We start from the raw sequence: 57,671 nt of genomic DNA, 5'->3' as shown, positions 1-57,671 counted from the left end.
CCACAAGATGTTGAGAAAGAAATACTAATAGAACAAGAGCGTTATTTACGTAGCTTAGCCAATTTAAAGCGCATGGTTTCATATGCGCAAATGGGCTCAGCACGGATAGAACTTGAGTTTCCTTTTGGTGTTGATGCAAACGACGCCTTGATTCGCGTAAACAATGCGCTGAGCCAAGTACCAGCTTACCCTGAAAATGTCGATCAGCCGCGTTTGTACTCTAGTTCATTCTCAGGCAATGCTTTTATGTATTTTGTTCTAAAGCCACAGGCAGGCAACCCATTAAATCTTGATGTAGATTTGCTACGTGATTTTGCCGATGACTTTATTCGTCCGCGTATGGAAAGTGTGCCTGGTGTGTCTGAAGTCGGAGTTGGCGGTGGTGCTCAGCGACAAATACAAATCAAAGTAGATGCCGCAAGGTTGGCACAACGTGGAATTAGCTTACCGCAATTAAGAACAGCGATAAGAACGCGCAATAAAGATACTTCAGCAGGTGATATTGAGAGCGGTAAAAGTCGTTATCTACTGCGAGTAATAGGACGTTTTGAAGATATTTCTGAGCTTGAGAATTTGATCATTTCACGTACCAATGATGCGAATATTTTACTTAAAGATGTTGCCACGGTCACGTTAGATCATTTTGAAACAAGAAGCTTATCGTTTAATACAGGTGAACGAACCATTAGTCTTTCTGTTCGCAGGGAGAGTGGATCAAATGTTCTCGCTATTAAAGAAGCGATGCTGCCTGTTGTCGAAGAAATCAATCAAGAGTTACTTATTCAAAATGGACTAGAACTCAAATTGACCAGTGACGATGTCAAGTATGTTGCGAGCTCGCTCCAAAATGTATGGACAAACTTAGCATTAGGTGCATTGTTAGCAACGTTAGTCATGTATTTCTTTTTACGCTCTGGTAAAGCGACGATTGTTGGTGTGATAGGCATTCCACTGTGTACCATTGCCGCCTTCTTAGCGCTTATGTTATTCGGCCGCACGATTAATGTGATTTCGTTAGCTGGTGTTGCGTTTGCAATTGGTATGACAGTTGATAATACAATTGTAGTACTTGAGTCTATTGTGCAAGCAAAACGCCAAGGGATCAGTAAAGCACAAGCTGCAATTAATGGCGTTAAAGAGGTTTGGCCTGCGGTACTAGCGTCGACAGCGACCACTGTACTCGTTTTTGCGCCAATTTTGTTTGTTCAGCAAGAAGCAGGGCAATTGTATTCGGATATTGCGATTGCGATCTCAGGTGCGATTATTGCTTCTATGCTCGTGGCACTTTTTGTTGTGCCAGTCGCGTTGACCAATTTGAGTAAAAAAAGTGATTTAAAACGCGGTAAAGGGCTAGTTTTATCTGCGAAGTGGTTAAAGATGACCCGCTTTTTTACCGGTTCAGTTAAACAGGCTCGTATTGCATCCATCACGTTTATTGTCGTGATTTTAGGGCTTGCCTATAGCTTGATGCCTGCAGCTGAATATTTACCTGAGGGTGAAGAGCCAAAAGCATTCTCAATGATGATAGCGCCACCAAGCTATAACTTATCTGAAATGAAAAAGATTGGCGCAGAATTACGTACGTACTTTGACGAACATGTCCAGTCAGATCCTTCAGCATTTCTTGAAGGCAAAGACAAAATGCCACCATTAGAATATTACTCAATGTCAGTATCTGTGGGTCGTATTTGGTTTTTAAGCGCGCCAGTTGAGCCTAAATATATTAATGAGATGATGGAAGCGATCACCAATAAATTTAGGTCTTATGAAGGAATGAGAGCGTTTTCATCGAGAGGATCTATTATTTCAAGTAATGACGGTGGTACGAGAGCTGTAGCTGTTGATATCGCAGGTAGTGATATAATCGAACTTTATGAAGCTGCAGATGCCGTTTATCAAAAAGCTGGCGAGGTCTTCGACAACCCACAGATTAATTCTGAACCAGGGTCCCTCACGTTGAATCAACCGTTAATTGAAATCAACCCAAGATGGCAACGTCTTGCTGAGGCCGGCATCAATAATAATGATTTTGGCTACACCATCGCAGCGATGAGTGATGGAGCGTTCGTAGATGAGTTTATCCTTAATGATGATAAGGTAGATATCTTTATCTTTAGTGGTGCGGGTAATGAACAAAGCTTAAGTCAATTAGCATCAACGCCAATCGTTACCCCATCAGGAAGCGTTTTACCGTTAAATTCTCTAGCTGATCTGGTGGAGAGTAAGAATAGTAATTCGATACGCCGGGTAGATGGCAACAGAACGGTAACGGTTTACATTATCCCACCACGAGACATTGCTCTGGAAAGTGCCGAAAAAACAGTACGAGAGTTGCTTTTACCATCGCTATGGCGAGAAGGGAAAATTGCTCAAGGTATTAAAGTAAGTATCAGTGGCGCTGCGGATCAGTTAGAGGCAACAAAAGCATCATTATCAGGAAACTTTATGATAGCGCTTATCTTGAGTTACCTATTACTGGTAGCGATCTTTACCCATTGGCGCTATCCAATGTTTATTTTGGCGACCGTGCCACTTGGCATGGCGGGTGGATTACTTGGTCTAGTTGCCGTTAACGGGGTTAATGCCGCAATCGCTGCCATAGGTTTACCTGCATATCACCAACCATTTGATATGATTACTATGCTTGGCTTTTTGATTCTATTAGGCACTGTAGTCAATAACCCAATTCTCATCGTAGACCAAACCCGAAAGTATACAGTTGAGCAGGGGATCGCAGTGAGAGAGGCTGTTATGAAGGCGGTAGAAAAACGCTTAAAACCAATACTCATGTCTACCGCTACGACAATTTTTGGATTGGCGCCATTGGTTCTCATTCCGGGTGAAGGCACCGAATTATATCGTGGTGTTGGTGTGATTGTATTATCTGGTATTCTGGTATCAACGTTCCTGTCGTTGACGTTTTTACCAGCATTATTGGTGTCAATAATCAAAGAAAAGTAACCGCCTAATGATTAAAATGGTCACAGCGTGTGGATAGCGCGCTGTGGCTGATTTTTAATCAAAAACTCATTCTTTTCCTTCAAAAAATACTTCCCTTTTAATTTCATATAGTTAATTATGGTTAAATAATAATCAAAAACGACGTGTTGTATTTGTCGTGTCATTGACTAACAAACTAAAAATTTATAACAAGAGGAATGTTAGATGGGGAACGAAAACAATAAAATCGAAAATGATAATTTGTTCAAAGCGTTGGTGTATTTACCGATTGCTATTTTGTTTGCTGCACTTGCAGGAAATTCAGTGATGAACGATGGTAGCGCGTTTTTTCAGGTACTGTATGTGCTACTAGCAATATATTTTATCTTGGGTACGTTAGGCTATTTTGCTCATTTTACTAACGAATTCTTTGAAGAAGAATCGCACCATTAGTGTTGACGATCATGCGCCTTGTTCTTTGAGGCGCAATCCCTCCTTTACATAAGCTTCTATAAAATCTAAAATTTATATGTACATTTTGGTTAGGATAGATTTTTGATTTTTCGTTCGTTCATTCTCATAGTCATGCTATTTGCTCATATAGGGCAGAGCTTTGCTATTGTTTCAATGAACTGCCAAGACATGCATAACCAAATGTCTACACCGAGTGGACATCATCAATCCATGCAAATGGACCATCATACTGACGACCTTCACGCTAATCACAGTAACTCAGTATCATCCTCTGAGCACCAGTCAAATGACGGCTGCTGTGGTGACGAATGTATGTGTCCAAATAACGGTTGTAGTTTCACGGTGTTTATATTGCCAATTCAAAATAAGCAATCAAAAGTGTCTGCAGACAAGGCCTGCGTGCATTACTTGACTAGCCACTATCAAACCCCACAAACCTCATTATTTAGACCGCCTATTTCAGCTTAACCTAGGGTTATTACACCCAAAATTCACTATTAGACGTAATTTATTCAGTTTTTAATGAATATTCAGCCTGTTGGGCTGGAGGGTTTTATGAAATTTATCGGTAAGAAAAGCTTAGGCCTTTCTGTTTTACTTATACATCTTAACACTCATGGTGCTGTTATTAACGAGCTGACTCAGGCAGTTAAACTAGCGCAGCAAAATGATCCATGGCTTCAAAAAAGCCAACTGCATGAAGTTGCCAATGTGCACAACAGTGTTGCTGCTCAGCAACTGCCTGATCCGACAATCTCTATGGGGCTTATGAATCTTCCAACGGATGGTTGGCAATTTAATCAAGAACCTATGACTCAGTTAAATGTTGGTATCAGCCAACGGTTTGAACGCGGCGATACACTTTCGTTGCGAGCAAAACAATTAGCTATCCAATCTGAGCAGGAACCTATTATGAGGGAGATAAGAAGGCGACAAGTTAAAACCCTCATTTCTGAGTTATGGTTGGAAGGATTTCGAGCACAACAAACCATTCGTTTAATCGATAAAGATAAAACCCTGTTTGAACAAATGGTTGATATCACGGAAGCAAATTATGCTTCTGTCACTGGAAAAACTAGTCAGCAAGATGTGATTCGAGCGCAATTAGCATTGACGAAATTGGACGATAAACGGTTAGTACAACAACAAATTCTTGAAGAAATACTTGCTCAATTACAACCTTGGTTGACTGTTCAAAATAGTAACGATTTTGGTCCCCAAGGTGCTCAATATAGCGTTGATTTCGGTAACGCGTTACCTGTAATTGCTATTGATATAGAGAATTTTATAGATATTAAGTCTATGAAAAATAATGAATTGTATTCAGCTTTAAGAAACCATCCAGAAATTATCCTTCAACAAAAGAAACAAGCTGTCGCAAGTCAGGATGTTGCAATCGCAAAAGAACAATTTAAGCCTCAATGGGGTGTTTCTGCAAGTTATGGCTATCGAGACGATGACCCTAGTGGTAACAGTCGTGCAGATTTTTTCACTGTAGGTGTAAATGTCGCAATGCCAATATTTTCAACGACAAAACAGGATAAAATGTTGGCGGCTACAAAGGCTAAACAACAGTCTATTGTCACTGAAAAAACAATTGTCTTACGAGAACTCATCGGTAAAACACAAAAGCAACTTAACGCATTACATAGGTTAGAACAACGTTACCAGCTTTATCGTTCGCAAATCATTGAGCAAACAGTGCAACAAGCAGAAGCAGCATTAACTGCCTATACACACGACAATGGTAGTTTCTCAGATGTAGTGTCTGCGCGTATTAGCCAACTAGATACAAAACTATCAACCCTCAATATTTCTGTAGAAGCCCTCAAAACCGTCGCCAGATTGAACTATTACTTGGCTGATTCAGAGCATAAACAGTCGATAGCTGGAGAAACAAATGAATAAAAAAATACCTTATTTAGCTATAGGCATCATTGCTGGAGCAAGCATCACGAGTGGGCTATATCACCTAAACTTATTGGGAAGCGATAGTGCTATTACTGACGAAGCAAGTGGCGAGAAAGTCCCGCTTTATTGGGTAGCGCCAATGGATGATAATTATCGTCGTGATAAGCCAGGTAAGTCACCAATGGGAATGGATTTAGTTCCTGTTTATGAAGAAAGTAGCGCAAGTGATATGTACGGGCCGGGAGTAGTGACAGTACCACCACATGTCATTAACAATCTCGGCGTTAAGACAACAAAGGTAGAAATAGGGGATTTTAGTAAGTCTGTTTCGACCGTTGGTTATGTAAAATATGATGAAGACAAGTTAACGCATATTCATCCTCGTGTAGATGGTTGGATAGAAAAGCTTTATGTAAAGGCGGCCGGAGATCCAATCCAAGCAGGTCAGCCGCTATATACACTCTATTCACCCGCACTAGTTAGCGCTCAGGAAGAATATCTAATAGCAACGAAACGCAATAATAAAACGCTCATTGAGGCGGCAAGAAATCGATTACTTGCGTTGCAGATTTCACCAAGTTTTATTGACAAGCTATCTAAAACCAAGCAAGTAAAACAGAGTGTTACTTTTTTCGCACCACAATCTGGCGTCGTAGACGGCTTGAAGATTCGCGAAGGGTTTTATGTAAACCCTGGCAATACGTTGATGAGCATCGCTCAATTAAACCAAGTGTGGGTTGAAGCAGAAGTGTTTGAACGTGACAGTGGACAAATCACAACGGGACTTCCTGTATCAATGACATTGGATTACCTACCAGGTCGCGTGTGGCAAGGGAATGTCGACTATGTGTATCCAAGCCTCAATGCGACCAACAGAACACTTCGAGTCAGACTTAAGTTTGATAACTTAGATTATGTGCTTAAGCCCAATATGTTTGCTCAAGTTGTTATTGATACCCCTATGATTACAAATACCATTGTGGTGCCTAAGCAAGCTGTTATAAGAACGGGGAAGCAAGACCGTGTAGTTCTGGCCTTAGGCGACGGACAATTTAAATCGATTTCTGTCAGTATTGGTGCTGTTAGTGGCGATGAAGTGCAAGTGCTGTCCGGGCTAACTGACGGTGACATGGTTGTTACATCAGCTCAGTTTCTTATCGACTCTGAATCAAGCAAATCATCCGATTTTGAGCGGATGGCGCAAACCCAGATACCAGATTCAGTATGGATGGAGGGTGAGATTAACGCTGTTTATGCTGATTCGCGCGCTGCCAACATAACTCATGGGCCTGCGGAGCCTTGGGACTGGCCAGAAATGACCATGGATTTTGACATCGCGGAGCAAGTTGACATCAATGAACTTGCGGCAGGACAAACGTTGCATTTTGAAGTCACAAGAGCTGAGGACGGGACCTATGCAGTCACCGGTATTCATATTATGGCTGAACCTTCAGTTTCTTCTGCATCCGTAAATGGAGTGATTAATGCCATCGATAAAGAGAAACGTTCAATTAACATCTCGCGTGATGCAATAGAGAAATGGGGCCGACCGGCAGCAACACTCGACTTTTTGGTCGCTGATAATGTTGATTTAGAAGTATTTTCAACGGGTGATAAAGTGTATTTTACCTTCGAGGTGCATCAAGATTTTGTCATCATTGACATGGCATTTAGCCAACAATCACAAGCTAACGAGACGCCAGAAATGGATCATCGTGGCCATCATTAGGATTTTGACATGATTCAAAGCATAATTCACTGGTCTGTCTATAATCGCTTCTTTGTGTTGCTGACAACTTGCATCCTTATCGGAACAGGTATATTTGCCTTTAAAAATACTCCTGTTGATGCTATTCCTGATTTGTCCGATGTTCAAGTCATCATTAAAACATCTTATCCGGGTCAGGCCCCGCAAGTTGTAGAAGATCAAGTCACATATCCACTAACTACAGCTATGCTCAGTGTGCCAGGGGCAAAAACAGTGCGAGGGTATTCGTTTTTTGGTGATTCATACGTTTATATCATTTTTGATGACGACACTGACTTATATTGGGCGCGCTCAAGAGTACTCGAATATTTATCGCAAGTTGCACCATCATTACCTGAAACAGCAAATCCTCAATTAGGGCCAGATGCAACGGGTGTGGGTTGGGTGTACTTATATGCCCTGATCGATAGGACGGGCCAGCATGATCTGAGTGAGCTGCGTAGTATTCAAGATTGGTTTCTTAAATACGAATTGCAAACCGTTGAGGGCGTTTCCGAAGTTGCCGCAATTGGTGGCATGGTTAAACAATACCAGGTTGTAGTGAGTCCTGATAAGTTACGTGCGTATGATTTACCACTGAGCTTAATTCAGACTGCGATAAAGCAAGGTAACCAAGAGGTCGGTGCGTCAGTGGTTGAGATGGCCGAAGCTGAATATATGGTAACTGCCTCTGGGTATATACAGTCTGAAAGTGATTTAGAAGCTATTCCCTTGGGCATCAATGTTAATGGCACGCCTTTATTACTTGGTGACGTCGCTTCTATTAAAGTTGGGCCCCAGATGCGTCGTGGCGTGGCTGAACTTAACGGTGAAGGCGAGGTTGTAGGCGGTGTAGTCGTAATGCGCTTTGGTGAAAATGCGCAAAAAACAATAGCGGGCGTTAAACAAAAGTTAGCTGAATTAAAGCGCGGTTTACCTGACGGAGTTGAAGTTGTTACGGTCTATGATCGCTCAGGTTTAATAGAGAATGCAGTAGATAATTTATGGTCAAAGTTAATTGAAGAGTTAGCTGTAGTTGCCATTGTTTGTGTGGTTTTTCTATTTCATATTCGTTCTTCGATCGTGGCTGTGATTAGCTTACCTCTTGGTATTTTAGTTTCATTTATCATCATGTATTTCCAAGGAATTAATGCCAACATCATGTCGCTAGGTGGCATAGCGATAGCAATTGGCGCCATGACAGATGGGGCAATAGTGATGATTGAAAATATGCATAAGCATATGGAAAAAACACCGTTAAATCACCAAAATCGCTGGAAAATCGTCGCTACATCAGCCAGTGAAGTAGGTCCCGCATTATTCTTTAGTTTATTGATTATTACGGTGAGCTTTTTGCCGGTGTTCATTTTAGAGGCACAGGAAGGGAGAATGTTTGCGCCACTTGCATACACTAAAACGTATGCCATGGCTGCCTCAGCGGGCCTCGCAATCACACTGATCCCGGTATTGATGGGGTATTTCATACGCGGCAAGGTTATCTCTGAACATAAAAACCCGGTTAACCGATTTTTGATTGCGATGTATCGACCCGTACTTGATTGTGTGTTGCGTTTTCCAAAATCCACTATTGCTATCGCATTAGTCATCACATGGATTGGTTTTATCCCTGTTAAATACATCGGTAGCGAATTTATTCCACCATTAGATGAGGGCGATCTGATGTATATGCCAACCACACATCCAGGCATATCAATTGGTAAGGCTAGAGAGTTATTACAACAAACAGATAAGCTCATCCGCACAGTGCCTGAAGTGCAAAATGTCTTTGGTAAAGTGGGGCGCGCGGAGACCGCGACGGATCCCGCCCCGTTAACTATGATTGAAACCTTTATTCAGCTCAAACCTAGAGCACAGTGGCGAGAGGGTGTAACGACCGAGTCGCTCAAGGCAGAACTCGATAATTTAGTCAAATTTCCTGGGCTGACCAATGCGTGGGTTATGCCAATAAAGACGCGAATTGACATGCTTGCAACAGGTATCAAAACACCTGTAGGGATCAAAGTCGCTGGCAGTGACTTAAAAGTGATTGAAGACATAGGTAGGCAGATTGAGCAAGTGTTAAAGGATTACCCTGGCACAGCCTCTGTTTATTCAGAACGCGTTGCAGGCGGTCGCTATATTAAAGTCGATATCGATCGAATGAAAGCTGCTCGTTATGGGTTAAATATCACTGATATTCAACAAGTGGTTGCAACGGCCATTGGTGGGATGAACGTTGCAAAAACGGTTGAGGGCCTTGAGCGCTACCCAATAAACTTACGATATCCACAAGATTATAGGGACTCACCTGAGCAGCTGGAAAACCTGCCATTGGTTACCCCAAATGGTGATCGTATAGCCTTGGCAGATGTTGCCAATGTTTTTATTGAGGATGGTCCGCCGGGGATCAAGAGTGAAAATGCACGGATCAATGGCTGGAGCTTCATCGATATTGAAGGGGTAGATATCGGAAGTTATGTTGCTGGCGCTAAAACTAAAATAGCGCAAGAGATAGATCTTCCCACAGGTTATTCTATTAATTGGGCTGGACAATATGAATATATGCAACGTGCACAGCAAAAGCTGTCTTATGTGTTACCACTTACGATAGCGATTATCATTGTTTTGCTTTATCTCAACTTTAGAAGTTTTGCCGAAGTAACGATGATCATGGCGACGTTACCTCTGGCGATGATAGGTGGGATTGGTTTAATTTATTTCGAAGGCTTTAATTTCTCTGTCGCTGTCGGTGTTGGTTTTATCGCACTTGCAGGGGTTGCCGTCGAGATAGGCGTTATTATGCTGGTCTATCTAAATCAGGCCTATAAAGATGCACATCAAAATGCTGTTAATGCAGAAATTCGGTTTGATGAATCATCACTAAGAATGGCCATCATGCAAGGTGCAGGTTTGCGTGTGCGCCCAGTCATGATGACGGTAGCGACAATTATTATTGGTTTAATGCCGATTTTATACGGGACAGGAACAGGTTCAGAAGTGATGAGTCGTATCGCTGCACCAATGGTTGGAGGCATGGCGAGTGCTTTAGTGCTCACCTTGTTGGTGTTACCTGCTGTTTACTTCTTGTGGAAGCAACGTACACTAGAGGGTCAAAACACATAAAAATAAAAAACCAATGTTATCAATACGTAAATATCATAAATGGTTGATGATACTTGTGGGCGTTCAGTTTTTGATTTGGTCAATCTCTGGCGCCTACATGGTTTATATGAATATTCACTACATTCATGGCGACTCCTTAGTTAATAATAAACAAAGTAATCTGTCACAAACCAAAATACACATTACATTGGCTGACTTAAGCCAGCGCTTTGGCGATATAAACAAGTTGGCGCTTTATCAACTTAATGATCTACCCGTATATTCGTTTTACGTACACGACAAAGCGTATTTGATTGACGCCACTAACGGAGAAAATCTATTACCGCTTAGTGAAGCACGCGCAATATCCATTGCTAACTACCATTACTCAGGGCAGGGAACGATCACTGATGTTTCATTGATAACACGCAATCCACCCTTTGAATTGGCGCCACGTCATTTACCTGTGTGGCAGGTCAATTTTGATGACTTTGGTTCGCCAACGCTCTATATCTCCGCATTAAGTGGTAAAGTGGTAACCAAGCGTCACGAATTTTGGCGAATATTCGATTGGATGTTTAGGTTTCATTTAATGGATTATCAAAAGGGCGAAGTCGATAATGTGCTGTTGTTCTGGATCAGTTTACTATCGCTATTTGGCACGTTAACAGGGGCGTTCTTGGCATATCAAAAGCTCTTTAACAATCGCAAGACAATTAAGCATAATAATCACCAACATTTAGGTGATTTATCATGAAATGGGTCAGGAAATTTCACCTGTATAGCTCTGTTTTGGTCGGCTTACAGGTCATTATTTGGATTGGTACAGGAATAATATTTAATTTAATGGATCATGAAAAAGCGTCAGGTAACTACTATCGAATAGTCGACGTAAAACCTGCTTTCACGATTGATCCTAATACATCACATGATTTAGTACCCATAACGCAAATATTGCTTAGTTATCCTGATACGGTTGAGGTTGAACTCATTAATATTCTTGATGCACCTCATTATTTACTTTATCAACACAAGGGACTGTATCGCCACTTTGTTCATGAGTTTCTGTTGGTGAACGCTGTTACCGCCAGGCCTACAAGATTAACTGAGGCCATGATCAAAAAAATTGCACAGCAATCATATAAAGGACCTGGCCAAATAACCAATGCCGTTAGGTTGTCAGATGGTGGTGAATTTTTAAAAGAGCGTAATCCTAGTTGGCGCGTGGATTTTAGTGATAAAGCGAATACGAGCGCATACATAGATGCAACTACTGGTAGGCTCTTAGGTCATAGTAATGATGACAGGCGATTTCGTGATTTGCTATTTATGCTTCATTTTATGGACTATGCAGAAGTGGGGGGTTTTAATAACGTATTTATTAAAATTTTTGCACTAATTGCTTTATGTTTGTCGATTAGTGGGGCGTACTGGTTGCTAGTACTCGTGAAAAAACGACAAATCATGTAAATCAAAGAACCTGGTAAAGGAAAACCTATGAAAATCACAAAAGACCAATTAGATGAGGCCGCTCAACAAAATATTATTGATGTGTCTCAGGTTGAACCTCTTTATGAGTTTCTTAAATCAAAAGAAGCCGACATGCCAGTGTTCAATTTTACTAATGTCCTCTATTATCTCGGTGGTCTTATTGCTATTGGTGCAATGACTCTCTTTATGAGTTTAGGTTGGGAGTCTTTTGGTGGTCTTGGGATTATGATGGTGTGCTTGCTATATGCTGTTGCCGGTATAGCCATCAGTAATAATTTTGCGCGTAAATCTTTAGCTATTCCGGCGGGTATCTGTGCAACTTTTGTTGTTTGCTTAACGCCTCTTGCAGTATATGGGCTCCAACAATGGCTTGGTATGTGGCCGGACGAAACTGTCTATAAAGATTATCATCGTTATATAAAGTGGCATTGGATTTACATGGAACTGGCGACCTTAGCGGTAGGCGCCGTAATAGCGTGGAAATATAAATATCCATTTTTAGTTATGCCGATTGCGGTGACGCTCTGGTATATGACAATGGATGTAACAGCCATGCTTACGGGAGGTGATGCATCGTGGGAGATAAGGAAATTAGTCTCGATGTATTCAGGCCTGTTGATGATCGCGTTTGCCTTTTGGGTGGATATCAGAACCGCTAAGAAAGCTGATTATGCATTCTGGTTGTATCTTTTTGGTGTGTTGGCATTTTGGTGTGGATTGTCTTCAATGCACTCGGACAGTGAATGGTCTAAATTTTTCTATTTTTGTATTAATTTACTCATGATTGGCGTTGGTGTGCTTATTGTGCGCCGCGTGTTCGTGATATTTGGCGCCATAGGCTGTTGTGCTTACTTTGGTCATTTAGCTGAACATGTGTTTAAAGAAAGCTGGTTGTTTCCAATTACGCTTACAGCAATTGGTCTAGGTATTATTTATCTTGGGGTTTTATGGCAAAAACATGAGCGTACTATCACACAGAAGTCACGTTCATTTTTACCAGATAAGTTGAGGCAATTTCTCGAATCGAAAACCTAACCTTATAAAAGAAAAGGCGATATCACTGACGACATGGCCTTTTTTATTCATTGGAAAACGGCTTAATTTTGAGCCGCTTTCGCTCGAGCTGCATGAAGTTTCTTATAGCTTTCAATTAACCTTAAATGTTTATCCAAGCCTTCAAGTTTCATACTGGTCGGCTCTAAGCCATAAAATTTAACATCGCCATTAACTGTACCAACAACGTTATGCATTAACGCTTCACCATACATATGGTTTAAGTTGGTAATAAAATGTTCGATCTCTAAATCTTCATCTAGTGCAATGTCTAAGACATTGTGTACTGCTTGATAGAATAATCCACGTTTAACGGTATTGTCGTTATATTGCAAGAATTCGCCAACGAGATCGTAGGCATCCTCTAATTCTCCTAGTGCTAGGTAAATTAGTGCCTTAAGCTCTAAAATGGTGAGCTGGCCCCAATCTGTGTTTTCATCGAATTCGATGCCAATTAAGGTGCGAATATCAATGTATACATCGAGCTCTGATTCCTCTAAACGTTCCACTAAGCTGGCAAGCTGTTCGTCGGATAATCTATGCAAATTGAGAATATCTTCACGATAAAGCAGTGCTTTATTGGTGTTATCCCAGATTAAATCTTCCACCGGGTAAACTTCAGAATAATCCGGCACTAAAATACGACAAGCGCTTGAGCCTAGTAATTGGAAATCTGCGATGTAAGCTTCTTTTCCAAGTGACGCTAAAATGCCGAATAAGGTTTCACACTCTTCTTCATTTGTACCGGTAAAATCCCATTCAACAAAGTCAAAATCTTGTTGATTTGAAAAGAATCGCCATGAAACTACACCCGTTGAATCGATAAAGTGTTCGACAAAATTTTCAGGCTCCTGAACGGCCATCGAATTAAACGTTGGGCGAGGGACATCGTTCAGTCCTTCAAAACTTCTACCTTGCAATAGCTCGGTTAAACTTCTTTCTAACGCAACTTCTAGACTTGGATGTGCGCCAAATGAGGCAAAAACACCTCCTGTTTTAGGATTCATTAACGTGACACACATTACAGGGAATTGACCGCCAAGTGATGCATCTTTAACAACAACAGGAAAACCTTGTTCTTCAAGGCCTTTAATACCGTCAACAATCGCTGGGTATTTTGCTAATACCTCTTTTGGTACATCTGGAAGTATTAATTCTTGTTCAATAATTTGCCTTTTCACGGCGCGTTCAAAAATTTCTGATAAACATTGAACTTGAGCCTCAGCCATATTGTTACCGGCGCTCATACCATTACTCAAAAATAAGTTTTCAATTAAGTTAGATGGGATGTATACCGTCTCACCATCGGATTTTCTCGTATAAGGTATCGCGCAAATACCACGCTTTATGTTACCTGAATTGGTATCGATAAGGTGTGAGCCTTGAAGTTCGCCGTCCGGGTTGTATATCTCAGATGTATAATCATCTAACAAGCCGTTTGGTAGACTGTCGTCGTCAGTTAATTCAAACCATTTTTCGTTTGGATAGTGAACAAATTCGCTATTTGCTATTTCTTCACCAAAGAATTGATCATTATAGAAAAAGTTACAGTTTAGACGTTCGATAAATTCCCCTAGCGCAGAACATAACGCACTATCTTTTGTCGCGCCTTTACCATTGGTAAAACACATTGGTGACGCAGCATCGCGAATATGGAGTGACCAAACATTAGGGACAATATTACGCCATGACGCAACTTCGATCTTCATGCCTAACTCAGCAAGAATACCAGTCATGTTCGTGATGGTTTCTTCTAATGGTAAGTCTTTACCAAGAATGTAAGTGCTGTCGTGGTTTTCTGGATCAACCATGAGCATTGCTTGCGCATCTTCATCTAAGTTTTCAACAGTCTCAATCTTAAATTCTGGGCCTGTTTGAACGACTTTCTTTACGGTACAACGCTCAATTGAGCGCAAGATACCTTGCTTATCTTTCTCACTTAAGCTTTCAGGTAACTCGACATTAATTTGAAACACTTGATTGTAACGATCCTCAGGATCGACAATGTTGTTTTGGGAAATTCGAATGTTATCCGTCGATATATCTCGTGCATTACAATATACCTTTACAAAATAGGCGGCACATAATGCAGAAGATGCTAAAAAGTAATCAAAAGGTGAAGGTGCGCTACCATCGCCTTTATAGCGAATTGGTTGGTCGGCTATCACCGTGAAATCATCAAACTTCGCTTCAAGACGCAAGTTATCAAGAAAATTAACTTTAATTTCCATTTTAAACCCTAAGTGTAAGCTACTTGGCTCGGTTAAAAACCTTACGTAGCAATAAATATGGCGCTATTATCCAGATTTTTCACTAAGGTGTCTTGGCTTATTTTAATTTTACAGATAAAAACTAGTTTTCTTTTGCTAGCTCTTCAAAGTCTTCAAGGTACGACGTTGTCCGACGGTTGAATCGTTTGATTTGTTTCTTTGATGCTTTATTTAAAAAATCAGCAAACATCTGTGAGAAAATTCGATTGTTGTTTTGGGTTTTTTCGACAAACGCTTCGCTTCTCAATTCTTGGGGGTTAATCAATGCTTCTGTTAAAAGTGCAACATTGACTTGATTGTCAGCCATCGGTACGAGAGCCGTTTCAAAATTAGTAAGCCATGTTTGACGATAACTAATCCAATCATCGAAGCTAGACGTGTATGTTGGCGTTGTTTCTTCGACTAACACATTTTGCGTTTTTGATAATTTTCCAAACCATTTCTTAAATGATTTCTTTTGCGATTTGATATTTTCTTTGATTCGCTTTTCGTAGGTCGAGTCTTCACGTTCTTTAACTAAATTGTCATTACGCTTTTGCAATGTAGCAATTAGCTGTTGCTTTTGTTCTGCGCTCAGTTGAGCAAGAAGTGGGGTTAGATACGGTTCGGCGTGATCAACAAAGCGATACCAGTGATCTTGCATTTCATAGAGATGCGCATAAATTTCATCGGCAGAAATTGGGTTACCATTTTCAATTTGATTTACACGATCTTGAAAGCGCTTCAGGTGTTCATGGTAGCGCATCAATTCATTTTTACGATGCCACAAATGTAATTGATCAAATGCTTTGTCAAATACGTGTTGTTGGGCTTTGTCGAGCTCGACATAATCATCTAAATACCAGTTTACCCACCAATCGAGCTTGTTATAAACAAACGAAAAAGAGCAGCCCGATAAGAATAGGGTGCACATGATGACGGTGATAATTCGACGTGTCGACTGCATTAAACTCTTCCTTGCAACAGTGTAAATTACAAATTGTTGTAATTGATTGTTTGTTATCAAATGGTTACTAAAATAGTATACGAAATCAATAATAAAATTGTTTATGGATAATGTAATGAAATATGTTCAGCGAGTCGGCGTATTAACAAGCGGTGGAGACGCACCGGGAATGAATGCCGCGATACGTGCAATTGTCCTAGCGTTGGGTGACGATGTTGACGTGATAGGATACCAGCATGGTTACAATGGCTTGATTAACAGCCACTCTATCAAACTTGATAAGACCGATGTTGATAACATTATTCATCTCGGTGGCACGATTATAAAAAGTGCGCGATGTAAAGAGATGTGTTCTATCGATGGCGTGAAGCAGGCAGTATCAACACTTATCAAAGACAAGGTCGATGCACTCATTGTGATTGGTGGTGATGGGTCTTTTTCTGGCTTACTAGAAATTGAAAAGCTATGGCAAGGTATTGTCATCGGTTTGCCGGGTACTATCGATAACGATCTTGATGGAACTGATAATACGATCGGCTTTTTGTCAGCAGTCAATACGGCAATTGATGCCATAGACAAGATCAGAGATACGGCAGATGCATTCGATCGAGTTTTTATTATCGAGTTGATGGGCAGACACAGCGGCCACATCGCGTTTAATGTCGGCTTGGCGTCAGGCGCAGAAGCGATTTTATCATTTGAGAATACCGATGTTACACGGCCAAATCAGGTTGTTGAGCAGCTCGCTGAGCAAATAGTTGAACATCAAAATACATGTCAAAATAGTTTTCTCATTTGTGTTGCTGAAAATCTTTGGCCAGGTGGTGTGGGCCAGCTAAAAGAAGCCCTAAATGAATTCAATAATATTGATGCCTCGACATGTATCCTAGGTCATATTCAAAGAGGTGGCGCACCTGCGGCAACCGATAGAATATTAGCGACCAAATTAGGTGTAGCTGCTGTAGAGGCTATTCAAAACAAAATGTCAGGCTACATGATTGGTGAGCGCAATTCACAACCTATTCTTGTTAAGTTAGCTGAGGCGATTCGACATACGAAAGTTGTACCCGATCATCTGATTAAGGCCCATCAAAATATCAAAGCAATAAACGCTGATAGCCATTTGAATAAAAGTTGATAATTTATAACTGAGTTATTTAAGCAGCTAGGTAACATCTGGCAAAGGGTATGGTATAGTTGACCATACTTTTTATTTTATCTGTTTTTAAAGATGTTACCCCGTTTAGCGCCAGAAGAATTAGTTCAAGAACGTTATCAAGAATTCGCCAAGCAACTTTCCAAAACCAGCTACTTAGGTGAAATAAACTGCCAATATAGTGCTCGACTTGCTGTTGCAACAGATAACAGTGTGTATCAACAGTTACCTCAGCTTGTACTGCACCCAACAAGTATTGCCGATGTCCAGGCGATAACTGAGTTATCCAACAAGCCTGAATTTTCAGATATTAAGTTTAGTGCTCGAGGCGGTGGAACAGGCACCAATGGTCAAAGCTTAACCCCTGGTATCGTTGTCGATTTATCCAAACATATGAATAATATTTTGGAGATTAATGTTGAAGAGCGCTGGGTTAGAGTACAAACAGGCGTTGTAAAAGATCAATTAAATGCTTTTCTAAAGCCTCATGGCTTTTTCTTTTCACCCGACTTATCAACAAGTAATCGTGCCACGATAGGTGGAATGATTAACACAGATGCATCAGGTCAGGGATCATTAGTTTATGGCAAAACATCTGATCACGTTTTGGGATTGTCTAGCGTGCTCGCTAATGGTGAATTGTTAGAAACAGCGCCAATGGCAATAGATGTAGCCAAGGCCTTGTCTAAGGAAAACTCGACTAAGGGTAAAATTACCAAGCAAATCCTAGCGAGCTGCTTTGATAAACGTGATGCTGTACTGAGTAAGTTTCCACGTCTGAATCGATTTTTAACCGGTTATGATCTAGAAAATGTATTTGACGACGAGATGACGTCGTTAGACTTGTCTCGCATTATTACAGGTTCAGAGGGCTCATTAGCTGTTGTCTGTGAAGCGAAGTTAAATTTAACGCCTATTCCTACGTTCAAAACACTAATCAATATTAAATATGACAGCTTTGATTCTGCACTTCGACATTCTCCATTTTTAGTCGAAGCACAAGCGACTTCTGTTGAAACTATTGATTCAAAAGTCCTCAACTTGGCAAAAACAGATATTGTGTGGCATTCAGTCAGTGAATTGATTACTGAGGTTGAAGGCCAGGTCATGGATGGTCTCAATATTGTTGAATACAACACTGAAGATGAAAACTGGATGAACGCTCGCATAACTGAGTTATCTGAACGGTTAGATGCTGCTATTGCAAATAAAGAGGGTGGTGTCATAGGTTATCAAATCACATCCGATTTGAGCAGTATTGGTAAGCTCTATGCCATGCGTAAAAAAGCGGTAGGCCTTCTGGGTAATACAGACGGTAGTCAAAAGCCACTTGCTTTTGCCGAGGATACTGCGGTACCACCGGAAAACTTAGCTGATTTTATCGCAGAATTTAGAGAGTTACTCGATAGCTACGAATTACATTACGGCATGTTTGGGCACGTTGATGCAGGCGTTTTGCATGTTCGTCCTGCATTAGATATGTGTGATCCAGAGCAAGAAAAGTTGTTAAGAACCTTGTCTGATGAAGTCGTAAAGCTAACAGCCAAATACGGCGGCTTGATGTGGGGTGAACACGGTAAAGGTTATCGTAGTGAATACGGACCAGAGTTTTTTGGTGAAGAGTTATTTACTGAGTTAAGAAAGATCAAAACAGCTTTTGATCCACTCAATAAAATGAACCCTGGAAAGATCTGTACCCCAATCGATTCGACTGAAAGCCTGGTTAGTGTTGATGATACAAAACGTGGTTATTTTGACAGACAGATTCCAGTTACGGTTAAAGACTCTTTTAATAACGCTTTAGATTGTAACGGTAATGGTCTGTGTTTTAATTTTGACCCTAACAGTCCAATGTGTCCATCGAGTAAAGTCACACGAGATCGCAGACAGTCACCAAAAGGTAGAGCAGGGTTGATGCGCGAGTGGCTGCGTTTGCTTGAAAATAAAGGTGTCGATATCTTATCGCTTGAGCAGAATGTTGATGGCTGGTCAGTGAAGCAATTATTAGCAAAAGTCAAAAATCAATTAAAAAAAGAAAAATCAGATGATTTTTCTCATGAAGTAATGGACGCAATGTCTGGCTGTTTAGCTTGTAAAGCATGTGCAAGTCAGTGTCCTATCAAAGTTGATATTCCTGATTTACGCGCGCGTTTTATTAATTTGTACCACACGCGATATATGCGTCCACTAAAAGATCACGTGGTAGCAAATGTCGAAACAATGGCACCGATGATGGCAAAAATGCCTAAATTGGTTAACGCTGTTCTTAATACTAGTGTCTACGATAAGGTGTCGCGAGCAACCATTGGTTACGCCGATACGCCTTTGTTGTCTGTGCCAACACTAAAAGAAATTGTGATTGAAGAACGCTATGAGCACTTTGAACTTTCGTATTTCCAGTCATTGGATAAAGCAAAGCGACAAGACTACGTGTTTATCGTTCAAGACCCTTTTACAAGTTTTTACGATGCTGAAACTGTAAGCGACCTTATGGCACTTATAAAAAGTATTGGCAAGAAGCCTGTGTTATTACCGTTTAAACCTAACGGTAAACCACAGCATGTAAAAGGGTTTCTAAACCGTTTTGCGAAGACTGCACAGTCGACAAGTGATTTTTTAAATCAGGTACATGAGCTTTCAATCCCTATGCTAGGACTTGATGCTTCACTTGTGCTTTGTTATCGCGATGAATACAACCAAATACTTGGCGATAAACGAGGTGATTTTAATGTGCTCCTTGTTCACGAATGGTTGTTTGCTGAAAAAGACAATTTAACACTTCCACAGCTTAATTCTGCGACTGATTACCAGTTATTTGGCCACTGCACCGAAAAAACGGCGCTACCGAATTCGGAAACACAGTGGCAGGCTATTTTTGAATCATTCGGACTGAAATTAGGTAAGATTGCGGTTGGTTGTTGTGGTATGGCAGGGACTTATGGTCACGAAGTATCAAATTTAGGGAATTCAAAAGATCTCTATCGCATGAGCTGGCAAGATAAGGTAAATAATGCAAAACCACAGCAAGTTTTAGCTACCGGTTTTTCATGTCGTTCACAAGTAAAGCGCATGGCCAAATTTAAACCTAAACACCCTGTTTCTGCTTTGGTGGCATTAATTCAATAATGAGTACAAACAAAAAAGGCCAGCAATTTGCTGGCCTTTTTTATTGATTACGTCTTGAACTATTGTGAAGCTAACATTTTAAATATGTGCTTCGCAATATCTGTATTGTCTTGTTTACCGTTGAAAACTGAGGCGCCTTTACCAAACGCATATACCGGAACGTCGACACCCGTGTGACCACCAGTCGTCCATCCTGTGTTAGTGCGTTTATCAATTAACTTTGTAATCGCTTTGCGCATTTGACGTGCAACAGTGCTTTCTTTTGTATAGCCTTTTTCTGTCAGTTTTTCTTGATTAGATTGCCAATATGACTGGGCATCTGACATGCTTTCTTTTAACGTGACAACTTCGTCATCATTTAATTGAAAACCTAATTGATGAGCAAGTCGTTCAAAATCTAAGCCGGTTTTAGCAATGTCTTTTGACATTGTTTCAGTAGATGCTGTCAGGTTTTTAATCCACGTTGGAAACCAGGCATACTTACCGTTGGCACCTATCGTCATGCCTCCGGTAGAGTGGTCTGCCGTCAACACCACTAATGTCTCTGGATTTTGTTCAACAAACGCCTCTAGTACCTGCATCGTTTTATCAAGATCAGACATTTCAGTCATCGACCATGCAATATCGTTAGCATGTCCACCCCAGTCAACTTGGCTAGCTTCTACCAATAAAAACATGCCTTTATCATTTTTAAGATGATTGAGTGCTGATGAGGTCATCGTAGCTAAGCGGTGTTTATCCTGATGGTCTAACGCTTGATCCATGCCTTTATCACCGAACAAACCTAGCACAGGTTTGTCTTTTGGTAATGCAGTCACTTCTTCAAAGTTATTGACATAGTGAAAGCCGGCTTGCTTGAATTCATCAACAATGTTTCTATCGTCACGAATAAAGTAGGTCCAACCACCACCAAGCATTAAATCTGTGATGAATTGACCATTATTTCGATCATCGATATAACTGTCCGCAATCGCATCGTAATTTCGTCTATTCACGTTATGTGCTAAATATGACGCGGGTGTTGCGTGATTTATTTGAGATGTTACGACTACACCAGTTTTAAAGCCTAGTGACTGTGCTTTGTGAAGCACACTTTTTACCGGTTTTTCATTTACATCAACACCAATGGCACCATTGTACGATTTTACGCCGGCAGCTAGTGCTGTTGCACTGGCCGCTGAATCGGTCACTAACCCCGATACTTTTGCAGGATAAGTACTTGATGACCCTACATGGTATTTGTCAAACACTGTTTGTTCAATCTCTGGCGTCGCAGGATCGTCGTTAAAATATCGGTAAGCTGTTGTGTAAGCGGGTCCCATACCATCGCTTATCACCATGATGATATTTTTAGGTGCTTCACTTGCTGTAACTTGCATTGTGGTAGCAATGGCTAACGCACTTAATAATCTTTTCATTTGAAACCTTAGGTTATTTTATTTCTAAATCTACCCAAACCAGTCGGTGATCAGAAGAAGCACCGCGATCTTTAATTAAGTAGTATTCTTGACTATCTTTTTCCGGCCAATACACGCCAGAGTCAATCATATTAAAACCAAATTGTGACGGTAATACGTAATCAGCTCTCATTCCCCAATATGCAGTGTGATACTTAGAGTTGGCATTATCGGGCTTGTGCAAATCTCCGCCTTTACTTGTTGGCATTGGGTCATTAACGAGAGGGTTATTCAACAACGATGAAATGCCTGCGTTAATGGCATCACCCTCTATATCCGACGCATTTAAATCACCAAGTATTACAAATCGCGAGTTGGCTGTTAAGCCGCCAGATACGCCACTATCGTCATACAAATAACTCGACTGATTCGGTGAAATATAGTCATTAACCATACGGATCTCATCATGATTTCGTTTACCATTTCGATCTTCTTTACCGTCAAAAACCGGTGGTGTAGGGTGACTAGCAATGACGTGGATTGTTGTACCATTGACGTTAACAGGTACGTCCCAGTGTGATTTTGAACTGAGTCTAAAGTTTTCCCAAGCTTGCTTGTTATAATAGTCGCTTCCGCTCTCAGGATTTACTGGCTTTAAGGCATTTGGCATATCTTTCCATTTGAACTTTTGGAAAGTGCGAATAGCGTCATTATCGATTGGATACTTAGACAACAATGCCATACCAAAATGGCCAGGAAAGTAACCAAAGCCGAACGTATCAGCTGGAATGTCTGCGTTACTACCATTGCCATTCATATCAACATTAGCAGGTACACCGGTATTCACGGGGCCTTGATATGAAAAAGGGTAGTCGATGGCAAGCTCACCTTGAGATAAGTATTCATTTCGAAATATTGTCAATGCCTTTTGGTGATCAGCATTGTTACGATCAAATTCATTAAGCAAAATGATGTCTGGCTGAATTGATTGTATGATTTGTGCAATATTCTTGATTTGTTGGTGATCAGATTGAAGTGCAACCATCAGTTCATTGCCTGATGGAATACGAGGCTTACCTTTTTCATAAGGCATATAGTTTAATGCCTCCATTGAAACGTTAAAGGTAGCGACACGCAGTGTAGTAGGTTGGTTGTCCATCGTCATACACCCTTGTACCGATAGTGCAGCGGTAATAGCTACAACTTTGGTTAAGTGCTTCATTTAATTTCCAAGCCTTTCAGTATGAAGTTGATTAGAAACGCTTTTACTTGCTCTCTGTCATCTTCTTCATATTCTTGTTTATTGGTGATGTTTAAAATTTGCGTTTCAAAATCAGCGTAGTGTTGAGTTGTCGACCAAATAAGAAAAATCAGTTTAACAGGATCAACCTTTGCCATCGCACCTTCATTCATCCAATGCTCAAAAATGGCAGACTTTTCTTTTACCCAGTTGCGTAAATACACTCGTGCGAAGTTATCTAAATGTTGAGCACCTTGAATAATTTCCATCGCATAAATTTTGGACGCTTTCGGGTTTTCAAAGGCAATATCTACTTTGGCAGCGATGAAGCTTTCTAATGCAACACGAGGCCCGTCTTCAAGAACGATGTCGCCAATTGCCGTATCCCACATTTCAAGTGTTTGCTCCAACACTTTGTGATATAGGTTTTCTTTGTTCTTGTAATAATAAAGTACATTAGCTTTTGGCATGTTTGCCTTATCAGCAATAGCTTGTACTGTTGCGCCTTTAAATCCTTGTTGGATAAATTCGTCGCGCGCAGCATCCATGATGGCATCTTGACTTTGTTTTCTTTTATTTGCCTGTTTATTCACCGTAATCGTCCTGAATTTACATTAATTGACTATTCATTGTTATTTTTGCCATGAATTATTCAATTAATTGAGCGAGTTGTCATCAAATAGTTATATTTCGAATCCATGTTAACACCTTATTAACAAGGCGGTTACGCCAATTTCATTAAATAAAGCGAGATTCTTCGTCTAATTTTATTGAATTACATCCAAAAATAACAGAAAATTATAAAAGTTATCTATTTGGTTATGAATTGTGACCTTTTGTAATCACTATAAAACGTAGGTTTTACAAAGCTATGACAGTTTTCTGACCTTTTGGATAACCTGGGAGAAATAAAACTGCTATAAATTTGTAATTAAATTGTAAACAAGCCTATGTTTAATAGGCGCGATTATTTTTTAATTGCCGTCGATAAGACACTAATAACGATAAACTTTATTATAAATAAGGGAAAAATGATGAAAGCTCATCGCCTCTCACAACTAGCTAGTGCAGTAGTATTAGCTTTAGGTGTGTCAACAACTGCATTTGCTGCAGATACAACATCTAGTATTCGTGGTTCAATTGTAGGACCAAGTGGTAATGCCGCGACGAACACTACGATTACGGTAATCCATGAACCATCTGGTACACGTAAAACGTTAACAACTAATGAAACTGGTGCTTTCTTTGCACAAGGTTTACGTGTTGGTGGTCCTTACACTATCGAAATTGATTCGGACAAATTTCAAGATAAAACACTGAAAAACATCTACATCAGCTTAGGTGAAGTATTCCGTGTTTCTCAAGCATTAGAAGACGTAGATATTGAACGCATCCAGGTAACGGGTAGTGCTTCAGTATTCGATTACGCTTCAGGTTCTGAGTCTACGTTCTACGGTGACCAAATCAGCAAGGCAGCTGCGTTTAGCCGTGATATTAAAGATATCGCTCGCCAAAACCCAATGGCAGTGATTGGTAATGACGGTTCATCTTTATACCTAGCTGGTAGTAACCCTCGTTACAACAGCTTAAAAGTTGATGGCGTTAAACTAAACGATGACTTCGGTTTAGCGGGTAATGGTTACCCTACAGAGCGCTCTCCAATTGCATTTGACTCAATTGAACAGTTAAGTGTTTCGATTGCACCTTTCTCAGCAAAAGAAGGTGGTTTCTCTGGTGGTCAACTTAGCGTTGTAACAAAGTCAGGTACAAACGACTTCACTGGTAGCTTATTCTTCGAAAGATCGTCTGACTCTATGGCGGGCACTCCAGAAAACCCAGAGACTGGCGAAGATATTTTAATTAGCTACGAAGAAGAAAGTTACGGTGCTACATTCGGTGGTCCAATTATCAAAGATAAGCTTTTCTTCTTTGCGTCATACGAAACATTTGAAGCGCCAAGCACGATCAACAAAGGTCCTTCAGGTTCAGGCGTTGCAAACGAAACTAGCAACATCTCGCAAGCCGATGTCGACCGCGTTGTAAACATTGCGCGTGATCGTTACAACTTCGATGCTGGCTCTTGGGATGCTTCGATTCCTTTAGAAGATGAAAAGTACTCTTTAAAACTTGATTGGAACATCAACGAAGATCACCGTGCATCATTTACTTACGGTCACGGTTTTAGTAACAGTGCTGGTAACGCCGGTAGTGGTCGTTCTAACGAGTTATACCTTTCATCTCACTGGTACAACCGTTCAAATGAATACGACACATACGTTGGTCAATTATTCTCATACTGGACAGAAGACTTCTCTACTGAATTCAAAGCTTCATACAAAGAGAGCGTTAACGGCCAGGTTCCTGTAGCTGGTTACGGTTTTGGTGAAGTTAAGATTGATCACAACGGTGGTCGTATTAACATCGGTCCAGACGATAGTCGTCATGCGAACAACTTAACAAATGAAACATTACAATTGCGTTTCAGTGGTGAATACTTACACAATGACCACGCTATTTCATTTGGTTGGGAATACGAGCAAGTAGATGTTTACAATATCTTCATGCAACATTACTTAGGTTCTTGGTACTTCGACAGCATCGATGACTTTGAAGCTGGTAATGCTGACTGGTTCGAATACCAAAACAACCCAAGTTTAAATCGTGATGATGCAGCGGCTAGCTTTGCATTAAGTAACCACGCATTCTACTTAGAAGATAGCTGGGACGTTACTGACACGTTTAACTTAACGTACGGTATTCGTTACGAAACAATCTTGAACGACGACAAGCCTGCGTTAAACGAATTATTTGTTGAACGCCATGGTTTTGCAAACAACGAAAACCTAGATGGTAAAGATATCATTCTTCCTCGTGTTGGTTTCACATGGGACCTTGATGACCATGTTGAAAACTTAACATTACGCGGTGGTTTCGGTTTATTTAGTGGCGGTAGCCCAAATGTTTGGATTTCTAACTCGTTCACTAACGATGGTAGTCGTATTGCGCTTTACCGCTCATTCTCTGACGCAGATGCAGGTAGCTACTTATCAAATGCTGATCCAAGTGGTATCCCACAAAACGCTTTAGATGCAATTTCTGGTGCTTCACTTGACGGTGCTCGCTCAAATATTGATGCGATTGACCCAGACTTTGAAATTCCAAGCACATGGCAGTACAGCTTAGCTGCGGACTACATTGCAGACTTAAGTGCAATTGGTTTAGGTGAGAACTGGAACATGAGCGCTGAAGTACTTTACAAAGAAGTAGAAGATGGCGTTATTTGGAGTGACTTAAGTCGTAAAGTAGACACAAGTCGTGGTGTAAATGGTTACACAGTTGACGGTCGTCCAATTTACGGTTTCGCGTTCAACACTGATAACCAACCATACCAAGACGGTGACTCAGGTCGTGAAGCACGTGATATCTTAATGACGAATATCGATGGTGGTAAGACATTAATTAGCACGTTCACGTTAAACAAAACGTGGGAAAATGGCTTAGATATGACATTCTCTTACACGAACACAGATAGCGAAGACCGTTTCGCAGCGTCTGGTACTTCGTCTAACACGTCATACGAGTTCCACCCAGTATACGATCCAGAAAATGTAGAATTAGGCACGTCTTCGTACGAAACTAAGCACCGAATTACATTTAACCTTCGTTACAGCAAAGAATTCTTCGCTGGTTACGAAACAACATTCCACGCATTCTTCGAGCGTAAGTCAGCTCGTCCATACAGCTGGGTGTTAGGTAAAGAGTTTGGTCCAAATGGTTTAGACGGTGGCTTAGACTTGCACCCTACATACTTACCTTACATCCCAACTAGCGCGAATGATCCTGCTGTTGATTTTGTAAATGGTATGAGCTACGACGAAATCGTTGCACAGTTAGAAACGATTGGTTTATCAACTGCTGGTGGTCCATTAGCTAAAAACGGTGAGCGTGGTCCTTGGGTATCAAGCTTAGACTTACGTATTGAGCAAGAGCTTCCAGGTTTCGCTGAAGGTCATAACGGTCTTATCTACCTAGATATTGACAACGCATGGGCACTAATCGACAAAGATTCAGCTCGTGTATACCGTAACCCGTTTGGTAACAGCTCATCTGATTTATTCGATTATGAAATCAATGATGCAGGCCAATACGTTTACTCTTCGCAAAACTTACAACCTGGTGATTCACCAGTGCGTTATGAAGCAAGAGCTTCGACTTGGAATGTTAAGATTGGTATTAAGTACTCGTTCTAATGACGATGTAGCTTAAATATCAGCTTATAATTATAAAACGGCCTGCATAGCAGGCCGTTTTTTTTCATCCTAAGAAAAATTAAATTTTCCAATAGCTCAATAAGTTAAATTTTTATTTGAAATTTAGCCCTGTTTTTCGTTTGCGAAGCCGTTAATTCTCTACTATTCGTTAAGTAACGTTTAAATAACGTTACCTATGTACTTTCAGCAATCCACAATGAATAAGCGTAGTATGGGGAATCAAATAAAATAGAGACAAACAGACAATTTATCCATTGGCTGACGGTGCAGTTTTGTTCTAGAGGAGAATACATTAATGATGAAAAGACAAAAACGAGATCGCCAGGATAGGGCGCATGCAAGAGGTTACCAAGCAGGTGTTTCAGGACGTTCAAAGGATGCATGTCCGTATCAAAATCTAGATGTTAAATCAGAGTGGTTAGGTGGTTGGCGAGAAGCGATGTCTGACAGGCAACAGGGGCTAATTAAGTAACAGGAATTAGGCGGCTAACAGAGGTGTTAGCCGCCATTTTATTTAGAATGAAGATGTATCAGTAAATAAACCTACTTTTAGGTCTTTAGCTGTATAAATCTCACGGCCATCGACAGACACGGTACCGTCTGCAATACCCATAAATAACTTACGCTTAATAACACGCTTCATTTGAATGTTGTATGTTACTTTTTTGTTGGTTGGTAGGATTTGACCAGTGAATTTAACTTCTCCTACACCTAATGCGCGACCTAAGCCAGGACCACCTGACCATGCAAGGTGGAAACCAACAAGTTGCCACATCGCATCTAAACCTAAACAACCCGGCATAACAGGATCGTCAGTAAAGTGACATTCAAAAAACCACAAGCTTGGATCAATATCTAATTCAGCAATGATTTCGCCTTTACCGTGTTCGCCACCATCTTCAGTAATTTTTAAAATGCGGTCCATCATTAGCATATTGCCTGATGGTAAATGACTATTACCTGGGCCAAACATTTCGCCTGTGCCAGCTTTGACTAAATCTTCTTTAGTAAATGAATTTTTACGTTCCATAATGCTCTTTTTGTCATAATAATAAAGTTAAACGCCGCTACTTTAGCGAACACTTGTACACTAAACAACTCGGAGCAGTCATTTTATTTAATTTATTGTCTTTTTTTTGGTTATGCGTTACCTTTTTATTGTCGTATAGAGGAGAAGTACTATGACCAAGAAGCCAGCAATGACGAATGCTGAGAAGCAAAAGCGCTACCGAGAGCGTCAGAAAGAAAAAGGATTAAAGGAAACTCGCGGTTATTTGAGTCAGGAGGCGTTAGTTTGTTATGAGTTGATTCAAGAGCAAACGAATTGGTCTGATTCTGTCATTTTGAGTAATGCTGTTCGCTTAACTTATGCAGCGTACAAAAACGGCCAAATCAACTTATTAAATAATTGGCTAAAGAAGAACGATTTGTAATCAGTTGGACAGCTTTAGTATTGCAAGAAGCCGTGTTAGCTTGTATCTTCTAACTATATAAATAAGAATAATTTCGTAGTATTTTTGTACTACAAAAAGGGTATAGTCTTGATAAATATACTATTAGTTGATGACCACGAACTTGTCCGTACAGGTATCCGCCGGATTCTCGAAGATGTAAAGGGCATGAAGGTTGTTGGTGAGTGCGAAACAGGTGAGATTGCCGCGAAATTTTGTCGCACCAATGCGCCTGATGTTGTCTTAATGGACATGAATATGCCAGGTATCGGCGGGCTAGAAGCAACCAAAAAGATTATACGTTTTAATCCTGATATAAAAGTTATTGTATTAACCGTTCACAGTGAAGATCCAATTCCTACTAAGGTGATGCAAATCGGTGCAGCAGGGTATTTGACTAAAGGTGCAGGCCCTGAAGAAATGGTTAATGCGGTTAGAGCTGTGCATAGTGGGCAGCGTTATATAACACCTGACATTGCTCAGCAAATGGCGTTAAGCCAATTCAAAAATCCAGAAGAAAACCCATTTAGCGCCTTATCAGAGCGTGAGCTACAAATTATGATGATGGTAACTCGCGGTGAAAAAGTGCCAGATATTTCTGAACAACTGATGTTAAGCACAAAAACGATTAATAGTTATCGTTACCGGATGTTTGAAAAGTTAAATATTAGCAATGATGTAGAATTAACGCATTTAGCGATACGTCACGGAATGTTGAATACTGAAAAACTTTAGCATTAATGAGTAATTCAGAAACAACCTTCGATCACAAATCCTTTCTAAAGTCGGTTACACATCAAAGCGGTGTGTACCGAATGTACAATAGTTCTCAAGAAGTAATTTATGTTGGTAAGGCGAAAGATTTAAAAAAGCGACTTGCCAGCTACTTCAGAAAAGACTTACCAAATAATAAGACTCGCTCGCTAGTAAGTCATATATTCTTTATTGATGTCACGGTAACCCACAGTGAAACTGAAGCGTTACTATTAGAGAATAATTACATCAAGAAGTATTTACCTAAGTACAACATTCTTTTGCGCGATGATAAGTCATATCCGTACTTATTGATTACCGATCATAAACACCCTAAATTGGGGGCTCATCGTGGTGCTAAAAAGATTAAAGGTGAGTATTTTGGTCCATACACTACGGTTGGCGCTGTTTGGGAAAGCCTCAGGTTAATGCAAAAGCTGTTTCCATTGCGACAATGTGAAGATAGCTATTATCGTGCACGTTCAAGGCCATGCTTGCAGTATCAATTAGGTCGTTGCTCTGCACCTTGCGTGGGCAAAATTTCAGATGAAGATTATAGTGAACAGGTTAAGCTAGCTAAATTGTTTTTGCGTGGCAAAAGTAACTTAGTCATTGACTCGCTTGTGGAGAAAATGGACGCATCGAGTATGGCGCTCGAGTTTGAGCAAGCAGCAAACTATCGTGATCAAATTAAAACCTTAAGGCAAGTACAGCAGCAGCAATACGTTAGCGGGTTTGCATCAGAGCTCGATATTATTGGTGTTTACCAGCTAAAACAGCAAGTTTGTTTGCATATGCTTTATATCCGAGATGGTAAAATTCTTGGCAGTAAAAGTTTTTTCCCTAAAGTGCCAGAAGATACCTCTATTAGTGAGTTACTCTCGTCATTTATTTCTCAGCATTATCTAAACAATGATGTTGCTAATCGTCATATTCCTAAAGAAATTGTTTTGCCGGAATTACCTGATGAAGCTAGCGAGTTAGCCAAAATGTTTGTTGAACTGACAGATAAGAGTGTTAAGTTTGCCGTCAATGTTAAAACAGAGCGAGCACAATATTTAAAGCTTGCAACGACTAACGCTGAAAATGCGCTACTTACAAAAAATAGTGAAAAGGAATCGATCACGAAGCGTTTTACCGCATTAAATGAGGTGTTTGAATTACCAAACGGCATTCAAACGATGGAATGTTTTGATATTTCACATACCATGGGCCAGCAAACCGTTGCTTCATGTGTGGTATTCGATACCAATGGCCCTTTAAAAAGCGCTTATAGACGATACAATGTTCACGGAATAACACCTGGTGATGATTACGCGGCAATGTCTTTTGCCTTAAACAAGCGTTATGGCAAAGTAAAGGAAGACACAGAATTACCATCAATTGTATTCATTGATGGTGGAAAAGGGCAGTTGGCAAGAGCAGAGGACTTTTTTAACCAGCTAAATCACCCAAATCCTCCATTATTAGTCGGTATAGCTAAAGGTGAATCACGAAAGCCAGGCTTAGAGACGTTAATTCTTGCTGGCTCTCATCAGCTGATTAATTTACCAGCACATTCACCGGCATTACATCTAATACAGCACATTAGAGATGAATCACATAGATTTGCGATTGCAGGTCATCGTTCCAAACGCCAAAAACAAGCAAAAGCGTCAACATTAGAATCTATACCAGGAATCGGCCAGAAAAAAAGACAGGCGCTGCTAAAATACTTAGGTGGACTGCAAGAAGTGAAGAAAGCTGACGTATCTGCACTTTGTAAAGTTCCTGGTATTAGTAAATCGCTAGCGCAGACTATTTACGATTCCTTGCATGACAATTAGTTGAAAACTTGTGTAGAATGGTCAAAAAAATTGCTGTATCAAGTTTATGTGGACCATTCCTAATCAAATTACATTTTTTCGAATTTTATTAATTCCCTTTTTCGTTTTCGTTTTTTTCTTACCAGTGTCTTGGCATCATTTCGGTGCGGCGTTTATTTTCTTTCTTGCATCAATTAGCGACGCATTAGATGGATATTTAGCAAGACGTCTAAAACAATCTACAGCTTTTGGTGCTTTTATTGATCCTGTTGCAGATAAGTTAATGGTTGCCGCCGCCCTGGTCATCATTATTCAAGACTACAATAATGTATGGATAACGGTTGCAGCGTTTCTAATGTTGGGTAGAGAAATCTTTATCAGTGCGATTCGTGAGTTTATGTCGAGCCATGGTCAACGAGATGCTGTTGCTGTCTCTAACTTGGGGAAATTGAAAACTGCTGCACAAATGCTTGCACTAATTGGATTAATTTGGCGACCTGACTATGATATTCCATTAATTATTTTTGATTTCCCTCAAATGTGGTTTATGAATTTGGCTTATTTTTTATATTTTGTCGCTACAATTCTTACTGTTTGGTCAATGATTCAATATTTTTTGATTGCTTGGCCAGTCTTAAAGGGTAAAAAATAAACAGTTTTTGTCAGGTTTTAGTTAAAAAAGCGCCATCTTAGTCGAAATTTAAGCAGTTGAATTTTTTTTATAATTTAGTTGTTGACTCAAGATAAATTCGATGTAGAATGCGTTTCCAGTTGGCAGGGAGAGTCAACAAGAAAGCAAGATTAAGCGGCTGTAGCTCAGTTGGTAGAGCACCACCTTGCCAAGGTGGATGTCACGAGTTCGAGCCTCGTCAGCCGCTCCAATTTTTCTTTCAGTTATATCAGGGAATACTACCCAACACGTAGTGAAATATCGGCGGGTTGGCAGAGTGGCTATGCAGCGGATTGCAAATCCGTGGACCTCGGTTCGACTCCGGGACCCGCCTCCACTTTGCCCGGGTGGTGGAATTGGTAGACACAAGGGATTTAAAATCCCTCGCTGGTAACAGCGTGCCGGTTCAAGTCCGGCCCCGGGTACCATTTTCACAACGGTTGGAAGTACAAGTTAAAGAAGCGGCTGTAGCTCAGTTGGTAGAGCACCACCTTGCCAAGGTGGATGTCACGAGTTCGAGCCTCGTCAGCCGCTCCAATTTAACGATAGATAGTCACGTTATGGTAGTGACACCTTCAAGTCTTAAATATTTAAGCATGATGAAGCGTCTGTAGCTCAGTTGGTAGAGCACGACCTTGCCAAGGTCGGGGTCACGAGTTCGAGCCTCGTTAGACGCTCCAAATTTTACTACTCGTTTTGATGAGCACCGTCATTATGACACAGTGCCCGGGTGGTGGAATTGGTAGACACAAGGGATTTAAAATCCCTCGCTGGTAACAGCGTGCCGGTTCAAGTCCGGCCCCGGGTACCATTTCATCAAAATAGATAGTAAAGCTCTATGAAGCGGCTGTAGCTCAGTTGGTAGAGCACCACCTTGCCAAGGTGGATGTCACGAGTTCGAGCCTCGTCAGCCGCTCCAATTTTCTTTTAATATTCTTTATTGAAAGAGCTAGGTTGCCAATAGCTAGTCAAAAAACTTCCCTTTATGCCCGGGTGGTGGAATTGGTAGACACAAGGGATTTAAAATCCCTCGCTGGTAACAGCGTGCCGGTTCAAGTCCGGCCCCGGGTACCATTTACTGTTTCAGTTAGTTAAATTAAATCACTAAATAACACTTGCTTCTTGTGAGTTTTTGTCGATCTTGGATTTTAAATCCTGGTCTACCAAAGGTAGACGCTAACACAACACAGATTTAAAACCCCTCGCTGGTAACAGCGTGCCGGTTCAAGTCCGGCCCCGGGTACCATTTACTGTTTCAGTTAGTTAAATTAAATCACTAAATAAGACTTATTTCTGTGAGTTTTTGTTGATCATGAATTTTAAATCCTGGTCTACCAAAGGTAGACGCTAATACAAACCATGGACTGGCAGACTTCAATATAACTAATCATGCATTTTCTGGCTAAAATCTGTTAGTTTAGCTACATAAAGTTACAGTTTTGTGTAAAATACGCTCCTGACCAATAGGTTATCTTTGTTTGGGTACTTAAGTACTTACAAAAAGATAATCCTAATCAGAAATATAAAGACTCAATATATAATATTGAGCGCCTAGGGAGAACTACATGGCAATCCAATCTATTGGACGTCGCAGCTTAAAAACAGCATTAGCGACTGCTATTTCATTAGCATTAACCAATCAAGCCTTTGCACAAGACAACCCGTCTGAAGAAAAAGAATATGAAGCAATCACAGTAACTGCGACGAAACGTGCGCAAGTTATTTATGAAGTACCGATCGCAATTAGTGCTTTTAGCGGTGAAGATCTTGCAGCGCAAGGTATTACAGACCTTACTGATGTTGGTAAGTTTGTACCTAACTTAAATGTTACAGGCTTCTCAGCAGGCCATACATCTTCAGCCAACCCATTTATCCGTGGTATTGGTTTGCAAGATCACTTGATCACAACAGATCCTGGTGTAAGTGTTTATGTTGATGGTGTTTATTTAGGTCGCCAAGTCGGCCAGAACTGGAACTTAAACAATATTGAACGTATTGAAGTGTTACGTGGTCCACAAGGTACACTATATGGCCGTAACTCAATTGGCGGTGCAATTAACATTATCACTAAACAACCTGATGAAGTTGCAGTAACTAAAGCTGGCCTAGAAGTTGGCACCCGTGGTCGACTGAAGGGGGATGTGTTCTTTAACCGAGAAATTAACGAACATTGGTCTTTCAACTTTAATGGTGGTTATAACTCACGTGACGGTATTGGTGAGTTTGTTAATGTACCTAATGCGAAATACGATGTAGGTGAGAACGAAGAATACTACGGTCGTTTATCGTTTAAGTGGGCGCCTAACGACGACTTTAGTTTAGTTGTCACAGCTGACTTGAATGACAATGAAGGTGGTCTACGCCCTTATCAAACACTAATTGATGAAGTACCAACTGGTGCGTATTACCAGGGTTCTCGTTGGGGCACGCCTTTCCCATTTGGTCCTTTACGTAATAGTGATACCACGTTGAATCCATACGATAACGCAACGGGTACAGAAGAAGTAACAACAGTTTCAAATGAAGCACGTGGTATCTCTGCAACCGCTGATTGGAATTGGAATGACAATTATTCATCAAAAGTTGTTGTGTCTCATCGTTCGTCTAAATATAAAGCAGGTTTAGATGATGACGGTACCATTTATGAATTAGATCAGTTTCCTGAAATTGGAGATGCAGACCAAACGTCGATCGAATTTCAATTAAATGGTTTCATTGGCGACAATATGGATTTCGTTTCAGGTGTTTACTATTTCAATGAAAAAGGTAGTAACCTCCAAGATCCGGCAAATGGTGCTTTGTTCAATGGTGCGCCTACATTATTAGATTTGGACCAAGAAACAACATCAAAGGCGATTTTCTTTAACCTTGGCTACGATATGACTGATGATCTTCGTATCTCGGGTGGTTTACGTTATACCGATGATGAAAAATCTGCGTCGGCTAACGTGGGTATTGGGCCTGTATATGCTGAAGACTCTTGGAGTGAAGTGTCATTTGATTTATCAGCAAACTACACCATGGAAAATGGCTTAAATGTTTACGGTAGTATCCAAAATGGTTACCAATCAGGTCAGTTCCCAGCTCGTCCATACTGTTTATTTGGCGATCCAAATTGTTTTGTTGCAAGTGACAACATCACTGCTATTAACTATGAGATTGGTTTAAAAGGTGAGGTAACAGACACCTTTAACATGAGCATTGCTGTATTCAACACTGAATACGAGGACTTGCCATACCAAGTAAGTACAACGGCAGAAGGTGGTTTTAATACAACAAACTTAGTTGTTGAACAAACGTCACGTGGTATTGAGTTTGAAAGTACATGGGATGTTACCGATAACTTTAAAATACACAGCAGCTTAGGCTACATTGATGTTGACGTTGATGAGCAAGGTGGCGTTAAACCGGTTGCACCACTAACGCCCGAGTATACGGCATCGATCAGTCCAAGCTATTTAATGGCCCTAGATAGCGGTAATGAACTAGAGTTCCGCGTAGACTATTCTTATCGTGATGATATGTATGGTGAGCCAACGTCTGATCCAGGCCGCCACACGCTGGTAGAAAGTCGTCAGCTTGTAAACGTTGATATTTCTTATAAGAATATTGAAGGTGATTACACGTTATCACTTTATGGTCGCAACGTATTTGACGAACGTTATGATAACGCACGTTTAAACACGGGTGACTACGTTTTACAAATCTTAAGCAACGATCCGAGCGAGTTTGGTGTGCGTTACTTAAAGCATTTCTAAAGTAATGTAGTTTGACTTAATACTTAAAACCCTGAATAAATCATTTGTTGATTTATCTCAGGGTTTTTTTATAGCCAAGAGTAAAAGTTTTTAATTTCTGATGTTATTCTATCTCTTAACAAGTTTTTAATAATAAATGGGTAAGGAAACACAACACTATGTCGAATTCTGCAATTCAATCTGTGTTATTTGTTTGTATGGGAAATATTTGCCGTTCACCAACGGCTGAAGCAGTTTTTAGAAAAAAAGCTGCGGATAAAGGACTCAATTTAGAAATTGACTCCGCTGGCACAATCGGTGCTCATGCTAGAGAGAAACCCGATCATCGCGCAATTAAAGCAGGTGAAGCAAGAGGGTATGATTTTTCTGGGCTTAAAGCGCGTAAAGTCACTTCAGAAGATTTTGAAAAGTTTGATCTGATTCTAGCGATGGATAATGACAATTTGGAAAATCTGCTTGCGAAATCTCCAAGTGAGTATCACGATAAAATAAAGTTATTTTTACATTACGGCAGTCAGTATGATGAAGCTGAAGTGCCAGATCCATACTATGGCGGTGCAGGTGGCTTTAGGTATGTTCTAGATTTAGTGGAAGACGCGAGTGACGGCTTGCTGTCAAAAATAGTGTAATCTAGCCAATGATTTGTTTAAAGCGTTTAAGCCAGATACAACGTAGTACAGTGTTTGGCTTTATTGGCATGCTAATCGGAGGGTTATGTTTTACTATTCACTTTTATTTCAGTGACGTAACGATTCCTTGCTATAGCATCTTATGTGCGCCAGCGATTTTTGCCTTATCTTTTTTCAGTGAAGAGACCCCATTCGTTCCAAAAATGATTTTATTTCAAATGGGGCAGTTTTTTGGCTATTTTCTCATGTATTTTGTCAGTGCAAAAATGCGTAAAATATTAAGTCGTTAATTCTCCACGAAGGCTAATCGGCATTTGCGCTTTGATTTGTTCAATCGAGAGATCTTGGCTAAGTAAAAAGTGGAGTTTAGTTAATGCAGCCTCAAGGGTCATATCTTGGCCACTAATTACACCACATTCACTTAACGCATTACCTGTCGCATACCCCTGCATATTGACTTTGCCTTTTATACATTGGCTGCAATTAACAATAATTAACCCTTGTTGATCAGCCTCTTTTAAGCAATTCAATAACTCATCGTTCTGTGGTGCGTTTCCAACGCCATAGCTTCTTATTATTAATGCTTTGACAGGCTGTTTAATTACATTTTTGATTAACTCAGTGCTTATACCCGGATATAAGTGGACGACGCCAATTGGCTGAGGTGTAATCTTATGCAATGTAATAGGGTGGTCATGGGTTTCTTGCGTCTCACCTGAAACCAATTTGATGCTAATGCCAGCTTCTAATAATGGTTGCATATTGGGTGAGTCAAACGCGTCAAATCCATCGGCATAAGCTTTAATCGAACGGTTACCACGATATAGTTTGTTGTTAAAGAACAAACCGACTTCATGAATCGGGTAGTTTGCGGCAATATACAATGAATTTAATAAATTTACTTGTCCGTCAGAGCGCAATTGACTTAATGGGATTTGCGAACCCGTTACTATGATAGGCTTGCCTAGGTTTTCAAACATGAATGACAATGCAGACGCTGTATAGGCCATGGTATCAGTGCCATGTAGTACAACAAAGCCATCGTATTCGTGATAATGTTTTTTGATATCTTGCGCAATGAATTGCCAATCATCAGGGCTCATGTTTGATGAGTCGATTAATGGGTGATATTCGTTAATCGTGAATTCTGGCATTTCTTCGCGATAAAAGTCCGGAGTAGCATTGATCGCTTTTGTAAGGTGCCCAACGACAGGAATGTAGCCTTGATCACTTGACTTCATACCAATGGTACCGCCTGTGTAAGCGACGTATATTTTCTTCTTTTGCATAAATGTTATTGCCGGATAATAAAAAGCCCCAATTTGGGGCTTAATTTAGTTAATTTATTTCACATGTCAAACAAAAAGAATAAACACCGCTTGGATCATCAAAGTTACTGAAATAATTCAACTGTGCTTTTAGCTCTTTAATAATTGCAGACGTGTATGTTGGTTGCTGATTGACACTAATAATATCGTGCTCAATCATAAACGCATAGCTCTGTCCCATCACGTTTTGAATCATCTGAGTAAATGGGTCTAGCTCTTTCTCTATTAGCTTAACGTCAAAATTCTCTAGCTCAGCCAACTCGGCAGCAATAGCGATTGCGTCATCGATACCACCTAACTCATCAACTAAACCGTTGTCTTTTGCTTGAATACCCGACCAAACTCGGCCTTGAGCTATTTTATCTACTTGTTCAACACTCATGTTACGGTTTGTTGCAACAAGATTAAGAAAATCTTGATAGCCGCGATTAATATTCAACTGAATCAGCTGGCCAAGACCTTCTGGCATTTTTTCCGTCACGCCAAAACCGGCATATTCTGTGGTGCCTACACCGTCGGTATATACGCCTACTTTAGAAAGTGTATTTTCAAACGTCATGAACATACCGAAAATACCTATCGAACCCGTAATGGTCGTAGGTGAAGCTACAATCTTGTCTGCTGGAGCAGAAATCCAGTATCCACCAGATGCCGCTAATGATCCCATAGATGCAACAACGGGTTTGCCCGAAGATTTGATAAGTTCTATTTCTTGGCGAATAATTTCCGAAGCAAATGCGCTGCCGCCAGGGCTATCAACTCGTAAAACAACAGCTTTTACTTGATCATTTAAACGTGCTTTACGTAATAGGGCAGCTGTGCTGTCTCCACCGATAGTACCTGCAGGTTGACGTCCATTTAAAATCGTACCTTTTGCGACAATCATTGCCACTTGATCGTTTTGCTCAAAGCTTGGTAGTTGCTCTTTGTTGGTAACGAATAAGTAATCCTCAAAGTCGACGTGGTCAAAGGTATTAGCATAGGTTTTATCACCAACATACTCGATTAATTTTTCATTCATTTCTGCGCGAGACATCAATTTATCAACCCATCCGTTGTCTAGCGCATATTCTGCAATATTGCCGTTTGACTGTTCTACTTTAGTCACTAGATCGGTGATTGTTTCGTCAAAATTATCAACAGAGAAGCCACGCTGTCCTGCGACAGTCGTCTTATATGTAGTCCAAAGTTCATTTAACCATAATTGATTGGCTTCTTTGGCTTCATCTGACATATCATCACGAATGTATGGCTCTACAGCAGACTTGTAGGTCCCTACACGGAATATGTGTTGAGTAATACCTAACTTTTCAATAGCTGATTTAACGTACATTTGCTTGCGCGCATAACCATCAAGAATGACCCAACCGTTAGGGTTTAGCCAAATCTCGTCGGCATAGCTGGCTAGGTAATATTGTCCTTGCGTGTAGCCATCACCTATAGCAATCACTTTTTTATTCTCAGCTTTAAAGGCTTCAATCGCTTTCGCAATTTCTGCCATCTTGGTAATGCCTGTACCATTTAATCGTTCTAGCTTTAAGACAAGTAGCTCAATTCTTTCGTCTTGTGCCGCAGCATTAATCACTTGAATTACGTCGCTAAGAAGAATTTCAGGGTCTTCTTGTTCTCCGCTCACTGCTTCACCTAACAATGCTTCGAAAGGATCTATCTCAATTTTTTGTTCAACGAGACGACCATGAGGGTTCAATACAAGTGCGCCACTTTTGGGGACGGTAACGGTTTCTTCAGTCGTTAATGATTTAAAGATAATAAATAAGAGCGTGAAGAAAATTAAGTTAATGATAATTTTCCTCGTTAGGTTTAACGCGAAACCTAATTTAGAAAATAATGATTTTACAAAGTTTGCCATTTAATCTATCCATATAAGCAGTGTTAAATATATTATGCTTAAAAAGTACTTTTGGTTTAAGTCATTTGCACATTAAATAAGTTAAAAAAGTAGATAATTTGAAAGAAAATGTGTTTTTTATCTTTCTTAATAGCCAACCACCAACTGTTAACTGATTATTATGATGATTTCTTTATATAAAAATTTTATCGACAAGCTTCCGTGTTTTGACGGAATTCCTGCATTATTAATTCGATTGTACTTAGCGCCGGTTTTTATCATCGCTGGCTACAGTAAATTACAATTAGGCAATCCAGACGTCACTGGCATTGCTAGCTTAGCGGCTGACCCGAATATCGTTGCTTGGTTTGGTAACCCTGATTGGGGTCTTGGTTTACCATTTCCAACCTTACTTGCTAACTTAGCTGCATGGACTGAATTCCTGGGTGGTTGGTTGTTAATTGTCGGCCTTTTTACTCGTTTAATTTCAATTCCATTGATGTTTACTATGTTTGTCGCTGCTACAACGGTTCATTTGCAACACGGCTGGTTTGCAGTAACACCGACAAACCCAGATACAAGCCCTGCAAAAGTACTAGATTGGGTTGGTATCGATGCGGCGAAAGCAAGTTTAGAAAACTCAGAAGAAGCTTCTCGTCGATTATCAATAATGAAAAACTTACTGGAAGAAAATGGCAACACTGATTGGTTGTACGAAACGGGTAACATTGTTGTGCTAAACAATGGTATCGAGTTCTCAGTAACGTATTTTATTATGCTGCTAGCGTTGTTTTTTATTGGTGCGGGACGTTTTACAAGTATTGACCATTTCATCAATGCTCGCCTGATTAAAAAAGAAAGCGATAATTTATCCTAGTTTTTTAGCCTGAGTATTTTCTTTGGTCATTATTTTTAAGTAAACTAGCTTTTAAATAATGACCAAAAATTTGAATTATCATGGAAAGTATTGAGCTGTTACTTAATCGTCAGTCAAACCCTGCATTAGCTGCACCTGCGCCTGTAGGTGATGACTTCACTAATATTATTAAAGCAGGAATGCGCGTTCCTGATCATGCTGGCCTTATCCCTTGGCATTTTACTGTGGTTCAAGGCGAAGCTCTTGCTACATTAGCGAATGTTTTTGTTGACGCGGTTAAAGCACAAGGCGTTACAGATGAAGCAAAACTTCAAAAAACGTCAAAAATGCCATTTAGGGCGCCCATGATCATTGTTATCTCAACTAAATACCAACAACATGAGAAAGTGCCATATAAAGAGCAATTAATTTCTGCTGGTTGCGCGGCTCATGCGATGCAAATGGCTGCATATGCTCTAGGGTTTGGCGCTATGTGGAGAACAGGGGATTTGGCATTTAATGAAGATGTTAAGCGTGGACTTAATATATCGATTGAAGAAGACATTGCTGGTTTTTTATATATTGGTACACCAACAAAACAGCTACCAACCAAGCCTGAAAAACCATTTGATGATCATGTGACATTCTTCTAAACATATAAAAACTTCATAAAAAAACCCGCTAATTAGCGGGTTTTTTGTGTAATCTCTTAGATTAGAATGCAGCTGTTTTCGGTGCGCGTGGGAACGGGATAGTATCACGAATGTTACCAATACCCGTTGCGTATGCTACAAGACGCTCAAAACCTAAACCAAAGCCAGAGTGTGGTACTGTGCCGTAGCGACGCAAGTCACGGTACCAACCGTAGTCAACTGGATCTAAGTTCATTTCTGCTAAACGCTTATCAAGCACATCTAAACGCTCTTCACGCTCACTACCACCAATGATTTCACCAATACCCGGCGCAAGAATATCCATCGCTGCAACAGTTTTGCCATCGTCATTTAAACGCATATAAAACGATTTAATATCTTTCGGGTAATTTTGTAATACTACTGGGCCACCAACATGCTCTTCAGCTAAATAACGTTCGTGTTCAGAGTTTAAATCAACGCCCCAAGACACAGGGTTTTCAAACTTCTTGCCACAGTTTTGTAAAATCTCAATCGCGTCTGTGTAATCCATGCGAACGAAATCAGAATTGATAACGTTGTTCAAACGATCTAACACTGTTTTGTCAACACGTTGTTGGAAGAAAGCCATATCGTCTGGACGCTCTTCTAAAACAGCTTTTAAAACGTATTTAAGCATTTCTTCAGCTAAGTCAGCAGCATCCGATAAATGTGCAAATGCGATTTCAGGCTCAACCATCCAAAATTCAGCTAGGTGGCGAGACGTGTTTGAGTTCTCTGCTCGGAACGTTGGGCCAAATGTGTAAACCTTAGAAAGGGCACATGCATAAGTTTCAACGTTTAACTGACCAGATACTGTTAGAAAGGTTTCTTTACCGAAAAAGTCTTCAGTAAAATCGATTGCGCCTTTGTCGTCGCGTGGCAGGTTTTCAAGATCTAGCGTACTTACACGGAACATCTCACCAGCACCTTCACAATCACTACCTGTAATTAATGGTGTGCTGATCCAGTAATAACCTTTCTCGTGGAAAAAACGATGTAATGCTTGCGCAAGTGTATTACGGACACGAGTTACTGCACCACCAATATTTGTGCGAGCACGAAGGTGACCTTGTTCACGTAAAAACTCTAAGCTATGACGTTTGGCTGCCATAGGGTAGGTATCTGGGTCTTCAACAAAACCAAGTACTTCTACCGCAGTCGCTTGAATTTCAAATGCTTGGCCTTGGCCAGGTGATTCAACTAATGTACCTGTTACTTTTACAGAGCAGCCAGTTGTTAGTTTCTGTACTTCTGATTCGTAATTATTTAGGTCATTAGGCACGATTGCTTGAATTGCGTCAAAACATGAGCCGTCGTGGATAGCTAGAAATGATATTCCAGCTTTTGAATCACGACGAGTTCTAATCCAGCCGTGAACGCTGATAGATTCGCCTACAGGAAACTTACCTGCTAAGACATCAGTAATTGAAATAACTGACATTGATGACCTCTTTACTATTGAAATTAATTTACTTCTTAAAATAAGAGGGATATGTTACCTCGGCGATTGCGTTTAACAAGTAAAAGTTGTTAAATTTGTTGGATAATAATAAAAAATAAAACAAATAAAGGAAGTTTATGGCCTGGCAAGGTGAAGAACGCAGAAAAGAAGTCGATTTTTGGGTAAAAATTGCGCGGGCTCTGACAATAATTGCATGGTCTCTTTTTATTGTTGCGCTTATCGTTTCTCATTATGCCGCGCCAGAAACTGATTTTGGCCTAGTGCGTTATCATGATCTTGAAGTGAGGAAGTTTTGGATTAAACCACTGACTAACTACCTTTATATAACATTGTGGTGCGCAGCGCTGATCAGTTATATCTCTATTATTGTTAATCGCTTCCGTGCGAGGCGAGCAACTGACAACAGAAGCTTTTACGTAAAACTTCTGCTGGTTATTATCGTTGCTTGGGTGACTTATCTCTTTTTAAATGTGAGATAAACTAAACGAAGCAGTTATCTTCATTAAGTACGGTTGAAATTGCCTCGATCAATTGACTAAGGTCGCTTTCAGACATGATATAAGGCGGCATAATATAAATTAGTTTGCCAAAAGGTCGAATCCAAACGCCCATATCAACAAATCGTTTTTGAATGTTAGCAACATTGACTGCTTGCTTAGCTTCAACTACGCCTATTGCACCGAGGACACGAGTATCTGCTACTCGATGATGATTGGATAGCGGTAGCAACTGTTTAATTAGCTGTTGTTCTATGCGGTTGACTTGCTGTTGCCATTTTCCTGTTTGTAAAATCGATAGCGAAGCATTCGCGACGGCACAAGCTAAAGGATTTGCCATAAACGTTGGACCATGCATAAAACAACCTGCGTCACCTTGTGAGATAACGTGAGCAACATCCTCTGTAGTTAGTGTTGCAGCAAGGGACATGTACCCGCCCGTTAACGCCTTACCCAAACATAAAATATCAGGTTTAATATCTGCCCATTCACAAGCGAAAAGTTTACCCGTGCGACCGAAACCTGTTGCTATTTCATCAGCAATAAATAATACGTTGTATTTCTCACATAGTGCCTTGGCTTCTTTTAAGTATTGAGGATGATAAATCCTCATGCCGCCGGCACCTTGCACGATTGGCTCTATGATAAAAGCAGCGAGCTCGCTATGATGATTGGCGAAGAACTCATTTAACAACGCGGTATCACGCTCATTCCATTCATCACCGAAGCGCGTTAATGGCGCAGGCGCAAAGTAGTTTTTGGCAAGTACTTTCTCAAAAATGGTATGCATGCCATTGACGGGATCACAAACCGACATGGCTGCAAATGTATCACCATGATAGCCATTTTTAACAGTAAGCAATTTTGATTTTTCAGGTAGTCCTTTCGAATGCCAGTATTGTATTGCCATCTTTAATGCGACTTCTACTGACACAGAGCCAGAATCACTAATAAATACCTTTGTTAAGTTATTAGGCGTAAGGGCAACAAGTTTTTGCGACAGTTCGATGGCACTTTGGTGCGTAATACCACCAAACATCACGTGGCTCATACTTTGACTCTGAGCAATCAAGGCATTGTTTAGAATCTCATTATTATACCCGTGAATTACAGCCCACCATGACGACATACCATCAATTACACTTTGATCGCCACTAAGTGTTAACTCAACACCATGAGCACTTTTAACAAAGTACGAAGGCAAGGGCTTTGTCATTGAAGTGTAGGGATGCCAGATGTGATTTTTATCGAATTCCAAAAGATCTGTATAATTAATACTCATTTGTAAACCTGTGGTTCTGGTCTGCGTTGACAATAGATATTTGGTCGGTAGACTAACCCCAAACTAAAATGATTACAATTGAGAAGAATGTCGCAGTTAAATACTCAAGCAATAGCATCACCATTAAACTTTGAAGTTGGTGCGATCCGCAATAATTGGACAAACGACGAAGTGAATGCGTTGTTTGATTTACCGTTCAATGATCTTATGTTTTATGCCCAAATGGTGCATCGTCAAAACTTTAACCCTAACGAAGTTCAAGTAAGTACTTTGTTATCGATAAAAACAGGTGCTTGCCCAGAAGATTGTAAGTACTGTTCTCAAAGTGCTCGTTATAAAACAGATATTGAAAAAGAACGTTTGCTTGAAGTAGAGAAGGTACTTGAAGCCGCCAAAATTGCAAAGGATCAAGGATCAACTCGTTTTTGTATGGGCGCAGCATGGCGTAATCCTAAAGAGCGCGATATGCCATACGTAAAAGAGATGGTAAAAGGCGTGAAGGCAATGGGCCTTGAAACCTGTATGACGTTGGGGATGTTATCAAAAGATCAGGCTGATGAGTTGAGCAAAGCAGGGCTAGATTATTACAATCACAATTTAGATACGTCACCAGAGCATTACAACTCAATTATTACGACACGTACGTTCCAGGATCGTTTAGACACACTTGAAAACGTCAGAAATTCAGGCATGAAGGTATGTAGTGGCGGTATTTTAGGTTTAGGCGAAAAAGCTAAAGATCGTACTTCATTACTTGTTCAATTAGCCAACCTGCCAAAACACCCTGATAGTGTGCCTATGAACATGCTCGTGAAGATTGAAGGTACACCGTTAGCAGATGTTGAAGATTTAGATCATTTTGAATTTATCAAGAACATTGCCGTGGCACGTATTATGATGCCTAAAAGCCATGTCCGTTTATCTGCTGGTCGCGAAGCAATGAATGAGCAAATGCAATCAATGTGCTTTTTGGCGGGCGCAAACTCAATTTTTTACGGTTGTAAATTGCTAACAACGGGTAACCCAGAAGCAAACAAAGATATCGCATTATTTAACAAATTAGGTATTAATACTGAAACGGTTGATGGTATCGAGTCTGAAGAGCAAGAGTCTGCTCAAATACATGCGAAGATAGTCGATAATCAAAATACTGACTTATTTTATAATGCAGAATAATCGGACTAACTTTGACTTTTAGTTTCGTAAAAGATGCATTAGCACAGCGACGTCAAGATAATCTTCTTAGGCGTCGCAATTTAATCAGAACAATTGAAGACCAGCAGATTGAGGTTGGTGGTAGGCGATTTCTTAATTTTTCAAGTAATGATTACCTGGGATTAAATAATCACCCCCAAATAAACCGTGCCTTAGAAGAAGGAGCAAAGCGCTTTGGCGCGAGTAGTTCGAGTTCTTCCTTAGTCACCGGTTATGGTTATGCTCACCAAAAACTAGAAGAAACAATCTGCCAATGGCTAAATAAAGAGCGATGTCTGTTATTTAGTTCTGGTTTTTCAGCCAATCTAGGTTCGCTTCAGACAATTAAAAATAATGGTGTGAGTTTATTCTTAGATAAATTAAGCCATGCTTCATTAATTGATGGTGCGCGTTTATCCAGCAAAAAAGATGATATTAAAGTTAATCGATTTAAACACAATAACGTAGCGCATTTACGCACGTTATTGCAGGCCTCGTCGAATGACAAATTAGTTGTCACAGAAAGCATTTTCTCAATGGATGGAGATATCTCGCCATTAAAAGAAATCGCCAATGCTGCCCAACAGGCACACGCAAAAGTATTTATTGATGATGCACACGGAATCGGTGTGTTGGGAGAGCAAGGTCAAGGGGCGGCTAGCTTTATTGATACCGATATTACCATGGGAACCTTTGGTAAAGCCATCGCAACACAGGGCGCTTTCGTCGCTTGTGACGATTCATTATTTGAGTATCTCATTAATTTTTCGCGTGAATACATATACAGCACAGCGATTTCTCCGGCTACCGCTTGGGCAACCATTCAAAGCATTGAGTTAATAAAAAATGAACCTTGGCGAAGAGAAAAAATCAAAGATTTGAGTCAAGTTTTTAAAAATGAACTAGACTCAAGTATTTCGTTGCTACCAACAGATGGTTCGATCCATGCAATTGTTATTGGTGACGAAGAAAAAACATTAACGGTTAGTAAGCAATTGGCAGAGGCAGGATTTTGGCTAACGGCGATACGACCTCCAACGGTACCTAAGGGAACTTCAAGGTTACGCGTTACTATATGTGAGAACCATAATGTTAAGGATATCATTAGGTTAGCAAAAGAAATTAACAAGGCTTTGGTGTAGTGGTTTTAAAGCATCAACAACAAAAAATCGCACAAAATTTCGGGTCAGCTTCAGCTTCTTACGATGTTTCGGCACGTCTTCAGCGCTTTTCTGGCAAACATTTATTGCCCTGGTTACCAAATCGACATGACTTAACCGTGTTAGATTTAGGGTGTGGAACAGGATTTTTCTCTGATATCTTAGCGACACGATTTGAGACAGTCATCGGTTTAGATTTATCTAAAGATATGCTCGCCTATACGAGTGAAAATCGTAATCAAGATATTCATTTGGTTAACGCTAACGCAATGTCACTGCCGTTTTTAGATAATAGCTTAGACGTTGTGTATTCAAACTTAGTTATCCAATGGTGTAATCCACTCATCGATTTACTCAACGAAATAAAGCGTGTTTTGAAGCCTGGCGGATTGTTTATTGTATCAACACTCGTTGATGGAACCTTGTTTGAGTTAAAATCAGCATGGGCTCAAGTGGATGATGAGAAACATGTTATTGACTTCAAAACAAAGGAAAGTTTAATTCATGACATTGAATCAGTTGATTTTGATCTACTTGAAGTTAAACAGCAAGATATCGCGCTTGAATATGAGAATGTGCGTCATTTAGCCCATGAATTGAAAGGCTTAGGTGCCAATCATGTACCCAATAAAAGTAACAAAGGCCTCGCAGGAAAAGACAAGTGGCGCAAGATGACCCTAGCGTATGAAGATTTTCGCGAGCCCTCAGGGATCTATCCAGCAACATATGCATTGTGTTCTGCAATGTTAGTTAAGTTAAATTATTAAATAACGATGAAAAAATATTTTATTACTGCAACAGATACTGATGCAGGTAAAACCTTTGTGGGTTGTGCATTAGTCCATTTGCTTCAAAAACATGGAAAAACATTAGCATTTAAGCCTGTTTCTGCGGGTTGTGAAAATATAAATGGTGTATTGATCAATGAAGACGCAAGATTATTATGCGAATATGCCAACGCCAATCAAACTATTCAACAGGTAAATCCGATCGCCTTTGAAGAGCCTATCGCGCCACATATTGCAGCGTCCACTCAAGGTAAAAAGATCTCTCCAGAGCAAATTACACAGTTATTCAAAACGCTCAAAAGTGAAAAGGCTGACTACATTGTTACTGAAGGAGCTGGTGGGTGGCGTTTACCGTTGGGGGAAGGTCGTTTTATGTCAGAATTTGTTCAGCAGACTGACCAAAAAGTCATATTGATCGTAAATATGAAATTGGGTTGTCTTAATCACGCGCAACTGACCTACGAAACAATTAAGGCTGATGGACTTGAATGTATTGGTTGGGTTGCAAACTGTATCGATACTATGCCGTATTTAACAGAAAATCTTAATGAATTAAGGCAGTTGTTTGATTCGCCGTGTTTAGGGGTTGTCGAACACTGTGCAACGGTAGAAGATGCTGCGCAACAATTGTCTATTACGCAGCTAATTGACGCATAAGTGCTAGTTGATGGCGGTTAAGTCGTAACCGTCAGCAATTTTGGTTTTCTCTCCATTTAAAAACAAGAAACCATCTTTCCCGCCAATCAGTTTGATCTGATTGCCTGACATTTTGATCGCAGTACCTTCAACAATGCCAACAATGTGAGTGGTAGGATTTAACACCATAAACTCTTGTAGTCGTTGTTCTCGCGTTTCACCATTGTGACCTGGTGGTGTGTAGTCTGTGTAATGAGGGTTAATCTGAAAGTTAACAAGGTTTAATGCGTTAAAGCTAGGCGGCTCAATGATCGGCATGTCATTTGTCGTTCGAATCGTTGCACCTGCGACATTAGAGCCTGCGCTCCAGCCAATGTATGGGGTTCCATGAGCAACTTTATCTTGGATAGCCTGAACTAGACCGTTCTCATATAACTGGTGCAATAATCTAAATGTATTTCCGCCGCCGATAGCTATCGCTTGCGCATTTTGTATAGCATCAACAGGGTTATCATATTCGTGAATACTTTTTATGGTAATCCCGCTGTCCTCTAGTGCTGATTGCACCATCTGCTTGTATTCATCATAGGTTATCGTTACGCCAGCATAGGGAATAAAGATAACTTCTTTGATCTGTCCTAAGTGTTCAGCAATCATCTCTTTTGCATGATCTAAATATGGTGTGTCTTCAACGCGTGAGCTACTTAGCAACAATAAATTTTTTTTAGTCATAACTTTTCCAATCTTTAACTTCATTCATATTCTAACTTGGTTGAACCTTGAATGACATGCTCAGGCCTAACTATTGGTTCAACTCTTTGATACAAGCTTGGGCAATAAAACCAGAGCGAGAAGGGTAATCAGTTGAAACTGAAACCCGATCATCTATTTTTCTAATAAGTAACTCTGGCAACGTAACATTTATTTTCTGGCTTTTGCCAAGATACGGCGTTATGTCCACTTGGTGCATTCCCCAAAGTAAAACATTCTTTTGTGCAAATTGATTTTGCAGATCAACAACGTTTGTTGCATGAGGTATTGCTTCGCCATACTCAGCCAAAATTGAGAGATGTTCACCTATCGCTGTTTTAATCTTCTCGAATCCTTCTTCAAAATTTGAAGCGTTAATTTGACACCCAGGAATGTCAGGTACGGTCACTACCATAGTGTCGGTATTAATGGTTGGTAAAAAGCAAAAAGGGTAGTTCATTTGTATCTCCTTAGATTAACTTTATGGTAACCCTGGTAACTCTTGTTTGTCAATTGTTGATAACTCCAGTAACCCTATCTAATCGCTAGGTAATAACTCTGATAACCCCGTCGTTGTTTAGATTGATAACCCTGATAACTCCTAGTAAGTCCTTACTTTTAATAAAAGGCTTTTAAAAAGGTAATAAGATGAGAGCTAATGTACTAAGGTGTTAATTGTCTAGAGATCAGTGAAATTGGGGGTTATTAGGGGGGTTACTGTGTTTTGTCTTAGGGCTAAAGTTCTGCATATATTTGGGTGCCGAATTTTATTTTGCAGTTGTTTATAGCGTGGAGATCTATGAAAAGTTGACGATTTCGATTATTCGAATTTAGTTCGGTATAGGTTTTCGTTTAATGAATAACACAAAGTTTTGAGTGAGATTTACCTTATTGCAGGCATAAAAAAAAGCACGGTAGATACCGTGCTTTTTATCAGGGATATATGACTGGTTTTTATTTGTGACCTTTGGTCACTTTCAATATTTTGAGTGTATTGGTTGCACCAACTGTTTCCATCATGTCACCATGAGTAAAAATGACTTTATCGCCAAGTGCTAGGTGCTTGTTATCAACAAGCGCTTTCAATACTTCATTTGATAGGCTGTCATTCGAACAGTGAGTTGAATCAAATTCAACTGGATAGACGCCGCGATAAATTGCTGTCTTTGTTAGTGTCTTCGCATGACGTGATAATGAATAGATCGGTAAACCAGAAGTAATGCGAGACATAATCTTACTTGTTTGACCTGATTCAGTTAACGCAATGATTGCCGTCACACCGTCTAAATGGTTAGCCGCGTACATCGCAGATAAGGCAATCGTTTCTGATACTTCAGAAAAGGTTAAATCAAGACGATGTTTTGACGTATTCACTGAACGCTGCTTCTCTGCGCCTACACATACATTTGCCATCGCTTCTACAGTTTCCACAGGATAGTCGCCTGCGGCCGTTTCTGCGCTAAGCATCACCGCGTCTGTACCGTCTAAAACTGCATTCGCAACATCCATTACTTCAGCACGTGTTGGCATTGGGCTACTGATCATTGACTCCATCATTTGCGTTGCTGTGATCACGACACGGTTCAATTGACGAGCGCGAGCAATCATTCGTTTTTGAGTGCCAACAAGCTCTGCATCACCAATTTCTACACCTAAATCACCACGTGCTACCATCACAACGTCTGATGCTAAAATGATACCGTCAAGTGTCTCGTCGTCAGCTACTGCTTCAGCGCGTTCTACTTTAGCAACTAATCGTGTGTCACAGCCGGCTTCTTGCGCTAATAAACGTGCTTCACGCATATCTGCAGCATCCCTTGGGAAAGAAACCGCTAAGAAGTCTGTTTTTATTTTTGCCGCTAGTTTAATGTCTGCCTTATCTTTATCTGTTAATGCTGCTGCTGATAAACCACCACCTTTACGGTTAATACCCTTATTATTCGATAACGGACCACCAACAGTTACTTCTGTCATTACAGACGTGTCTGTCGTTGATAATACTTTTAATTGTACACGGCCATCATCCAATAGAAGAATGTCGCCAGCATTTACATCTTGTGGAAGTGCTTTGTAATCAATACCGACTTTTTCTTGTGTACCTTCACCTTTAGGAAGTAGGGCATCTAATTCAAATTTGTCGCCAATCGCCAATTGAATCTTATTGTCTTTAAAGGTTGAAACTCGGATCTTTGGGCCTTGTAGATCGCCCAAAATACCAACATAAATTCCAAGTTCTTTTGAGATTTCACGCACCATTTCTGCACGTTGGATATGATCTTCTGGTGAACCGTGTGAAAAGTTAAGACGAACAACGTTTACACCTGCGGCTAATACTTTTTTGAGTGTTTCTCTATCGTCTGTTGCTGGGCCTAAAGTAGCAACAATTTTAGTTCTTCTAAGCATGATTTACTCTTTGATTGGGTTATCTGTTAAAAAAAGAGCTTAGCGATGGTTCGTTAAGCTCTTGTGAAAATTATTCTTTTCTATCGAATCGTGAACTACGTAAGCTGTCTTTCACTTTCTTAAGGTTATCTCTAAACTTGGTACCGCGACGAAGGGTAAAACCAGTCGCTAAAATATCAACTAGTGTTAATTGCGCAATACGAGACGACATTGGCATGTAAAGATCCGTGTCTTCAGCAACATCCATTGATAAAACAATAGAACATTCTTTTGCTAGTGGCGTACCTTCCGTTGTGATCCCAATGACGGTTGCATCATTCTCTTTAGCAAGGCTAGCAACTTCAACAAGTGACTTCGTTCTACCTGTGTGAGAAATCACAACCACAACATCGCCTTGCGTTGAGTTAATCGCACTCATACGTTGCATTAAAACATCATCAAAATAAACAACAGGCACATTGAAGCGGAAGAACTTATTTTGTGCATCATGGGCAACAACAGCACTCGCGCCTAAACCGAAAAACGATATTTTGTTAGCTTGAGTTAACAGATCTACCGCACGGTTGATCATTGATGAATCTAAACTTTTACGAGCCATTTCAAGATTGGCCATGGTCGATTCAAAGATTTTCGCTGTGTATTCATCAGCGCTGTCATTTTCATCGACGTGACGGTTAACATAAGGTGTACCGTTAGCCAAACTTTGCGCTAAGTGAAGTTTAAAATCTGGGTAACCTTTAGTATCTAATCGACGGCAAAATCGATTAACTGTCGGCTCACTAATATTAGCCTGTTTAGCGAGGGCAGCTATACTTGCATGTATAACTGTACTTGGTGAAGCGAGGATCACTTCAGCGACTTTTCGCTCAGATTTACTGAAAGTGTCAAGTTCGTTAGCGATCTTTTCTAATATATTCATGAATCTATGACCCTAGATCTTTTTATAATTTGTAATAAAGTTTCGCACTTTTTTAGTTAAAAGTGAAATTTATTTTCATAATTAAACGTTAATATAATGCAAATAACTAAATACTTGCAAATGTTTAATAAATAAACACCATAAAATAGTGTCTCAATCCATGAAAACATCAGTTTTTTCTAAAATGTAGTAAAATTACAAAAAACGCTTTACTGATCCATAAAGTAGCGTTAGATTATGCTCAGTATAGTTGAGTTAAACGCTGTAAATTAGAGAATAACTAATGAAAAACAACGAACAACATGTAGCCACAGAGATCGTTATTTTTGGTGCGCTAGGTGACTTATCTCGCCGCAAATTATTACCGGCTCTTTATCAATTAGATCTCGCAGGTTTACTGCACGAAGACAGTCATGTCGTCGCAGCAGCGAGAAACGATGTTACCAGTGATGAGTTTGTAGAACTTGTCAGAGAAAGCCTTTCTACCTTTGTAAAAGAAGGCCTTGACGAATCTGTGTTAGAACGATTTGTAGCACGTTTAGTGTATCAAAAGATGGACTTTAAAGATGTTACATCATTTGAAGGTTTGGCTACTACCTTAGATAAGGGTAGTGATACTCGTGTTTTTTATTTTTCTACTTCTCCTTCTATCTACGGTGATATTTGTGATGGTTTGAACCATGCCAAGTTAAACACGCCTGATGTACGTGTGGTTATGGAAAAACCAATTGGACATTGTTTAGAGTCATCAAAAATTATCAATGATCAAGTTTCTCGCTATTTTGAAGAAAATCAAATTTATCGTATCGACCACTATTTAGGTAAAGAAACGGTTTTAAACTTGTTGGTGCTTCGTTTCGCTAATTCACTGTTCACAAATAACTGGGACCGCAATCATATTGATCATGTTCAGATCACGGTTGCAGAAAGTGTTGGTATTGAGGGGCGTTGGGGCTTTTATGATGAAGCAGGCCAAATGCGCGATATGGTTCAAAACCACCTTCTACAAATCCTGTCGTTGTTAGCAATGGAGCCGCCAGCTGATCTAGGTGCAGATAGTATTCGCGATGAAAAACTTAAAGTGCTAAAAGCCTTATTACCGATTGATCGTCACAACGTAAAAGAAAAGACGGTACGTGGTCAATATACTGAAGGCTTTTTAAATGGTGGTCCGGTACCTGGTTATCTGCAGGAAGAGGGTGCTAATAAAGATAGCAATACCGAAACTTTTGTTGCGATTAAAGCAGAGATTGATAACTGGCGTTGGACTGGCGTTCCGTTTTACCTAAGAACCGGTAAACGTATGCCAGCAAAACACAGTGAGATTGTAGTTCACTTCAAAGAGCAACCTCATAATATCTTTAAAGAGAGCTATGACGATTTGCCGGCTAACAAGTTGACGATTCGTCTTCAACCCGATGAAGGTGTTGAACTTGAGGTCATGAACAAGATTCCTGGTATTGCTTCTCAGCTTCACATCCATGAAAACAAATTAGACTTGAGCTTTTCTGAAACGTATGAAGATATGCGTGTTGTTGATGCGTACGAGCGCTTAATGCTTGAAGTCATTAATGGTAACCAATCATGGTTTGTGCGCAGAGATGAAGTAGAAGCTGCATGGGTATGGGCAGATAGTATTATTGATGCATGGCAGTCAAGTAATGACCGTCCGAAACCATACGCCGCGGGATCGTGGGGTCCTGTTTCTTCAATTTCGTTAATAGCTCGTGATGATAGACAGTGGGTTGAATAATATGTATCAGTTAAATGAATTTACATCTCGTACAGAGTTAGATGAGCAACTTGCGAGCCATATCGGTAGTATTTTATCAAATGCTGTTGAAGCTAATGGCCGTGCAAGTATCGCTGTTTCAGGTGGTTCTACGCCAAAAGGTTTATTTGAAAAATTAGCGAACATGGATTTAGCTTGGGACAAAATTACAGTGACGCTTGCTGATGAGCGCTGGGTCACTTTTGAATCAAGTGACAGCAATACTCGCTTAGTTCATGAAAATTTATTACAAGCAAACGCAAAAGCTGCAACATTTTTCCATATCAAACAAGGTGAAGAATTGACCGCTGATGTGTTAGCTTCGCTAAACGTACAAGCACGCGCTCAGGTTCTTCCTTTTGATGTGCTTATTTTAGGTATGGGTGAAGACGGCCACACAGCATCGCTATTTCCTTGTAGTGATGAGATAAAACAAGGTTTTGCGGCAGACGCTGAGCCATTGTTGTCAGTTCAGCCTACGACAGCTCCTCATCAACGTATTTCATTCAGCTTTGCACACCTTGCGACAGCAAAAAATACCATTCTACACATCTGTGGAGAGAGCAAGAAAGCTGTGTTAGATAAAGCATTAGCGAGTGAAGATCACTTTGAAATGCCAATCCGTGCGTTTTTAAACGGTGAAGCGACGAATACCGATATTTTTTGGGCAGAGTAAATTATGAATAAAGATATTTTAGCAATTACTGAGCGTATTAAAGCGCGTAGTAAAGATACACGAGCTGCCTACTTAGCTAAGATCGCAGCAGCAAAGTCTGAAGTGGTGCATCGTGCAGGCCTCTCTTGTGGTAACTTGGCTCATGGCTTCGCTGCTTGTGGTAAAGAGGACAAAGCGAAACTTCGAGGGTTGAACCACGCTGATGTAGCGATTGTCTCTTCGTACAATGATATGCTTAGTGCGCATCAGCCTTATCAAAGTTATCCAGATATTATTAAAAAAGCTGTTTCAGATGTCGGTGGTGTTGCACAGTTCGCTGGTGGTGTACCAGCAATGTGTGATGGCGTTACTCAAGGTCAACCTGGAATGGACTTGAGCTTAATGAGTCGTGACGTTATTGCCATGTCTACAGCTGTTGCATTGTCACATAACATGTTTGATGGCGCGTTGATGCTTGGCATTTGTGACAAAATCGTACCAGGTCTCTTAATTGCGAGTATGACGTTCGGTCATTTGCCTACTGTATTTGTTCCTGCCGGTCCAATGCCTTCAGGTATACCAAACAAAGAAAAAGCCCGTATTCGCCAACAATTTGCTAAAGGCGAAGTAGGCAAGGACGAATTACTTGAAGCTGAATCTGCTTCTTATCATAGTGCAGGTACTTGTACCTTCTTCGGTACAGCAAACTCGAACCAATTAGTGGTTGAGATCATGGGCTTGCACTTACCTGGTTCATCTTTTGTTGCGCCAAATACTCAGCTTCGTGAAGAGCTTACCAAAGCCGCTGCACGTCAAGTTACACGATTAACATCGCAAGCTGGTAATTACATGCCAGTTGGTCAGATGATTGATGAGCGTTCAATCGTTAATGCGATTGTTGGATTAACAGCGACAGGTGGGTCAACTAATCTAACCATGCACATTATTGCGTTTGCGCGTGCTGCTGGCATTATTATTGATTTCCAAGACTTCAGTGATATCTCTGATGCTGTGCCTTTAATCACACGTATTTATCCGAATGGGCATGCTGATATTAACCATTTCCACCAGGCTGGTGGTATGGCACTACTGTTTAAAGAATTACTTGATGCAGGATTACTACATGAGGATGTAGAAACTATCTGTGGTAAAGGCTTACGTCGTTATACTCAACAACCCGTGCTACAAGATGGCGAATTAGTTTGGGTAGATGGTGCAACAGAATCTGGTGATGATGAAGTTATTGCAAGCGTTGCAAAACCATTTAAAGAAGATGGCGGCTTAAAAGTGCTTAAAGGAAATTTAGGTACATCCGTAATCAAAACGTCTTCTTTGCGACCAGGAAGCGAAATTGTTAGTGCACCTGCTGTAGTCTTTGAAGATCAACATGAGCTTGAAGCTGCATTTAAAGCCGGTGAATTAGAAAAAGATTTTGTCGCGGTTGTACGTTTTCAAGGTCCAAAATCACGCGGTATGCCTGAGTTGCATAAACTAACTCCTCCTTTAGGCGTGTTACAAGATAAAGGTTTTAAAGTTGCTTTAGTTACCGACGGTCGAATGTCTGGCGCATCGGGTAAAGTCCCAGCGGCAATTCATTTGTGCCCAGAAGCACTAGACGGTGGTTTGATCGCTAAAGTTCAAAATGGCGATATGATCCAATTGAACGGTGAAACTGGCGAGTTAACGTTAATGGTTAGTGATGAAGAACTCGCGAAGCGTGAAGGTTCAAATTGCCAAGTAAATCTGCACCATGTTGGCATGGGACGCGAGTTATTTGGTTCTATGAGAAGAAATTTGAGTACCGCTGATACGGGTGCATGTTCATTATTTGACGATAATTACTTAGCGGAAAACAAATAAACATGGCTCATCAAATTACTAATTTAGTTGCTGATATTGGTGGTACGAATATTCGTATCGGCCAAGTTGTGGACAATAACACGATAAATGCGATTGAAGTTTTCCAATGTCGTGATTTTCCTTCGCTTGCTGATGTATTCAAACATTATTTAGCAGGTAATGGGTTATCAGAAACAACGTTGAATGTTTGTTTAGCAATTGCGTGTCCTGTTGAGCAAGATCTTGTTGTTATGACCAACATGCCATGGCAGTTTTCGAAAACTGAGTTAAAAGATACGTTAAATCTGAAAAATTTGTTTGTTATTAATGATTACACAGCAATCGCTCACGCTGTTCCATTTTTAACGGATGAACAAAAGGTTCAAATTGGCCGTGGTGAGGCGCTTGCTAATCGTCCTATTTCAATCTGTGGTCCTGGAACTGGGCTTGGCGTAGCTAATGTCGTGCCGAGTGAGCACGGCTGGATCAGCTTGGGCGGCGAGGGCGGTCACGTCGATTTCGCACCTATTGACGAAACAGAAGCAGCGATTCTTCGTTTCTTATTGAAAAAGTACAGCCATGTCTCATATGAACAATTGCTTTCCGGTCTTGGAATCGAACAGATTTATCAAGCGCTAGCTGACTACAAAGGTGTTGAGGCAAAGTCGTTAGCCGCTCATGAAATTTCAGCTGCAGCGCTCGATAAGTCTGATGATTTGTGTCTTGAAGCACTAGAGCAGTTTTGCAAAATTTTAGGCAGCTTCGCAGGTAATTTAGCGCTGACACTAAGTAGTTTTAGTGGCGTTTATATTGCCGGTGGCATCGTGCCTAGATTTATAGAGTTTTTAAAGCAAAGTGAATTTAGAACTCGCTTTGAAGAAAAAGGGCGCCTGAGTCCATTTAACCAAAATATTCCAACATATGTCATCACAGAGGCACAACCAGGTTTACTTGGCGCCTGTGCTTATTTGTGCCAGCAGCTTAAAGAGGATTTATAACGTGACTAAGAATTGGCAAATTATGCCGCAAGATTTATTTGCAATGGGTCCTATTGTGCCTGTGTTGGTAATTGAAGATGTTGAAGATGCGCTTCCAATTGCTCAAGCGTTACTTGCCGCAGATGTAAAAGTATTAGAAGTTACACTACGTACACCGTCTGCATTACAAGTGATTGAAACTATAGCAAAGGCGCTCCCTGACGCGGTGGTTGGTGCAGGAACTGTAACGAATCGCGAGTTACTGCAAGCGTCAGCTGATGCAGGTGCTAAGTTTGCGATTAGTCCTGGTTTAACTAAGGATCTATTAAAAGCCGGTAATGAAGGAAATATTGCGTTAATTCCGGGTATTTCATCGATTTCTGAGTTAATGGACGGCATTGACTATGGTTATGATCACTTTAAGTTCTTCCCAGCAGAAGC

At 40.4% G+C, this 57,671-nt stretch carries 45 protein-coding genes and 8 tRNA genes (2 of these 53 cut by a window edge); 39 read left to right on the top strand and 14 right to left on the bottom strand.

The genetic code is table 11. From position 1 onward, the window contains the following. From QQK05_RS13685 to QQK05_RS13645, 9 genes are all read left to right on the top strand, one after another. Positions 1-2,961 carry the 3' portion of an efflux RND transporter permease subunit gene (locus QQK05_RS13685; RefSeq protein ID WP_284299542.1) on the top strand. The gene continues 159 nt to the left of window position 1, outside the view, so only the last 2,961 of its 3,120 coding nucleotides appear in the window; its start codon lies beyond the left edge, outside the window; the stop codon is at positions 2,959-2,961. Between the two features lie 204 nt (positions 2,962-3,165). Beyond that, entirely contained in the window at positions 3,166-3,393 is a 228-nt protein-coding gene (locus tag QQK05_RS13680; RefSeq protein ID WP_284299540.1) for a hypothetical protein, read from the top strand. Between the two features lie 102 nt (positions 3,394-3,495). Beyond that, positions 3,496-3,882 (top strand): hypothetical protein, encoded by a 387-nt coding sequence (locus QQK05_RS13675; RefSeq protein ID WP_284299538.1) that lies wholly within the window; start codon positions 3,496-3,498, stop codon positions 3,880-3,882. A gap of 87 nt (positions 3,883-3,969) precedes the next feature. After that, positions 3,970-5,322, top strand: coding sequence for a TolC family protein (locus QQK05_RS13670; protein WP_284299536.1), 1,353 nt, complete (start codon positions 3,970-3,972; stop codon positions 5,320-5,322). Next, on the top strand, positions 5,315-7,054 hold the full coding sequence (locus QQK05_RS13665; protein WP_284299534.1) for an efflux RND transporter periplasmic adaptor subunit: 1,740 nt from the start codon (positions 5,315-5,317) through the stop codon (positions 7,052-7,054). Before QQK05_RS13670 ends, QQK05_RS13665 begins: the two co-directional genes overlap by 8 nt. A gap of 9 nt (positions 7,055-7,063) precedes the next feature. Next, positions 7,064-10,195, top strand: coding sequence for an efflux RND transporter permease subunit (locus QQK05_RS13660; protein WP_284299532.1), 3,132 nt, complete (start codon positions 7,064-7,066; stop codon positions 10,193-10,195). Positions 10,196-10,208: 13 nt separating this feature from the next. Further along, positions 10,209-10,931 (top strand): PepSY domain-containing protein, encoded by a 723-nt coding sequence (locus QQK05_RS13655; RefSeq protein ID WP_284299530.1) that lies wholly within the window; start codon positions 10,209-10,211, stop codon positions 10,929-10,931. Then, positions 10,928-11,644, top strand: coding sequence for a PepSY domain-containing protein (locus QQK05_RS13650; protein ID WP_284299527.1), 717 nt, complete (start codon positions 10,928-10,930; stop codon positions 11,642-11,644). Before QQK05_RS13655 ends, QQK05_RS13650 begins: the two co-directional genes overlap by 4 nt. Positions 11,645-11,671: 27 nt before the next feature. After that, entirely contained in the window at positions 11,672-12,700 is a 1,029-nt protein-coding gene (locus QQK05_RS13645; protein WP_284299526.1) for a DUF2157 domain-containing protein, read from the top strand. Between the two features lie 62 nt (positions 12,701-12,762). Here QQK05_RS13645 and QQK05_RS13640 read toward each other — a convergent pair whose 3' ends face one another. Further along, on the bottom strand, positions 12,763-14,949 hold the full coding sequence (locus QQK05_RS13640; protein WP_284299523.1) for an OsmC domain/YcaO domain-containing protein: 2,187 nt from the start codon (positions 14,947-14,949) through the stop codon (positions 12,763-12,765). Positions 14,950-15,070: 121 nt separating this feature from the next. Further along, positions 15,071-15,934 carry a DUF6279 family lipoprotein gene (locus QQK05_RS13635; RefSeq protein ID WP_284299521.1) on the bottom strand — a complete coding sequence of 288 codons (864 nt, stop codon included), beginning with the start codon at positions 15,932-15,934 and terminating at the stop codon, positions 15,071-15,073. Between the two features lie 115 nt (positions 15,935-16,049). Here QQK05_RS13635 and QQK05_RS13630 point away from each other — a divergent pair, with 115 nt between their 5' ends. Together QQK05_RS13630 and ydiJ are read left to right on the top strand one after the other, a co-directional pair. After that, positions 16,050-17,072, top strand: coding sequence for an ATP-dependent 6-phosphofructokinase (locus tag QQK05_RS13630; protein WP_284299519.1), 1,023 nt, complete (start codon positions 16,050-16,052; stop codon positions 17,070-17,072). A 93-nt stretch (positions 17,073-17,165) separates the two neighbouring features. Then, positions 17,166-20,216, top strand: a complete 3,051-nt coding sequence (ydiJ, locus tag QQK05_RS13625) for a D-2-hydroxyglutarate dehydrogenase YdiJ (protein WP_284299517.1) — start codon at positions 17,166-17,168, stop codon at positions 20,214-20,216. A 59-nt stretch (positions 20,217-20,275) separates the two neighbouring features. On the opposite strand, the gene QQK05_RS13620 is transcribed toward ydiJ, so the two are convergent. Genes QQK05_RS13620 through QQK05_RS13610 form a run of 3 tightly spaced genes read right to left on the bottom strand, consistent with a single transcriptional unit; the run spans position 20,276 to position 23,446 of the window. Then, positions 20,276-21,634, bottom strand: a complete 1,359-nt coding sequence (locus tag QQK05_RS13620; RefSeq protein WP_284299515.1) for an alkaline phosphatase — start codon at positions 21,632-21,634, stop codon at positions 20,276-20,278. Between the two features lie 13 nt (positions 21,635-21,647). Beyond that, entirely contained in the window at positions 21,648-22,835 is a 1,188-nt protein-coding gene (locus QQK05_RS13615; RefSeq protein ID WP_284299514.1) for an endonuclease/exonuclease/phosphatase family protein, read from the bottom strand. Then, positions 22,832-23,446 carry a TetR/AcrR family transcriptional regulator gene (locus tag QQK05_RS13610; protein ID WP_284299512.1) on the bottom strand — a complete coding sequence of 205 codons (615 nt, stop codon included), beginning with the start codon at positions 23,444-23,446 and terminating at the stop codon, positions 22,832-22,834. Before QQK05_RS13610 ends, QQK05_RS13615 begins: the two co-directional genes overlap by 4 nt. Before the next feature lie 438 nt (positions 23,447-23,884). On the opposite strand from QQK05_RS13610, the gene QQK05_RS13605 reads away from it, so the two are divergent. Both QQK05_RS13605 and rmf read left to right on the top strand, forming a co-directional pair. Next, positions 23,885-27,103: a TonB-dependent receptor gene (locus QQK05_RS13605; protein ID WP_284299510.1), complete on the top strand. Its 3,219-nt coding sequence runs from the start codon at positions 23,885-23,887 to the stop codon at positions 27,101-27,103. A 319-nt stretch (positions 27,104-27,422) separates the two neighbouring features. Further along, entirely contained in the window at positions 27,423-27,596 is a 174-nt protein-coding gene (gene rmf / locus QQK05_RS13600) for a ribosome modulation factor (RefSeq protein WP_284299795.1), read from the top strand. 42 nt (positions 27,597-27,638) lie between these two features. Here rmf and fabA read toward each other — a convergent pair whose 3' ends face one another. Continuing rightward, the gene (gene fabA, locus QQK05_RS13595; protein ID WP_284299509.1) at positions 27,639-28,154 is read right to left on the bottom strand and encodes a bifunctional 3-hydroxydecanoyl-ACP dehydratase/trans-2-decenoyl-ACP isomerase; all 516 of its coding nucleotides are present in this window, start codon (positions 28,152-28,154) and stop codon (positions 27,639-27,641) included. Positions 28,155-28,305: 151 nt separating this feature from the next. On the opposite strand from fabA, the gene QQK05_RS13590 reads away from it, so the two are divergent. From QQK05_RS13590 to QQK05_RS13525, 14 genes are all read left to right on the top strand, one after another. Next, on the top strand, positions 28,306-28,557 hold the full coding sequence (locus QQK05_RS13590; RefSeq protein ID WP_284299507.1) for a hypothetical protein: 252 nt from the start codon (positions 28,306-28,308) through the stop codon (positions 28,555-28,557). Positions 28,558-28,665: 108 nt separating this feature from the next. Continuing rightward, positions 28,666-29,310 (top strand): UvrY/SirA/GacA family response regulator transcription factor, encoded by a 645-nt coding sequence (gene uvrY / locus QQK05_RS13585; protein WP_284299505.1) that lies wholly within the window; start codon positions 28,666-28,668, stop codon positions 29,308-29,310. Positions 29,311-29,315: 5 nt separating this feature from the next. Beyond that, positions 29,316-31,154, top strand: coding sequence for an excinuclease ABC subunit UvrC (gene uvrC, locus QQK05_RS13580; protein ID WP_284299503.1), 1,839 nt, complete (start codon positions 29,316-29,318; stop codon positions 31,152-31,154). Positions 31,155-31,200: 46 nt separating this feature from the next. Beyond that, the gene (gene pgsA, locus QQK05_RS13575) at positions 31,201-31,785 is read left to right on the top strand and encodes a CDP-diacylglycerol--glycerol-3-phosphate 3-phosphatidyltransferase (RefSeq protein ID WP_284299501.1); all 585 of its coding nucleotides are present in this window, start codon (positions 31,201-31,203) and stop codon (positions 31,783-31,785) included. A 153-nt stretch (positions 31,786-31,938) separates the two neighbouring features. After that, positions 31,939-32,014, top strand: a tRNA-Gly gene (locus QQK05_RS13570). Between the two features lie 52 nt (positions 32,015-32,066). Then, positions 32,067-32,140, top strand: a tRNA-Cys gene (locus tag QQK05_RS13565). 4 nt (positions 32,141-32,144) lie between these two features. After that, a tRNA-Leu gene (locus QQK05_RS13560) sits at positions 32,145-32,231 on the top strand. A gap of 33 nt (positions 32,232-32,264) precedes the next feature. Next, positions 32,265-32,340 (top strand) — tRNA-Gly (locus tag QQK05_RS13555). A gap of 67 nt (positions 32,341-32,407) precedes the next feature. Continuing rightward, a tRNA-Gly gene (locus QQK05_RS13550) sits at positions 32,408-32,483 on the top strand. Between the two features lie 44 nt (positions 32,484-32,527). Continuing rightward, positions 32,528-32,614, top strand: a tRNA-Leu gene (locus tag QQK05_RS13545). Positions 32,615-32,646: 32 nt separating this feature from the next. Next, positions 32,647-32,722: transfer RNA gene (locus QQK05_RS13540), tRNA-Gly, on the top strand. 68 nt (positions 32,723-32,790) lie between these two features. Further along, positions 32,791-32,877: transfer RNA gene (locus QQK05_RS13535), tRNA-Leu, on the top strand. Between the two features lie 491 nt (positions 32,878-33,368). Next, on the top strand, positions 33,369-35,561 hold the full coding sequence (locus QQK05_RS13530; protein WP_284299499.1) for a TonB-dependent receptor: 2,193 nt from the start codon (positions 33,369-33,371) through the stop codon (positions 35,559-35,561). Between the two features lie 158 nt (positions 35,562-35,719). Then, the gene (locus QQK05_RS13525; protein ID WP_284299497.1) at positions 35,720-36,190 is read left to right on the top strand and encodes a low molecular weight protein-tyrosine-phosphatase; all 471 of its coding nucleotides are present in this window, start codon (positions 35,720-35,722) and stop codon (positions 36,188-36,190) included. A 278-nt stretch (positions 36,191-36,468) separates the two neighbouring features. Here QQK05_RS13525 and ansA read toward each other — a convergent pair whose 3' ends face one another. Next, a complete protein-coding gene (ansA, locus tag QQK05_RS13520) occupies positions 36,469-37,479 on the bottom strand; it encodes an asparaginase (protein ID WP_284299495.1) in 1,011 nt (336 codons plus the stop codon). A 49-nt stretch (positions 37,480-37,528) separates the two neighbouring features. Further along, a complete protein-coding gene (gene sppA / locus QQK05_RS13515; protein ID WP_284299493.1) occupies positions 37,529-39,388 on the bottom strand; it encodes a signal peptide peptidase SppA in 1,860 nt (619 codons plus the stop codon). A gap of 160 nt (positions 39,389-39,548) precedes the next feature. On the opposite strand from sppA, the gene QQK05_RS13510 reads away from it, so the two are divergent. Both QQK05_RS13510 and QQK05_RS13505 read left to right on the top strand, forming a co-directional pair. Continuing rightward, positions 39,549-40,244: an HvfX family Cu-binding RiPP maturation protein gene (locus QQK05_RS13510; protein WP_284299491.1), complete on the top strand. Its 696-nt coding sequence runs from the start codon at positions 39,549-39,551 to the stop codon at positions 40,242-40,244. A gap of 80 nt (positions 40,245-40,324) precedes the next feature. After that, complete coding sequence (locus tag QQK05_RS13505) at positions 40,325-40,876, top strand: NAD(P)H nitroreductase (RefSeq protein ID WP_284299489.1); 552 nt, start codon at positions 40,325-40,327, stop codon at positions 40,874-40,876. 61 nt (positions 40,877-40,937) lie between these two features. Here QQK05_RS13505 and asnS read toward each other — a convergent pair whose 3' ends face one another. Next, positions 40,938-42,338 carry an asparagine--tRNA ligase gene (gene asnS / locus QQK05_RS13500; RefSeq protein ID WP_284299486.1) on the bottom strand — a complete coding sequence of 467 codons (1,401 nt, stop codon included), beginning with the start codon at positions 42,336-42,338 and terminating at the stop codon, positions 40,938-40,940. Positions 42,339-42,475: 137 nt separating this feature from the next. Between asnS and QQK05_RS13495 the strand changes: the two genes are divergently transcribed. Next, positions 42,476-42,838 carry a hypothetical protein gene (locus QQK05_RS13495; protein ID WP_284299484.1) on the top strand — a complete coding sequence of 121 codons (363 nt, stop codon included), beginning with the start codon at positions 42,476-42,478 and terminating at the stop codon, positions 42,836-42,838. Between the two features lies 1 nt (position 42,839). On the opposite strand, the gene bioA is transcribed toward QQK05_RS13495, so the two are convergent. Then, positions 42,840-44,138 carry an adenosylmethionine--8-amino-7-oxononanoate transaminase gene (bioA, locus tag QQK05_RS13490; RefSeq protein ID WP_284299482.1) on the bottom strand — a complete coding sequence of 433 codons (1,299 nt, stop codon included), beginning with the start codon at positions 44,136-44,138 and terminating at the stop codon, positions 42,840-42,842. Positions 44,139-44,225: 87 nt separating this feature from the next. Between bioA and bioB the strand changes: the two genes are divergently transcribed. The 4 genes from bioB to bioD are packed head-to-tail and all read left to right on the top strand — an operon-like array spanning position 44,226 to position 47,937. Further along, on the top strand, positions 44,226-45,314 hold the full coding sequence (bioB, locus tag QQK05_RS13485; protein ID WP_284299480.1) for a biotin synthase BioB: 1,089 nt from the start codon (positions 44,226-44,228) through the stop codon (positions 45,312-45,314). 11 nt (positions 45,315-45,325) lie between these two features. After that, positions 45,326-46,474: an aminotransferase class I/II-fold pyridoxal phosphate-dependent enzyme gene (locus QQK05_RS13480; RefSeq protein ID WP_284299478.1), complete on the top strand. Its 1,149-nt coding sequence runs from the start codon at positions 45,326-45,328 to the stop codon at positions 46,472-46,474. After that, positions 46,474-47,259 carry a malonyl-ACP O-methyltransferase BioC gene (bioC, locus tag QQK05_RS13475; RefSeq protein WP_284299476.1) on the top strand — a complete coding sequence of 262 codons (786 nt, stop codon included), beginning with the start codon at positions 46,474-46,476 and terminating at the stop codon, positions 47,257-47,259. Before QQK05_RS13480 ends, bioC begins: the two co-directional genes overlap by 1 nt. A gap of 6 nt (positions 47,260-47,265) precedes the next feature. Further along, on the top strand, positions 47,266-47,937 hold the full coding sequence (bioD, locus tag QQK05_RS13470) for a dethiobiotin synthase (protein WP_284299475.1): 672 nt from the start codon (positions 47,266-47,268) through the stop codon (positions 47,935-47,937). Positions 47,938-47,940: 3 nt separating this feature from the next. On the opposite strand, the gene pepE is transcribed toward bioD, so the two are convergent. The 4 genes from pepE to QQK05_RS13450 all read right to left on the bottom strand — a co-directional run bounded on the left by pepE (position 47,941) and on the right by QQK05_RS13450 (position 51,988). Further along, positions 47,941-48,648: a dipeptidase PepE gene (gene pepE, locus QQK05_RS13465; RefSeq protein WP_284299473.1), complete on the bottom strand. Its 708-nt coding sequence runs from the start codon at positions 48,646-48,648 to the stop codon at positions 47,941-47,943. Between the two features lie 70 nt (positions 48,649-48,718). Continuing rightward, positions 48,719-49,126, bottom strand: a complete 408-nt coding sequence (locus QQK05_RS13460; protein ID WP_284299471.1) for a type II toxin-antitoxin system HicB family antitoxin — start codon at positions 49,124-49,126, stop codon at positions 48,719-48,721. Positions 49,127-49,620: 494 nt separating this feature from the next. Further along, a complete protein-coding gene (pyk, locus tag QQK05_RS13455; protein ID WP_284299469.1) occupies positions 49,621-51,069 on the bottom strand; it encodes a pyruvate kinase in 1,449 nt (482 codons plus the stop codon). Positions 51,070-51,139: 70 nt separating this feature from the next. Continuing rightward, positions 51,140-51,988: a MurR/RpiR family transcriptional regulator gene (locus QQK05_RS13450; RefSeq protein ID WP_284299467.1), complete on the bottom strand. Its 849-nt coding sequence runs from the start codon at positions 51,986-51,988 to the stop codon at positions 51,140-51,142. Positions 51,989-52,271: 283 nt separating this feature from the next. Here QQK05_RS13450 and zwf point away from each other — a divergent pair, with 283 nt between their 5' ends. The 5 genes in view from zwf to QQK05_RS13425 are tightly spaced (at most 3 nt apart) and all read left to right on the top strand, a layout consistent with a single transcriptional unit that may run on beyond the window. Further along, positions 52,272-53,741, top strand: coding sequence for a glucose-6-phosphate dehydrogenase (gene zwf, locus QQK05_RS13445; protein ID WP_284299465.1), 1,470 nt, complete (start codon positions 52,272-52,274; stop codon positions 53,739-53,741). 1 nt (position 53,742) lies between these two features. After that, the gene (pgl, locus tag QQK05_RS13440; RefSeq protein WP_284299463.1) at positions 53,743-54,435 is read left to right on the top strand and encodes a 6-phosphogluconolactonase; all 693 of its coding nucleotides are present in this window, start codon (positions 53,743-53,745) and stop codon (positions 54,433-54,435) included. 3 nt (positions 54,436-54,438) lie between these two features. Continuing rightward, positions 54,439-56,274 carry a phosphogluconate dehydratase gene (gene edd / locus QQK05_RS13435; protein WP_284299462.1) on the top strand — a complete coding sequence of 612 codons (1,836 nt, stop codon included), beginning with the start codon at positions 54,439-54,441 and terminating at the stop codon, positions 56,272-56,274. A 2-nt stretch (positions 56,275-56,276) separates the two neighbouring features. Next, a complete protein-coding gene (locus tag QQK05_RS13430; RefSeq protein WP_284299459.1) occupies positions 56,277-57,251 on the top strand; it encodes a glucokinase in 975 nt (324 codons plus the stop codon). Position 57,252: 1 nt separating this feature from the next. Continuing rightward, positions 57,253-57,671, top strand: the 5' portion of a protein-coding gene (locus QQK05_RS13425) for a bifunctional 4-hydroxy-2-oxoglutarate aldolase/2-dehydro-3-deoxy-phosphogluconate aldolase (protein ID WP_284299457.1). It continues 226 nt past the right edge of the window; the window shows 419 of its 645 coding nt (coding positions 1-419); its start codon is at positions 57,253-57,255; its stop codon lies off the right edge, out of view.

This window comes from Thalassotalea loyana, from assembly GCF_030161435.1.
GTDB lineage: Bacteria > Pseudomonadota > Gammaproteobacteria > Enterobacterales > Alteromonadaceae > Thalassotalea_G > Thalassotalea_G loyana.
Note: the sequence above shows the minus strand (reverse complement) of the source record. Positions and strands in the feature narration are given on the sequence as shown.

Bases quoted from the DNA above. Each gene is read 5' to 3' on its own strand.
- QQK05_RS13590 (WP_284299507.1), top strand. From the start codon at position 28,306: ATGACCAAGAAGCCAGCAATGACGAATGCTGAGAAGCAAAAGCGCTAC.
- QQK05_RS13605 (WP_284299510.1), top strand. From the start codon at position 23,885: ATGATGAAAGCTCATCGCCTCTCACAACTAGCTAGTGCAGTAGTATTA.
- QQK05_RS13680 (WP_284299540.1), top strand. From the start codon at position 3,166: ATGGGGAACGAAAACAATAAAATCGAAAATGATAATTTGTTCAAAGCG.
- ansA (WP_284299495.1), bottom strand. From the start codon at position 37,479: ATGCAAAAGAAGAAAATATACGTCGCTTACACAGGCGGTACCATTGGT.
- QQK05_RS13630 (WP_284299519.1), top strand. From the start codon at position 16,050: ATGAAATATGTTCAGCGAGTCGGCGTATTAACAAGCGGTGGAGACGCA.
- QQK05_RS13615 (WP_284299514.1), bottom strand. From the start codon at position 22,835: ATGAAGCACTTAACCAAAGTTGTAGCTATTACCGCTGCACTATCGGTA.
- QQK05_RS13660 (WP_284299532.1), top strand. From the start codon at position 7,064: ATGATTCAAAGCATAATTCACTGGTCTGTCTATAATCGCTTCTTTGTG.
- QQK05_RS13645 (WP_284299526.1), top strand. From the start codon at position 11,672: ATGAAAATCACAAAAGACCAATTAGATGAGGCCGCTCAACAAAATATT.
- bioD (WP_284299475.1), top strand. From the start codon at position 47,266: ATGAAAAAATATTTTATTACTGCAACAGATACTGATGCAGGTAAAACC.
- pgsA (WP_284299501.1), top strand. From the start codon at position 31,201: ATGTGGACCATTCCTAATCAAATTACATTTTTTCGAATTTTATTAATT.
- QQK05_RS13430 (WP_284299459.1), top strand. From the start codon at position 56,277: ATGGCTCATCAAATTACTAATTTAGTTGCTGATATTGGTGGTACGAAT.
- QQK05_RS13530 (WP_284299499.1), top strand. From the start codon at position 33,369: ATGGCAATCCAATCTATTGGACGTCGCAGCTTAAAAACAGCATTAGCG.
- QQK05_RS13655 (WP_284299530.1), top strand. From the start codon at position 10,209: ATGTTATCAATACGTAAATATCATAAATGGTTGATGATACTTGTGGGC.
- fabA (WP_284299509.1), bottom strand. From the start codon at position 28,154: ATGGAACGTAAAAATTCATTTACTAAAGAAGATTTAGTCAAAGCTGGC.
- asnS (WP_284299486.1), bottom strand. From the start codon at position 42,338: ATGTCAGTTATTTCAATTACTGATGTCTTAGCAGGTAAGTTTCCTGTA.
- QQK05_RS13525 (WP_284299497.1), top strand. From the start codon at position 35,720: ATGTCGAATTCTGCAATTCAATCTGTGTTATTTGTTTGTATGGGAAAT.
- pgl (WP_284299463.1), top strand. From the start codon at position 53,743: ATGTATCAGTTAAATGAATTTACATCTCGTACAGAGTTAGATGAGCAA.
- pepE (WP_284299473.1), bottom strand. From the start codon at position 48,648: ATGACTAAAAAAAATTTATTGTTGCTAAGTAGCTCACGCGTTGAAGAC.
- bioB (WP_284299480.1), top strand. From the start codon at position 44,226: ATGTCGCAGTTAAATACTCAAGCAATAGCATCACCATTAAACTTTGAA.
- QQK05_RS13460 (WP_284299471.1), bottom strand. From the start codon at position 49,126: ATGAACTACCCTTTTTGCTTTTTACCAACCATTAATACCGACACTATG.
- QQK05_RS13670 (WP_284299536.1), top strand. From the start codon at position 3,970: ATGAAATTTATCGGTAAGAAAAGCTTAGGCCTTTCTGTTTTACTTATA.
- QQK05_RS13450 (WP_284299467.1), bottom strand. From the start codon at position 51,988: ATGAATATATTAGAAAAGATCGCTAACGAACTTGACACTTTCAGTAAA.
- QQK05_RS13635 (WP_284299521.1), bottom strand. From the start codon at position 15,934: ATGCAGTCGACACGTCGAATTATCACCGTCATCATGTGCACCCTATTC.
- QQK05_RS13510 (WP_284299491.1), top strand. From the start codon at position 39,549: ATGATGATTTCTTTATATAAAAATTTTATCGACAAGCTTCCGTGTTTT.
- bioA (WP_284299482.1), bottom strand. From the start codon at position 44,138: ATGAGTATTAATTATACAGATCTTTTGGAATTCGATAAAAATCACATC.
- QQK05_RS13495 (WP_284299484.1), top strand. From the start codon at position 42,476: ATGGCCTGGCAAGGTGAAGAACGCAGAAAAGAAGTCGATTTTTGGGTA.
- pyk (WP_284299469.1), bottom strand. From the start codon at position 51,069: ATGCTTAGAAGAACTAAAATTGTTGCTACTTTAGGCCCAGCAACAGAC.
- QQK05_RS13505 (WP_284299489.1), top strand. From the start codon at position 40,325: ATGGAAAGTATTGAGCTGTTACTTAATCGTCAGTCAAACCCTGCATTA.
- sppA (WP_284299493.1), bottom strand. From the start codon at position 39,388: ATGGCAAACTTTGTAAAATCATTATTTTCTAAATTAGGTTTCGCGTTA.
- edd (WP_284299462.1), top strand. From the start codon at position 54,439: ATGAATAAAGATATTTTAGCAATTACTGAGCGTATTAAAGCGCGTAGT.
- QQK05_RS13665 (WP_284299534.1), top strand. From the start codon at position 5,315: ATGAATAAAAAAATACCTTATTTAGCTATAGGCATCATTGCTGGAGCA.
- zwf (WP_284299465.1), top strand. From the start codon at position 52,272: ATGAAAAACAACGAACAACATGTAGCCACAGAGATCGTTATTTTTGGT.
- QQK05_RS13620 (WP_284299515.1), bottom strand. From the start codon at position 21,634: ATGAAAAGATTATTAAGTGCGTTAGCCATTGCTACCACAATGCAAGTT.
- uvrC (WP_284299503.1), top strand. From the start codon at position 29,316: ATGAGTAATTCAGAAACAACCTTCGATCACAAATCCTTTCTAAAGTCG.
- QQK05_RS13640 (WP_284299523.1), bottom strand. From the start codon at position 14,949: ATGGAAATTAAAGTTAATTTTCTTGATAACTTGCGTCTTGAAGCGAAG.
- ydiJ (WP_284299517.1), top strand. From the start codon at position 17,166: ATGTTACCCCGTTTAGCGCCAGAAGAATTAGTTCAAGAACGTTATCAA.
- rmf (WP_284299795.1), top strand. From the start codon at position 27,423: ATGAAAAGACAAAAACGAGATCGCCAGGATAGGGCGCATGCAAGAGGT.
- QQK05_RS13650 (WP_284299527.1), top strand. From the start codon at position 10,928: ATGAAATGGGTCAGGAAATTTCACCTGTATAGCTCTGTTTTGGTCGGC.